This is a genomic window from Rhodovulum bhavnagarense, assembly GCF_004343505.1.
Taxonomy (GTDB): Bacteria; Pseudomonadota; Alphaproteobacteria; order Rhodobacterales; family Rhodobacteraceae; genus Rhodovulum; species Rhodovulum bhavnagarense.
Genome location: NZ_SLXU01000019.1, coordinates 1 through 40,582, shown reverse-complemented (window position 1 = coordinate 40,582; position 40,582 = coordinate 1). Strand labels below are relative to the sequence as shown.

Annotated in this window: 38 protein-coding genes and 1 pseudogene; 35 read left to right on the top strand and 4 right to left on the bottom strand. The window is 63.9% G+C overall.

Going from position 1 to position 40,582, the window contains the following annotated elements:
- Positions 1–97 precede the first annotated feature (97 nt).
- Positions 98–1,447 (bottom strand): bifunctional UDP-N-acetylglucosamine diphosphorylase/glucosamine-1-phosphate N-acetyltransferase GlmU, encoded by a 1,350-nt coding sequence (gene glmU, locus EV663_RS14055; RefSeq protein WP_132952952.1) that lies wholly within the window; start codon positions 1,445–1,447, stop codon positions 98–100.
- Positions 1,448–1,575: 128 nt separating this feature from the next.
- On the opposite strand from glmU, the gene EV663_RS14050 reads away from it, so the two are divergent.
- Entirely contained in the window at positions 1,576–2,256 is a 681-nt protein-coding gene (locus EV663_RS14050; protein WP_132952950.1) for an HAD-IA family hydrolase, read from the top strand.
- Positions 2,253–3,440 (top strand): DegT/DnrJ/EryC1/StrS family aminotransferase, encoded by a 1,188-nt coding sequence (locus EV663_RS14045; protein WP_132952948.1) that lies wholly within the window; start codon positions 2,253–2,255, stop codon positions 3,438–3,440. The genes EV663_RS14050 and EV663_RS14045 overlap by 4 nt, the downstream gene beginning before the upstream one ends.
- Positions 3,441–3,534: 94 nt before the next feature.
- On the opposite strand, the gene EV663_RS14040 is transcribed toward EV663_RS14045, so the two are convergent.
- Entirely contained in the window at positions 3,535–3,993 is a 459-nt protein-coding gene (locus EV663_RS14040; protein ID WP_132952946.1) for a CreA family protein, read from the bottom strand.
- A 129-nt stretch (positions 3,994–4,122) separates the two neighbouring features.
- Between EV663_RS14040 and EV663_RS14035 the strand changes: the two genes are divergently transcribed.
- The 33 genes and pseudogenes from EV663_RS14035 (at position 4,123) to EV663_RS13870 (ending at position 35,961) form a co-directional block, all read left to right on the top strand.
- Positions 4,123–5,286, top strand: coding sequence for an isovaleryl-CoA dehydrogenase (locus EV663_RS14035; RefSeq protein WP_132952944.1), 1,164 nt, complete (start codon positions 4,123–4,125; stop codon positions 5,284–5,286).
- A 36-nt stretch (positions 5,287–5,322) separates the two neighbouring features.
- Positions 5,323–5,838 carry a lysozyme inhibitor LprI family protein gene (locus EV663_RS14030; RefSeq protein WP_132952942.1) on the top strand — a complete coding sequence of 172 codons (516 nt, stop codon included), beginning with the start codon at positions 5,323–5,325 and terminating at the stop codon, positions 5,836–5,838.
- A gap of 113 nt (positions 5,839–5,951) precedes the next feature.
- Entirely contained in the window at positions 5,952–7,556 is a 1,605-nt protein-coding gene (locus EV663_RS14025) for a carboxyl transferase domain-containing protein (protein ID WP_132952940.1), read from the top strand.
- 81 nt (positions 7,557–7,637) lie between these two features.
- Positions 7,638–9,593, top strand: coding sequence for an acetyl/propionyl/methylcrotonyl-CoA carboxylase subunit alpha (locus tag EV663_RS14020; RefSeq protein ID WP_132952938.1), 1,956 nt, complete (start codon positions 7,638–7,640; stop codon positions 9,591–9,593).
- Entirely contained in the window at positions 9,590–10,249 is a 660-nt protein-coding gene (locus tag EV663_RS14015; RefSeq protein ID WP_132952936.1) for a glutathione S-transferase family protein, read from the top strand. Before EV663_RS14020 ends, EV663_RS14015 begins: the two co-directional genes overlap by 4 nt.
- Positions 10,242–11,093, top strand: a complete 852-nt coding sequence (locus EV663_RS14010; protein WP_132952934.1) for a hydroxymethylglutaryl-CoA lyase — start codon at positions 10,242–10,244, stop codon at positions 11,091–11,093. Before EV663_RS14015 ends, EV663_RS14010 begins: the two co-directional genes overlap by 8 nt.
- 40 nt (positions 11,094–11,133) lie before the next feature.
- Entirely contained in the window at positions 11,134–11,928 is a 795-nt protein-coding gene (locus tag EV663_RS14005) for a crotonase/enoyl-CoA hydratase family protein (RefSeq protein ID WP_132952932.1), read from the top strand.
- Between the two features lie 266 nt (positions 11,929–12,194).
- Positions 12,195–12,560 carry an NADH-quinone oxidoreductase subunit A gene (locus EV663_RS14000; RefSeq protein WP_132952930.1) on the top strand — a complete coding sequence of 122 codons (366 nt, stop codon included), beginning with the start codon at positions 12,195–12,197 and terminating at the stop codon, positions 12,558–12,560.
- Entirely contained in the window at positions 12,551–13,084 is a 534-nt protein-coding gene (locus EV663_RS13995; protein ID WP_207904438.1) for a NuoB/complex I 20 kDa subunit family protein, read from the top strand. Before EV663_RS14000 ends, EV663_RS13995 begins: the two co-directional genes overlap by 10 nt.
- A gap of 3 nt (positions 13,085–13,087) precedes the next feature.
- Positions 13,088–13,699: an NADH-quinone oxidoreductase subunit C gene (locus tag EV663_RS13990; RefSeq protein ID WP_132952927.1), complete on the top strand. Its 612-nt coding sequence runs from the start codon at positions 13,088–13,090 to the stop codon at positions 13,697–13,699.
- Positions 13,700–13,704: 5 nt separating this feature from the next.
- Complete coding sequence (locus EV663_RS13985; protein ID WP_132952925.1) at positions 13,705–14,577, top strand: sulfotransferase family protein; 873 nt, start codon at positions 13,705–13,707, stop codon at positions 14,575–14,577.
- A gap of 4 nt (positions 14,578–14,581) precedes the next feature.
- Positions 14,582–15,793, top strand: coding sequence for an NADH-quinone oxidoreductase subunit D (locus tag EV663_RS13980; protein WP_132952956.1), 1,212 nt, complete (start codon positions 14,582–14,584; stop codon positions 15,791–15,793).
- 232 nt (positions 15,794–16,025) lie between these two features.
- Complete coding sequence (locus EV663_RS13975) at positions 16,026–16,322, top strand: hypothetical protein (RefSeq protein WP_132952923.1); 297 nt, start codon at positions 16,026–16,028, stop codon at positions 16,320–16,322.
- A pseudogene (gene nuoE, locus EV663_RS13970) lies at positions 16,322–17,023 on the top strand (NADH-quinone oxidoreductase subunit NuoE); the annotation flags it as partial. The gene EV663_RS13975 and the pseudogene nuoE, both read left to right, overlap by 1 nt.
- Positions 17,024–17,117: 94 nt before the next feature.
- Positions 17,118–17,825 carry a hypothetical protein gene (locus EV663_RS16015; RefSeq protein ID WP_341799041.1) on the top strand — a complete coding sequence of 236 codons (708 nt, stop codon included), beginning with the start codon at positions 17,118–17,120 and terminating at the stop codon, positions 17,823–17,825.
- A 181-nt stretch (positions 17,826–18,006) separates the two neighbouring features.
- Complete coding sequence (nuoF, locus tag EV663_RS13955; RefSeq protein WP_132952917.1) at positions 18,007–19,302, top strand: NADH-quinone oxidoreductase subunit NuoF; 1,296 nt, start codon at positions 18,007–18,009, stop codon at positions 19,300–19,302.
- Positions 19,303–19,305: 3 nt separating this feature from the next.
- On the top strand, positions 19,306–19,737 hold the full coding sequence (locus tag EV663_RS13950) for a DUF5333 domain-containing protein (RefSeq protein WP_132952915.1): 432 nt from the start codon (positions 19,306–19,308) through the stop codon (positions 19,735–19,737).
- A 39-nt stretch (positions 19,738–19,776) separates the two neighbouring features.
- Positions 19,777–21,786 (top strand): NADH-quinone oxidoreductase subunit NuoG, encoded by a 2,010-nt coding sequence (gene nuoG, locus EV663_RS13945; protein WP_132952913.1) that lies wholly within the window; start codon positions 19,777–19,779, stop codon positions 21,784–21,786.
- A gap of 57 nt (positions 21,787–21,843) precedes the next feature.
- A complete protein-coding gene (locus tag EV663_RS13940; RefSeq protein ID WP_425057146.1) occupies positions 21,844–22,233 on the top strand; it encodes a hypothetical protein in 390 nt (129 codons plus the stop codon).
- A 15-nt stretch (positions 22,234–22,248) separates the two neighbouring features.
- A complete protein-coding gene (gene nuoH / locus EV663_RS13935; protein WP_132952909.1) occupies positions 22,249–23,286 on the top strand; it encodes an NADH-quinone oxidoreductase subunit NuoH in 1,038 nt (345 codons plus the stop codon).
- Between the two features lies 1 nt (position 23,287).
- Complete coding sequence (locus EV663_RS13930) at positions 23,288–23,476, top strand: hypothetical protein (protein ID WP_132952907.1); 189 nt, start codon at positions 23,288–23,290, stop codon at positions 23,474–23,476.
- Entirely contained in the window at positions 23,473–23,967 is a 495-nt protein-coding gene (nuoI, locus tag EV663_RS13925; RefSeq protein ID WP_132952905.1) for an NADH-quinone oxidoreductase subunit NuoI, read from the top strand. The genes EV663_RS13930 and nuoI overlap by 4 nt, the downstream gene beginning before the upstream one ends.
- Positions 23,964–24,377 (top strand): carboxymuconolactone decarboxylase family protein, encoded by a 414-nt coding sequence (locus tag EV663_RS13920; protein WP_132952903.1) that lies wholly within the window; start codon positions 23,964–23,966, stop codon positions 24,375–24,377. The genes nuoI and EV663_RS13920 overlap by 4 nt, the downstream gene beginning before the upstream one ends.
- The gene (locus tag EV663_RS13915) at positions 24,374–24,982 is read left to right on the top strand and encodes an NADH-quinone oxidoreductase subunit J (RefSeq protein WP_132952901.1); all 609 of its coding nucleotides are present in this window, start codon (positions 24,374–24,376) and stop codon (positions 24,980–24,982) included. Before EV663_RS13920 ends, EV663_RS13915 begins: the two co-directional genes overlap by 4 nt.
- A gap of 46 nt (positions 24,983–25,028) precedes the next feature.
- Positions 25,029–25,334: an NADH-quinone oxidoreductase subunit NuoK gene (gene nuoK, locus EV663_RS13910; RefSeq protein WP_132952899.1), complete on the top strand. Its 306-nt coding sequence runs from the start codon at positions 25,029–25,031 to the stop codon at positions 25,332–25,334.
- A 6-nt stretch (positions 25,335–25,340) separates the two neighbouring features.
- Positions 25,341–27,395: an NADH-quinone oxidoreductase subunit L gene (nuoL, locus tag EV663_RS13905; protein WP_132952897.1), complete on the top strand. Its 2,055-nt coding sequence runs from the start codon at positions 25,341–25,343 to the stop codon at positions 27,393–27,395.
- A complete protein-coding gene (locus tag EV663_RS13900; protein ID WP_132952895.1) occupies positions 27,396–28,937 on the top strand; it encodes an NADH-quinone oxidoreductase subunit M in 1,542 nt (513 codons plus the stop codon). It begins immediately after the preceding gene.
- 10 nt (positions 28,938–28,947) lie between these two features.
- Positions 28,948–30,390 (top strand): NADH-quinone oxidoreductase subunit NuoN, encoded by a 1,443-nt coding sequence (nuoN, locus tag EV663_RS13895; RefSeq protein WP_132952893.1) that lies wholly within the window; start codon positions 28,948–28,950, stop codon positions 30,388–30,390.
- Positions 30,380–31,156: a biotin--[acetyl-CoA-carboxylase] ligase gene (locus EV663_RS13890; RefSeq protein ID WP_243697971.1), complete on the top strand. Its 777-nt coding sequence runs from the start codon at positions 30,380–30,382 to the stop codon at positions 31,154–31,156. The genes nuoN and EV663_RS13890 overlap by 11 nt, the downstream gene beginning before the upstream one ends.
- A 9-nt stretch (positions 31,157–31,165) precedes the next feature.
- Positions 31,166–31,945: a type III pantothenate kinase gene (locus EV663_RS13885; RefSeq protein WP_132952891.1), complete on the top strand. Its 780-nt coding sequence runs from the start codon at positions 31,166–31,168 to the stop codon at positions 31,943–31,945.
- Entirely contained in the window at positions 31,942–33,615 is a 1,674-nt protein-coding gene (locus EV663_RS13880) for a ribonuclease J (protein WP_132952889.1), read from the top strand. Before EV663_RS13885 ends, EV663_RS13880 begins: the two co-directional genes overlap by 4 nt.
- Before the next feature lie 183 nt (positions 33,616–33,798).
- A complete protein-coding gene (locus EV663_RS13875; protein WP_132952887.1) occupies positions 33,799–34,392 on the top strand; it encodes an exopolysaccharide biosynthesis protein in 594 nt (197 codons plus the stop codon).
- A 165-nt stretch (positions 34,393–34,557) separates the two neighbouring features.
- A complete protein-coding gene (locus tag EV663_RS13870) occupies positions 34,558–35,961 on the top strand; it encodes a DEAD/DEAH box helicase (RefSeq protein ID WP_132952885.1) in 1,404 nt (467 codons plus the stop codon).
- A 164-nt stretch (positions 35,962–36,125) separates the two neighbouring features.
- On the opposite strand, the gene EV663_RS13865 is transcribed toward EV663_RS13870, so the two are convergent.
- A complete protein-coding gene (locus tag EV663_RS13865; protein ID WP_132952883.1) occupies positions 36,126–39,443 on the bottom strand; it encodes a hybrid sensor histidine kinase/response regulator in 3,318 nt (1,105 codons plus the stop codon).
- A gap of 302 nt (positions 39,444–39,745) precedes the next feature.
- The coding region (locus EV663_RS13860) for a calcium-binding protein (protein ID WP_132952881.1) at positions 39,746–40,582 on the bottom strand (837 nt) is incomplete at its 5' end.

Here is a 40,582-nt window from a genome sequence, read left to right as displayed (position 1 = left end):
CGCTGTCATAGCCGCGGTATTCCAGTCGCGCCAACGCCTGAACCAGAAGGGGCGAGGCCTCGTGATCCCCAAGAACGCCAACGATCCCGCACATGGGCTATCCCTCCTCCCGGCCGGATTTCAGCGCCCGCAGACGGTCCATCATCCTCGTCGCCAGGCCGGGCTTGTTCTGCTGGCGCGCGCGGCCCACGGCCAGCGCGCCCTCGGGCACGTCGCCGGTGATGACCGAGCCGCTGGCCGTCATCGCGCCCGCGCCCACCCGGACGGGTGCGACCAGCATCGTGTCCGATCCGATAAAGGCGTCGTCTCCGATCTCGGTGCGGTGCTTGAACACCCCGTCGTAATTGCAGGTCACCGTCCCCGCGCCGATATTGGCCCGTGCCCCGATGTTGGCATCGCCGATATATGTCAGGTGGTTGATCTTGGCGCCCTCGGCCACCTGCGCATTCTTGATCTCGACGAAATTGCCCACGCGCACATCCTCGGCCAGTTCCGCGCCGTGGCGCAGGCGGGCATAGGGACCGACCACGGCGCCGCGGCTGACGTGACATCCCTCCAGGTGCGAAAAGGCACGGATCAAAGCTCCTGATTCCACCGTCACGCCGGGTCCGAAAACCACGTTGGGCTCTATCACCGCGTCGCGGCCGATCACCGTGTCATGGGCAAAGAACACGGTCTGGGGCGCTACCAGCGTCACGCCGCCGGCCAGCGCCTCGGCGCGCGCGCGCGCTTGGAATGCCGCCTCGGCCCGCGCCAGGTCCTCGCGCGCGTTCACGCCCAGGGTTTCGGCCTCTTCACAGGTGACCACGCCCGCCGACAACCCCCGCGCGCGGGCCAGTGCCACGATGTCGGTGAGGTAATATTCCCGCGCGGCATTGTCGTTGCCAACCTCGGCGACCAGCTCGAACAACTGCTCGGCCCCGGCCGCGATCACGCCGGAATTGCATAGCCCGATGGCGCGCTCTGCCTCGCTGGCGTCCTTGTATTCCACGATCCGCTCCAGCGTGCCGCCCTGCATCACCAGGCGGCCATAACGCCCCGGATCGGCCGGCTCGAACCCCAGCACGACCACCGCGTGATCCTTGCGCGCCGCCGCCATGGCATCCAGTGTCTCGGGACGAATGAATGGCGTGTCGCCATACAGCACGATCGCATCCCCCCCGAACCCGGCCAGCGCCGGCGCGGCCTGCGCCACGGCATGTGCGGTACCCAGCTGCTCGGTCTGCTCGACCACGTCGACATCGGGATCGATCTCCAGCGCCGCGGCGCGCACCACCCCGGCCTGGTGCCCGGCCACCACGACCATGCGCACCGCCCCCGTCGCCCGACCCAGCCCCATCGCGTGGGCCAAAAGCGGGGCATGGCCCACCTCGTGCAACACTTTCGCGCGGTCCGATTGCATCCGCGTGCCCTGGCCCGCGGCCAGGATGATCAGGGCTGTCGACATGGGCTCTGCTCTTTCCTTTTTGTCCCGTCCCTTTTATCGCGGGTTTGCCAGTTCGCAACCGGGGTCCTTGTCACTTGGCGTTTCGTCCTGTTTCAGGTTCGGCGGACCCACGCATCGGAAAGGACAGCATGCGCACGGTCATCTTCGATCTCGACGGCACGCTCGCCGATACCAGCCACGACCTGATCGGCGCGGCCAATGCCTGTTTCCAGGCGTTGGGCCAAGGGGCGCCGCTTGACCCCGCGATCGATGCCGGCACCGCCTTTCAGGGCGGTCGCGCCATGCTCCGCCTCGGCTTCGAGAGGCTGGCCCACCCGGCGGTCGAGGACGCGGTGACTGCGCAGTTCCCCCTGTTTCTCGATCATTATGCGGCCGGTATCGATCGCCATACCCGGCTATATCCCGGCGCGATCGATGCGGTGGAGCGTTTGCGCGGGGCAGGCTATGCGGTGGGTATCTGCACCAACAAGCCAGAGGGCCTGGCCGAAACGCTGATGCGGCGGCTGGGGGTGCGCGATCTGTTCGGCTCGCTGATCGGGGCCGACACCCTGCCCGTGCGCAAGCCCGATCCCGCACCCTATCGCGCGGCGGTTGAACGGGCGGGGGGCGCGGTGGGAATGTCGATGCTGATCGGCGATACCGTAACCGATCGCGAAACCGCGCGTGCGGCGGGGGTGCCTTGCGTTCTTGTCGGTTTCGGTCCGGCGGCCGCGAGTGTGGCGGGGCTGGCGCCCGAGGCAGTACTGGGGCGCTACGATGACCTTTTCGAGCTTGCCGAACGGCTCATCCCGCGCGGGGCCTCGGCATGACAGACCGCTTTACAGGCAGCTTCACCCAGCAGGAACCGATCCCCGAGGACGCGATCGCCGCGGCGGTCGAAGTGATGCGGCATGGGCGGCTGCATCGCTACAACACCGCGCCGGGCGAGATTTCCGAAACCGCGCGGCTCGAAGCGGAGTTCGCGGCCTTTACCGGCGCGCGCTATTGCCTCGCGGTGGCCTCGGGCGGCTATGCGCTGGCCTGCGCGCTGCGCTGCCTGGGCGTGGCACCGGGCGACCCTGTTCTGACAAATGCCTTTACCCTGGCCCCTGTGCCCGGCGCGATTGCGAGCCTGGGGGCGCATCCGGTTTTCGTCGAGGTGACCGAGACGCTGGTGATCGATCTCGACCACCTTGCCACGCAGATCGCCGCGAGCGGTGCGCGCGTGCTGCTCTTGTCGCATATGCGCGGGCATATCTGCGACATGGACCGGCTGATGATGCTTTGCGATGCGGCCGGCGTGCGGGTGATCGAGGATTGCGCGCATACGATGGGGGCATCCTGGGGGGGCGTGCCCTCGGGGCGGCACGGGGTGTTGGGCTGCTACTCGACCCAGACCTACAAGCATCTCAACTCCGGCGAGGGCGGGCTGATCGTGGGCGATGATGCCGACCTGATGGCCCGCGCGGTGCTGCTGTCGGGCTCATACATGCTGTATGATCGTCACGATGCCGCGCCACCGGCCACGGCATTCGAGGGGCTGCGGCTGGACGTCCCCAACGTATCTGGGCGCATGGACAATCTGCGCGCCGCGATCCTGCGGGTGCAATTGCGCGCGTTGCCGGACCGGGTTGCCCGCTGGACCCGCCTCTATGCCGCCATGGAACGGGGCCTGCACGGCACGCCTGGCCTGCGCCTGATCGGTAGCCCCCCGCAAGCGACCCATGTCGGCTCTTCCTTCCAGTTCCTGCTGCCCGGCTGGGAGGGCGCGCGGATCCAGACCCTGCTGGGCGCATGCGCCGCGCGGGGGGTAGAGTTGAAATGGTTCGGCGCCGCGCGGCCTTCGGGATTCACCTCGCGCTACGACCATTGGCACTACGCCGATCCCGCGCCCCTGCCGCGCACCGACAGGGTGCTGGCGGAACTTCTGGACATGCGTCTTCCGCTGACATTCACCCCTCAAGATTGCGCGCAGATCGCCCGCATAATCCGTGACGAGGTCCAGCGCGCCTGAGCGTTGTTTCTTCTTGGCGGAAATACCCTGGGGGTCCGGGGGTGAAACCCCCGGCGGCGCGATCTGCGTCGCCGGCACCGGGCCGGTTGCATGCCTACTGCGCGCCCGCCTGGTAAAGCGGAACAGTGGAAATCGCCATCTTGGCCGATCCCTCCGTCAATTCGCGTGCATGGGCGATGTAGATCAATGTCCGGTTCGGCGCGTCATAGATCCGCTTCACCCTCAGGCTCTTGAACACGATTGAACGGCGCTCGCGAAAGACCTCTTCCCCGTCCGGGCTGCGGTCGATATCGCCGATCTCGATCGGTCCCGTCTGACGGCAGGCGATCGAGGCGTTCGAGGGGTCCTCGAACCAGTTGCCCTGGCTCATCCGATCGAGGAAAGAGCGTTCGAAATAGGCCAGATGGCAGGTTACGCCCGCAACCTCGGGGTCGGAGACCGACTCGATGATGATGTCGTTTCCTGTCCAGTCCACGCCGATGCGTCCGACCTCTTCGGCCGGGCTGGCAAGGGGCAGGGTGATCAGGCTGACGGCCAGGATCAGGCGTTTCATCGAACCTCCTTTTGCTATGCCGCCCAAGCCTATCCACCTCGCAGCCCGGATGCGAGCATGATTGACGTGGGAAAGCGTCGCTGATAAAAAATGAACAAGCGTTCAATAAGCGCAGGGGAGGAGCCCGACATGTTCACCGCTACCATGGAATTCGACCTCGACGAGGATACCGCAGCGCTGCGCGAGATGGTGCATCGCTGGGCGCAGGAACGGGTGCGCCCGATGGCCGCCCAGATCGACAAGACCAACGATTTTCCCGCCGAGCTGTGGCGCGAGATGGGCGAGCTGGGCCTTCTGGGCATCACCGTGCCCGAGGAATACGGCGGCGCGGGCATGTCCTACCTCGCCCACACCATCGCCATCGAGGAAATCGCCCGCGCCTCGGCCAGCGTTTCGCTGTCCTACGGCGCGCATTCCAATCTGTGCGTCAACCAGATCAAGCTGAACGGCACCGACGCCCAGAAACGCAAGTATCTTCCCGGCCTGATCTCCGGCGACCATGTCGGCGCCTTGGCCATGTCCGAGGCGGGCGCCGGGTCCGACGTCGTGTCGATGAAGCTGCGCGCCGAGAAGAAGAACGGCTATTACACGCTGAACGGCACGAAATACTGGATCACCAACGGCCCCGACGCCGACACGCTGGTGGTCTATGCCAAGACCGACCCGGAGGCGGGGCCCAAGGGCATCACCGCCTTCATCATCGAGAAATCCATGAAGGGGTTTTCCACCTCTCCGCATTTCGACAAGCTCGGGATGCGTGGCTCCAACACCGGAGAGCTGATCTTCGACGACGTGGAAGTCCCCTTCGAGAACGTCCTTGGCGAGGAGGGCAAGGGCGTTCGGGTGCTGATGTCCGGCCTCGACTACGAACGCGTGGTCCTGGCCGGCATCGGCACCGGAATCATGGCCGCCTGCCTGGACGAGATCATGCCCTACATGCGCGACCGCAAGCAGTTCGGCGAAAGCATCGGGAATTTCCAGCTGATGCAGGGCAAGATCGCGGACATGTACACCGCGATGAACAGCGCGCGGGCCTATGTCTATGCGGTTGCACGCTCTTGTGATCGCGGCGCGGTGACGCGGCAGGACGCCGCCGCCTGCGTGCTTTACGCCTCCGAAGAGGCGATGAAACAGGCCCACCAGGCCGTGCAAGCCATGGGCGGGGCTGGATTTTTGGCCGATTCAGCGGTCAGCCGCCTGTTCCGCGACGCCAAGCTGATGGAGATCGGCGCCGGCACATCCGAGATCCGGCGCATGCTGGTGGGGCGTGAACTCATGAAGGCGATGGGGTAAAGGTGACTTATACAGTCAACTTTTTGAGGTGATCCCATGCGACTCCCCCTGATCCTTGCCGCCTGCCTGGCCGCAGCCCCCGCCGCCGCCCAGGAGGTCAAGTTCTCGCCCGACGCGACGCTCGACTGCATGGAAAAACAGCGCCTGCCCGGGGCCGATGACACCTGCATCGGCGAATCCGCGCGGGTCTGTTTCCAGCGCATGAAGAACCCCAGCAATTCCGATATCGCCGCCTGCATGGGCAAGGAATCCGAATACTGGAAGGGCCGTCTGGACACCGCCTATGGCCGCATGGTCGAACTGGCCAAGGTGGCCGATGCCGAGTTCGAAAAGACCGCCAAATCGAAGGACATCCCCTTCAGCCTGGTGGAGGATCTGGCGATCCAGCAGGAGAAATGGGGCGACTGGCGCGAAATCCGGTGTGCGGTCGAAGCGATGATGCGCCGCGGCACGCCCTACACGATGACGGCCGCCGCCAGTTGCACGATGAAACGGATGGGCGAACAGGCGCTCTTCATGGAAAGCGCCGTGACCTACATGGAAACCAAGTAAGCCTGCCCGCGCGCGGCCCCGGGGGAGGGGGCTGCGCCGCGCGGGCGCACAGGGAGGAGCAGGAAGATGGGAATGGCACGCGCAACGGCCCTCGGCCAGAGGAGGGGCGGGCAATGAAGTTACAGTCGAACGCGGTTACGGGCTCCGAGACGTTCCAGGCCAACCGCGCTGCCCATCTCGACGCGCTGCGCGTGGTCCAAGACGCTGCCGCGCTGGCCGCCGCGGGCGGCGGGGCCAAGGCGCGCGATCGCCACCTTTCGCGCGGAAAGATGCTGCCGCGTGACCGGGTGGCCAACCTGCTCGATCCCGGCGCACCCTTCCTCGAAATCGGCGCTACGGCGGCCCATGGTCTTTATGACGGTGCTGCCCCCTGCGCGGGCGTGATCGCCGGGATCGGGCGCGTCCACGGGCAAGAGGTCATGGTGGTCTGCAACGACGCCACCGTGAAGGGCGGCACCTACTACCCGATGACGGTCAGGAAACACCTCCGCGCGCAGGAGATCGCGGAAGAGTGCCATCTGCCCTGCGTCTACCTGGTCGATTCCGGTGGCGCCAACCTGCCCAACCAGGACGAGGTGTTCCCCGATCGCGACCATTTCGGCCGCATCTTCTACAACCAGGCGCGGATGTCGGCTGCGGGCATCCCCCAGATCGCCGTGGTGATGGGCTCCTGCACCGCGGGCGGCGCCTATGTGCCCGCGATGTCGGATGTCACCATCATCGTGCGCGAGCAGGGCACGATCTTCCTCGCCGGCCCGCCGCTGGTTAAGGCTGCCACCGGCGAGGTCGTCACCGCCGAGGACCTGGGCGGTGGCGATGTCCACACACGCCTGTCGGGCGTGGCCGACTACCTGGCCGAGGACGACGCCCATGCGCTGGCACTCGCCCGCCGCGCGGTCAGCCATCTGAACCGCGACAGGCCCGCGACGGTCCGCTGGGAAAGCCCCGAGGACCCGGCCTACGACCCCGAGGAATTGCTGGGCGTGGTGCCCGCCGACCTGCGCACCCCCTACGACATCCGCGAGGTGATCGCGCGGCTCGTCGACGGCTCGCGCTTCGACGAGTTCAAGCCGCGCTTCGGCGAGACTCTGGTCACGGGTTTCGCCTATGTCGAGGGCTGCCCGGTGGGCATCGTCGCCAACAATGGCGTGCTGTTCTCCGAAGCCGCCCAGAAGGGCGCCCATTTCATCGAGCTTTGCAGCCAGCGCGGCACGCCGCTGGTCTTCCTGCAGAACATCACCGGCTTCATGGTCGGGCGGAAATACGAAAACGAGGGCATCGCGCGCCACGGCGCCAAGATGGTCACCGCCGTGGCCACCACGTCGGTGCCCAAGATCACGATGATCGTTGGCGGCAGTTTCGGGGCGGGCAATTACGGCATGGCCGGCCGCGCCTACCAGCCGCGCTTCCTCTGGACCTGGCCGAACAGCCGGATCTCGGTGATGGGCGGCGAACAGGCCGCGGGCGTACTGGCCACCGTGAAACGCGATGCCATCGAACGCGCCGGCGAAAGCTGGAGCGCCGAGGACGAGGCCGCCTTCAAGCGCCCCACCGTCGAGATGTTCGAAACCCAAAGCCACCCGCTCTACGCCTCGGCCCGGCTGTGGGACGACGGCATCATCGACCCGCGCAAATCGCGCCAGGTCCTTGCCCTGTCGCTGTCCGCCGCGCTCAACGCCCCGATCCCCGAAACCCGTTTCGGGGTCTTCCGTATGTAAGGGCCGCCCCTTCTTCTGGCCCGAAATATCCCGGGGGGTGCGGGGGGCTGGCCCCCCGCGTCCTCCGCCAAGAGGTTGCCGATGTTTCAAAAGATCCTGATCGCCAACCGCGGGGAAATCGCGGTCCGCATCATCGACACCGCCCGCGCCATGGGCGTGTCCACCGTCGCCGTCTATTCCGAGGCCGATGCGGACGCCGCCCATGTGGCCGCCGCCGACGAGGCCGTCCCGATCGGGGCCGCCCCGCCGCGCGAAAGCTATCTCTGCGGCGACCGGATCATCGCGGCGGCCCGCGCCACGGGGGCGCAGGCGATCCACCCGGGCTACGGCTTCCTGTCGGAAAACCCCGATTTCGTCGCCGCGGTCGAGGCGGCCGGCCTGATCTTCATCGGCCCCTCGGCCGAGGCGATCCGCGCGATGGGGCTGAAGGACGCCGCCAAGGCGCTGATGGAACAGGCGGGCGTGCCCGTCGTGCCGGGCTATCACGGCGACAACCAGGATGACGACCATCTCGCCGGCGCGGCCGAGGCCATCGGCTATCCGGTGCTGATCAAGGCCGTGGCGGGCGGCGGCGGCAAGGGGATGCGCAAGGTGGCCGGGGCCGCGGACTTTCCCGCGGCACTCCAGGCCGCGCGGTCCGAGGCGCGCAACGCCTTCGGCAACGACGCCGTCCTGATCGAGAAATACGTCGAACAGCCACGCCATATCGAGGTGCAGGTCTTCGGCGACGGGCAGGACGCCGTGCATCTCTACGAACGGGACTGTTCGCTGCAGCGCCGCCACCAGAAGGTGATCGAAGAGGCCCCCGCGCCGGGCATGACGCCCGAGATGCGCGCCGCCATGGGCGAGGCCGCGGTGCGCGCGGCCCGTGCCATCGGCTATCGCGGCGCCGGCACGGTGGAATTCATCGTGGACGGCTCGGACGGGCTGCGCCCCGACCGCTTCTGGTTCATGGAGATGAACACGCGGCTGCAGGTGGAGCATCCCGTGACCGAGGCCGTGACCGGGCTCGACCTGGTCGAATGGCAGCTTCGCATCGCCGCCGGCGAGGGGCTGCCGCTGGCGCAGGAGGCGATCCCGCTGACCGGCCATGCCTTCGAGGCGCGGCTCTACGCCGAGGACGTGGCCGCCGGGTTCCTGCCCGCCACCGGCACGCTTGCGCATCTGGCCTTTCCGCCCGGTATCCGCGCCGATACCGGCGTGCGCACGGGCGACACGATCAGCCCGTTCTACGACCCGATGATCGCCAAGATCGTCGTCGCCGGCGCCACCCGCGGTGTGGCGCTGAACCGGCTGGCCCGGGCGCTGGAGGAAACGCGCGTGGCGGGTACGGTGACCAACCTGGGCTTTCTGGGGCGGCTCGCCCGGCATCCTGGTTTTGCGATCGGGGATGTCGATACCGGGTTGATCGCACGCGACCTGGCGGAACTGGCCGATGGCGTGCCCGAACCTGCCCTCTTGCGGGCCGTCGTGGCCAGCGCGGCGCTGGTTGCGGCGGGGCTGTCAGGTGCGGCACTTGAGGGTTTTGCACTTTGGCAACCGCTAAGCCGCGACCTGGTGCTGGCATGTGAAGGAGAACAGTTCTGCGTGCAGTTGCGATTGCACGGGCCAGATCGTGCGACTCTGGTTCTGGAGGGGGGCGAGGTCCATGCCATCCGTCATCCCGAGGGCTGGATCGTCGATGGGCACCGGCCCTTGCCGGTGGTCAAGGCAGGCGGCGCGATCTACGTATTTGCCGGCGCGGGCGGCACCTTCGGGTTGGTGCCGGTTGACCCGCTGGCGCGCGCCACGGCCGAGGGCTTGGGCGGTGACGGGATCGAGGCGCCGATGCCCGGGCTGGTCAAGGTCGTGTACGTGGCTGCCGGTGTGGGGGTGACAGCGGGCCAACCGCTTGTCATCCTCGAAGCGATGAAGATGGAACACACGCTGACCGCGCCGCGCGACGGCATCGTGGCAGAACTGTTCGTGGCCGAGGGTGACCAGGTCGAGGCAGGGGCGCCGCTGATTCGTCTCGAAACGGAGGAAGACATCGCATGATCCGGCTGCATCATTGCCCACAGGCGCGGTCGTTTCGAACGCTTTGGCTGCTGCATGAAATGGGGCTGGAGTTCGAACTCGTCCACCGCTCCTTTTTCGACAAGTCCTTGCGAAGCCCCGAATACCTGGCGTTGTCGCCCGCGGGCCGCGTGCCTGCGCTGGAAATCGACGGGCGGGTTCTGTTCGAGTCGGGCGCAATCACGGAATACCTGGTCGAGACCCGGCCCGATTGCGGGCTGGGCCGGTTTCCCGGCGATGCCGAGCGCGCCGACTGGCTGGAATGGCTGCATTTCGCGGAAACCATCGGCCAGCATATCGCGGTGCTGACCCAGCAGCATATCGTGCTGCGCGAGGACTGGATGCGCAGCCCGACCGTGATGCGGCTAGAGGCCAAGCGGCTGGAAAAGGCACTGGAAGTTGTCGACCGCGCACTCGAGGGGCGCGACTGGCTGCTGCCCTCGGGTTTCTCTGCGGTCGATACCAACCTGGGCTATGGCGTGATGATCGCGCGCCGCTTCGTGCCGGCCGACCTGCTGCCCGGCGTGGACGCCTATTACCGGCGTCTGGCCGAGCGGCCCGCTTTCCAGCGGGCGCTGGCCGAGGATGGCAGGGCCGAGATCTACACGCGCGACTTCTACGAGGCGCCGGATGAGTGAGCGTGTCGAGATCTTCGAGGTCGGTCCCCGCGACGGGCTGCAAAACGAGAAGCGGCCGATCCCCACGGCGGAAAAGATCGCGCTGGTCGACACGCTGTCGCGGGCGGGGTTTGCCCGGATCGAGGTGGCGAGCTTTGTCAGCCCCAAATGGGTGCCGCAGATGGCCGACGGGGCCGAGGTGCTGGCGGGGATCGCCCGCGCGCCGGGCGTGCGTTATGCCGCGCTGACGCCGAACCTCAGGGGCTATGAGCGCGCCAGGGCCGCGGGGGCCGACGAGGTCGCGATTTTCGGCGCGGCGTCGGAAGGATTCAGCCGGGCCAATATAAATGCCACCATCGCCGAGAGCCTTGCCCGGTTCGAAGATGTGGCTGCGGCCGCACGCGCCGACGGCATACCGATGCGCGGCTATGTCTCTTGCGTGACCGATTGTCCTTATGAAGGCAAGATTGCACCCGGTCAGGTGGCCGAGGTGGCAGAGAAACTCTGGGGGCTGGGCTGCTACGAGATCAGCCTTGGTGATACGATCGGACAAGGCACCCCTGAAACCGTCAGCGCGATGCTCGCGGCGGTGTCCCAGGTCGTGCCGGTGGACAAGCTTGCCGGGCATTTCCATGACACGGCGGGCCGGGCGCTGGATAATATCGAGGCCGCGCTGGCCGTTGGCCTGCGGGTGTTCGACGCGGCGGTCGGAGGGCTTGGCGGGTGCCCTTATGCAAAGGGGGCCACGGGCAACGTGGCGACGGAAGCAGTGGTCGAACGGCTGACGAAGCTGGGCCATGACACTGGCCTGAACAGCGCGGTCCTGAATGAAGCGGCGGCCTTGGCCCGTGCGATGCGGGGCTGAGAACGTCTCTGGTCTGCCACGACAAATATGGAGAGGCGAAATGCGGGAAGAACTTGGGGTCGAGATCGACGCGCGCGGCGTGGCGCGGGTTACGTTGAACCGGGTGGACAAGCATAACGCGCTGTCCGAAAGCCTGATCGGCGCGCTGCATCTCGTGGCTGACAGGCTGGGTGCGGACCCGCAGGTGCGTGTCATCGTGCTGACTGGCAACGGGGCCAGTTTCTGCGCGGGGGGCGATCTGGGCTGGATGCGTGCCCAGATGGAGGCCGATGGCGCCACCCGTGCCGCTGCCGCGCGTCGGCTGGCCGGTATGCTGGGCGCACTGAATACCATTGCAAAACCGTTGATCGCGCGGGTCCAGGGGCAAGCATTCGGGGGCGGTGTCGGGCTGATTTCGGTTTGTGACGTGGCCATCGGAGTGAATACCGCCCGCTTTGGTCTTACCGAAACGCGGCTTGGGTTGATTCCGGCCACCATCGGGCCCTATGTCGTCGCCCGCATCGGCGAAGCGGCCGCGCGGCGCGTGTTCCTCTCGGGGCGGCGCTTTGATGCTGGCGAAGCAGTGAACATGGGTCTTTTGGCCCGCGCAGTTCCCGAGCCAGAGCTCGATGCCGCGATCGAGGCCGAGATCGCGCCTTTCCTGGCCAGTGCGCCCGGCGCGATCACGCGGGCCAAGGCGCAGTTGCGCCGCCTGGGCCCCGTCATCGATGAGGCTGTCATCGAGGACAGCATCGACCGTCTTGTTGCCTGTTGGGAAGATCCCGAGGCGGTGGAGGGAATCGCCGCCTTTTTCGAACGCCGCGCACCGCGCTGGCAGGGGGGCGGCGGGCTGTGATCGTGCTGCGTGGCGGTGGCGACACGGACGAATCCGTTCACGAAAACGCGATACTGTGATGTATCTTTGATAATTCGCGCCGATGCGGCAATCGGGCGCTTTTTCAATGCGCACGACTGTATACATTTCCGTAACGCCGCGATAACAGATGGGGCGGAACACGCCGGGCGGGTTTGTTGACCTGTGGAGGACAGGGAGATTAACCTCACGACGGGAAACCAACGCGCAGGATTCAACAATGCGCGGCAGAGTGGAGGACAGAGCCCGTGGAAGAGCTCTTGAAGGACTATCTGCCCATCGCCGTTTTCTTCGGCATGGTTGTCGGCCTGGGCCTGATCCTGATGCTGTCGGCAATGATCGTGGCGATCCGCAATCCCGACCCGGAAAAGCTGTCGGCCTATGAATGCGGGTTCAACGCGTTCGACGACGCGCGGATGACCTTCGACGTGCGTTTCTACTTGGTGGCGATCCTGTTCATCATCTTCGACCTCGAAATCGCCTTTCTGTTCCCCTGGGCTGTATCGTTCGGCACCGTCGGACTGGTCGGGTTCTGGTCGATGATGGTTTTCCTTGCGGTTCTGACCATCGGTTTCGCCTATGAATGGAAGAAGGGGGCGCTGGAATGGGAATGATGACGGGCGCCAACACCGCCGGGGGCGATGCCGAACATGCCACTCGGGCGCTGAATGCCGAATTGCAGGACAAGGGGTTCCTTGTCACGTCGACGGCGGACATCATCAACTGGGCGCGCACCGGGTCGCTGCACTGGATGACCTTTGGCCTTGCGTGCTGTGCGGTCGAGATGATGCATACCTCGATGCCGCGTTACGACCTCGAACGTTTTGGCACCGCGCCGCGCGCATCCCCCCGCCAGTCTGACCTGATGATCGTGGCCGGCACGCTGACCAACAAGATGGCGCCGGCGCTGCGCAAGGTTTATGACCAGATGCCCGAGCCGCGCTATGTGATCTCGATGGGGTCCTGCGCCAATGGCGGGGGCTATTACCACTATTCTTATTCCGTGGTGCGCGGATGCGACCGGATCGTGCCGGTCGATGTCTATGTGCCCGGCTGTCCGCCGACCGCAGAGGCGCTTCTTTACGGCATTTTGCAACTGCAACGCCGGATTCGCCGCACCGGGACCATCGTGAGGTAAGCCATGAACGCGGCCCTGAAAGAACTCGGCACCCACATAGAGCTAAAGCGCCCCGATAGCGTCTTGGCCTGGGATGTCGTCCATGACGAGTTGAACGTGGACGTGGCCCCGGCCGCTATCGCGGGTTTCGCCGAGTTCCTGCGCGCGGACCCGACATGCCGGTTTTCCAGCCTCGTGGATATCACAGCGGTCGACTACCCCCAGCGCGAGGCGCGCTTTGACGTGGTTTATCACTTTCTGTCGATGTACCAGAATCAGCGTATCCGCCTCCGCTGTGCGGTGCGCGAGGGCGACATGATCCCGTCTATCGTCACCGTTCACCCCTCGGCCAACTGGTTCGAGCGCGAGGTGTTCGACATGTTCGGCATCATCTTTTCGGGGCACCCGGACCTGCGTCGCATCCTGACCGATTACGGGTTTCGCGGGCATCCCTTGCGCAAGGATTTTCCGACCACCGGCTATACCGAGGTGCGCTATGACGAGGCGCAGAAGCGCGTTGTTTACGAACCCGTCAAACTCGTTCAGGACTATCGCCAGTTCGATTTCATGAGCCCTTGGGAGGGCGCCGATTACATCCTGCCCGGCGATGACAAGGCCCCCGGGGCAAAGGGTTAGGAGCGATGACCGAGGCGACACTTCTCTTCGGCGTGGGGGCGACGAAGGCCGGCACAAGCTGGCTTCACACCTATCTTGACCGGCATCCGCAATGCCATCTGCGCGCGATCAAGGAAATGCACTATTTCGACATGCTTGACGCCGGAAAACTGGAAAGATCCCGCGCCGAGTTGCAGGAAACACGCAATTCCCTTGCCGCACGCCCGATGCCGGACGATCCCGCGCAGGTCGCGTTGCGGCGACGGCGGCTGGCCGACATGGATGATTGGATCGACGCACTGGGTCGCGGGAACGATGCTGCTTACCTCGCCTATCTGGATGCGGGTCGAGGGGCGGCGCGCCTTATTGCCGACATAACACCGGCCTATGGTTTGCTCTCGGTGGGGCGCCTGAAACAGATGGCCGCCATGGCGTCAGATGTCCGGTTTGTCTATCTTTTGCGTGACCCGGTCGAACGACTGTGGAGTCACGTGCGCATGATCGCCCGGCGCCGTGCCGCGCCCGGCGAGGATATCGCCCCGCGCGCGGGGCGTATTCTGAACCGTGTCCTGCGCGGTGAGGAAACCCATATCACGGAACGGGGGGATTACCGCGCGGTGCTTGGTCGGCTCTGGGCGGCGGTGGAGCCGTCACGCCTTTTGCTGGTGTTCCACGAAGAGCTGTTCTCGGATGCGGGTGTCGAGAGACTGTGCCGGTTTCTGGGGCTGGAGCCGCAGCCTGCGCCGCTGGGCGAGCGGATACATGCGGGCGTGCCAGTCCCGATGAGTGCTGCGCAGCGCGCCGCTGCGGCGGATTTCCTGGCGCCGCAATACGATTTCGTCGCCACGCGTCTGGGGCGGATTCCGCCGCAATGGGCGGCGCATCGGGTGGGGGTGTGAGATGATGGACGGATCGGGCTTTAACGACGCGCGCACGGATGAACAGCGCATCCGCAACTTCAACATCAATTTCGGCCCTCAACACCCTGCAGCGCATGGCGTTTTGCGGCTTGTGCTGGAGTTGGACGGGGAAATCGTCGAACGCGCCGACCCGCATATCGGCCTGCTGCATCGCGGGACCGAAAAGTTGATGGAAAGCCGCACCTACCTGCAGAACCTGCCCTATTTCGACCGGCTCGATTACGTGGCGCCGATGAACCAGGAACATGCCTGGTGCCTTGCCATCGAAAAGCTGACCGGGGTGGAGGTGCCGCGCCGGGCGCAGTTGATCCGGGTTTTGTATTCGGAAATCGGTCGGGTGCTGAACCACCTGTTGAACGTGACGACGCAGGCCATGGACGTCGGCGCATTGACGCCGCCGCTGTGGGGGTTCGAAGAGCGTGAAAAGCTCATGGTCTTCTATGAGCGCGCCTGCGGCGCGCGCATGCATGCGGCCTATTTCCGGCCTGGTGGCGTTCACCAGGATCTGCCGCCGGCCCTTGTCGAGGATATCGACCAATGGGCGCTGGAGTTTCCGCAGGTTCTTGACGATATCGACGGGCTGTTGACCGAGAACCGGATCTTCAAGCAGCGCAATGCCGATATCGGTATCGTGACCGAAGAGGACATCCTGCAATGGGGGTTCTCAGGGGTGATGGTGCGCGGCTCTGGTCTTGCCTGGGATTTGCGGCGCGCTCAGCCCTATGAATGCTATGATGAGTTCGACTTCCAGATCCCCGTGGGCAAGAATGGCGATTGCTATGACCGCTATCTCGTCCGCATGGAAGAGATGCGCCAGTCCACGCATATCATCCGTCAGGCCTGTGAAAAGCTGCGTCACGAAAAAGGTGACGTGCTGGCCCGCGGCAAGATCACCCCGCCCAAGCGGGGCGAAATGAAGACCTCGATGGAGGCACTCATCCATCACTTCAAACTCTACACCGAGGGTTTTCACGTGCCGGCCGGCGAGGTCTATGCCGCGGTCGAGGCGCCAAAGGGCGAATTCGGCGTCTACCTTGTCGCCGATGGCAGCAACAAGCCATACCGCGCCAAGCTGCGCGCACCCGGTTTCCTGCACTTGCAGGCGATGGATTACATGACCCGGGGCCACCAGTTGGCCGACGTTGCCGCGATCATCGGGACGATGGACGTCGTGTTCGGGGAGATCGACCGATGACCGCACATGCACGAATATCGGACAGCAACGACGCCGGGGCTGGGACCGGCGCGTCGGCGGTGTATGCGCGCCGTCGACAGGGGATCGTGCGAGGTAGGCTCGTGTTATCCCGAGGGGGCATATGTAACGCCTGTGGCTGGCATTCCGCCCGCCGCCGGCCGAGCCGCGCCAAGGGGGCAGGCGCCTGCATCAACGGGGGCCGGACGGTCCCCAACTTCAAGGAGTTGAACCCATGAAGACCCTCAAGACCCTTTCGGCCGCGATGCTTGTCGCGATTTTGGCGCCTGCCGCGGGCCTGGCGCAGGACAGCGCGGTGAGCCCCGAGCAGATGCAGCAGCTTCGCGATGCAATGGTATCGGCCGGCTGCGTGGTGGCCAGCGAAACCACCGCAGGTAGCGTCGAAAACACCACCGGCTTTGCGCCGGAACTTCTTGCCGAGATCGTCGAGGCGCTGCGCGCCACCGGCGAAATCATCGATTACGGAACCGAAGGCGGTATCCAGTTGACTTCAGGACCCTGCGCGAACTGATGCTGAGACGACTCCACCCCGAACAGCCCGAGAGCTTTGCCTTTACCCCGGCCAACCAGGCCTGGGCGGAGGGTCAGATATCCAAGTATCCCGAGGGCCGTCAGGCCAGCGCGATCATCCCGCTATTGTGGCGTGCCCAAGAGCAGGAAGGATGGTTGACCCGCCCCGCGATCGAGCATGTCGCCGACATGCTGGGGATGGCGTATATCCGGGCGCTCGAGGTGGCGACATTCTACTTCATGTTCCAGCTTGCCCCGGTCGGGGTGGTTGCCCATGTCCAGGTGTGCGGCACGACCTCTTGCCTGATTTGCGGCGCCGAAGACCTGATCGGGGTGTGCCGCGACAAGATTGCCGCCCAACCCTTCACCCTGTCGCCGGATCGCAAGTTCAGCTGGGAAGAGGTCGAATGCCTGGGCGCCTGTTCCAACGCGCCGATGGTCCAGATTGGCAAGGATTTCTATGAAGATCTGACCGCCGAGCGGTTGGGCTGGATTCTTGATGAACTGGCGGCGGGGCGTGTCCCTGCGCCCGGTCCCCAGAACGGACGCTTTTCATGCGAACCGCTGGGTGACCCGACCAGCCTGACGGGGACGCCGGGCGACAGGATGGAACATAATGCGTCTGTCGATCTAGCCTTGCGCCTGGGCGATAGCGTGAAACGGATCGATGGCACCGAAGTGCCCCTTTTGACGCCCTGGCGGCGTTAGGGGGCTGCGGCGGAGAGGGTCAAGACAGAAGCCGACGGAATCGTTACAAGTGACAGTGGACGAACAACCGTCGTAGCGGAGAGAACCAATGAACATCAAACGCAGTGAAGCACGGATCAAATGCGCCATTTTCTGGGTGCTGATGGCTGCGGTCGTCGCGGTGGTGGCCGCGATCGCCGCCAAGCTTGTCGGCCTCTGGACCTGGGGCGCGTTCATCACGGGCGCCGGCGCGTTTTTCGTCACGGCAATCGTGACGATGAACAGCTTTTGCAGGACCGACGAAGAACTGGCCGCCATCAAGGCCGAGCGCGACGCCGATGCCGCCGCTCGCAAGCCGTACAAGGATGCTAATGCCGCGATCGAGATCGTGACGGCCACCAAGCCCGGCGCCGGCCAGCCCAAGGTGGCCCCGACCGTCGGCAAAACCGCCCCCAAGGTGGCCGCAGCCCCCGCACCGAAACCCGCACCGGCCCCCGAGCCGAAACCCGCCCCGGCCCCGGCACCCGCCGTAGCCGAGATCGGCAAGCGCCCCGCGGCGCTGTCGGGTCCGCGTGCGGGCGGGGCGGATGACCTCAAACGGATCAAGGGGGTCGGCCCGAAGCTTGAAAAGCTGTGCAACGCGCTTGGCTTTTATCACTATGACCAGATCGCCAAGTGGACCGCGGACGAGGTTGCCTGGGTTGACGAGAACCTTGAGGGTTTCAAGGGCCGTGTCAGCCGTGACGACTGGGTTGCGCAGGCCCGGATTCTTGCCCAGGGCGGCGAGACGGAATTCTCGCGGAAATACGAGGAGTAATCTCGCGGGATGACGGTTGGGGGCGGTCCGGGCCAACGTGTCCGGGGCGCCTCCCCACCGCGGCAGGGCAGGGGCTTGCCCGTAAGGGGGCCGGGAAAACCGGGCCGACGAGAAAGGCGCCGCAAGCGGCGCAAAAGATGACAACCGGCGGGTCGCAGGACCGGCACAAGGGGGCGTTTGCATGCTGACCGATCAGGACCGCATCTTTACCAATCTCTACGGAATGCATGACCGCACGCTTTCCAGCGCGTGCGCCCGTGGTCATTGGGACGGCACGGCCCGGATCATCGCCAATGGCCGCGACTGGATCATCGACGAGATGAAAAAGTCGGGTCTGCGCGGCCGCGGCGGGGCGGGATTCCCCACTGGTCTTAAATGGTCCTTCATGCCGAAGGAAAGTGACGGTAGGCCGCACTACCTGGTGATAAACGCCGATGAATCGGAACCGGGCACCTGCAAGGACCGCGAGATCATGCGCCATGATCCGCATACCCTGATCGAAGGGGCGCTGATCGCGGGCTTTGCGATGGGGGCGCATGCCAGCTACATCTACATCCGGGGCGAATTCATCCGCGAGCGCGAGGCGCTGCAAGTCGCCATCGACGAGGCCTATGACGCCGGGCTTTTGGGACGAAATGCGGCCGGATCGGGCTGGGATTTCGATCTTTACCTCCATCACGGCGCGGGCGCCTATATCTGCGGCGAGGAAACCGCGCTGCTGGAAAGCCTGGAAGGCAAGAAGGGCATGCCGCGGATGAAGCCGCCCTTTCCGGCGATGGCGGGGCTTTACGGCTGTCCCACCACGGTCAACAACGTTGAATCAATTGCCGTGGTGCCTACCGTACTGCGTCGCGGTGGTGACTGGTTCGCCAGCTTTGGCCGCCCCAACAATGCCGGCACCAAGCTTTTCGCCATATCGGGCCATGTGAACACGCCTTGCGTGGTCGAGGAAAGCATGTCCATCGGCCTGCGCGAGTTGCTCGACCGCCATTGCGGGGGCGTGCGCGGCGGCTGGGACAATCTCAAGGCGGTGATTCCGGGCGGGTCGTCAGTGCCGCTGTTGCCGGCTGATGTCTGTGACGAGGCGATCATGGATTTCGACTGGCTGCGCGAACAGCAATCCGGTCTTGGCACCGCGGCGGTGATCGTGATGGACCAGTCCACCGACGTCATCAAGGCCATCTGGCGGTTGGCCAAGTTTTACAAGCACGAAAGCTGTGGCCAGTGCACGCCCTGCCGCGAGGGCACCGGCTGGATGATGCGGGTGATGGAACGGCTGGTGAAGGGCGAGGCCGAGATTGAAGAGATCGACATGTTGTTCGATGTCTCCAAACAGGTCGAGGGGCATACGATTTGTGCGCTTGGCGATGCGGCTGCCTGGCCGATCCAGGGGTTGATCCGCCATTTCCGCGACGAGATCGAGGATCGGATCAAGGCGACCAAGGCCGGCAGGGTCAGCGCAGTGGCAGCGGAATAAGGCATGGGCGGGGGCATTCGGCATATGGCGGGAATGGTGTTGGCCACCCTGATCGCGGTGGCCACGGCCACGGCCGCGACCGGCGCGCCGTTGCCGCCCCTGCGCGAAGATCCCCATGTCTGGAACTCGCTTTTCGCCGCCGCAGTGGGGGATGAGATCCGCAGGAATTGCCCCACGATATCGGCTAGGCTGTTTCGGGCGATACGGGCGATGGGCGCGCTGGAAAGCTATGCTCGCGACCAGGGCTACAGCGATGCGCAAATCGAGGCATTTCTCGATTCTGACGAGGAACGTGCGCTGATGCGGCGGGCCCGCGACGCCTATCTTGACAAGCACGGCGTGCGCAGTGGTGACGCCGAGAGTTATTGCAGGCTGGGGCGCGAGGAAATCGCGAGGAACACCCTCACCGGGTCCCTCCTGCGCGAGAGCAAGTAAACAAGGGCCGCCCGATCCGGCGGCAGGCAAGGGTAAGCGATGGCAGAGCTACGCAAGATCATCATCGACGGGCGCGAGATCGAGGTCGATCCGGCCATGACGCTGATCCAGGCCTGCGAAGAGGCGGGAATAGAGGTGCCGCGCTTTTGCTATCACGAGCGGCTGTCGATCGCGGGCAACTGCCGGATGTGCCTTGTCGAAATCGTCGGCGGCCCGCCGAAACCGGCGGCAAGCTGCGCAATGCAGGTCAAGGACCTGCGCCCCGGCCCCGAGGGCCAGCCGCCGGTGGTCAAGACCAACAGCCCGATGGTCAAGAAGGCCCGCGAGGGGGTGATGGAATTCCTGCTGATCAACCATCCGCTGGATTGCCCGATCTGCGACCAGGGCGGCGAATGCGATCTGCAGGACCAGGCGATGGCCTATGGCGTCGATTTCAGCCGCTACCGCGAGCCCAAGCGCGCCAACGAGGATCTGGATCTGGGCCCGCTGGTCGCCACCTGCATGACGCGCTGCATTTCCTGCACACGCTGCGTGCGGTTCACCACCGAGGTGGCGGGCATCACCCAGATGGGCCAGACCGGCAGGGGCGAGGATGCCGAGATCACCGCCTATCTTGGCGAAACTCTGGACAGCAACCTTCAGGGCAACATCATCGACCTCTGCCCGGTCGGCGCGCTGACCTCCAAACCCTATGCCTTCACTGCGCGGCCCTGGGAGCTGACCAAGACCGAGACCATCGACGTGATGGACGCGCTGGGCTCGAACATCCGGGTCGACACCAAGGGGCGTGAGGTGATGCGCATCCTGCCGCGCAACCATGACGGCGTGAACGAGGAGTGGATTTCCGACAAGACCCGCTTCGTGTGGGACGGTCTGCGCCGCCAACGGCTGGACCGGCCCTATATTCGTGAAAACGGCAAGCTGCGCCCAGCCAGCTGGGCCGAGGCGCTGACCGCCGCCGCCGCCGCGATGAAGGGCAAGCAGGTGGCCGGGGTGATCGGCGACCTGGTACCGGTCGAGGCGGCCTTTGCGCTTAAGGAGATGGTCGAGGGCTTGGGCGGTCAGGTGGAATGCCGTGTCGACGGCGCGCGCCTGCCCATCGGTAACCGGTCGGCCTATGTCGGCACCGCGGCGATCGAGGATATCGACGCGGCCCGCGCGATCTACCTGGTCGGAACCAACCCGCGTGCCGAGGCGCCGGTGCTGAACGCGCGCATCCGCAAGGCCTGGCTGCATGGTGCCACCGTGACCCGCATCGGCCCGGCAGCAGATCTGACCTATGAGGTAACCGAGGCCGGCACGGGGCGTGACGCGCTGGTAAGGTTGGCCGACAGCGCATCGCCCGTCGCGGACGCCCTGGTGATCGTGGGGCAAGGCGCGCTTTGCGAAGCCGATGGCGAGGCCGTTCTGGCGCAGGCGATGAAACTGGCAGACAAGCTGGGCGCCGGTTTCATGGTACTGCACACCGCTGCGGCGCGGGTTGGTGCGATGGATATCGGGGCCGTGACCGAAGGCGGGCTTGAGGCTGCGACCACGGGGGCAGAGGTGATTTTCAACCTCGGGGCCGACGAGATCGACATCGATGCGGGCCCCTTCGTGATCTACCAGGGCAGCCACGGCGACCGTGGGGCGCATCGCGCTGATATCATCCTGCCGGGCGCCGCCTATACCGAGGAGGGGGGGCTTTTCGTCAACACCGAGGGCAGGCCGCAACTGGCGTTGCGCGCGGGGTTCCCTCCGGGCGAGGCGAAAGAGAACTGGGCGATCCTGCGTGCGCTGTCGGGCCAGATGGGCGGGCCGCTGCCCTATGATGACCTCTCTGGTCTGCGCCGGCGCCTGGTCCGGCTGTTCCCGCATCTGGAAATGATCGACGAAATAGCCGAGGTCGACTGGCGGCCATTGCCCGAACGCAAACCCGCGAGCGCCGATTTCCGCCATGCAGTCAAGGATTTCTACCTGACAAACCCGATCACGCGGGCCTCAAGCCTGATGGCGGAACTGTCGGCCAATGCCCGCGCGCGGGCACAGGCTCCGGTGGCGGCGGAATAGGTGGCCGCGCAGCGGACATATCGTGCGTGGCTTGCCGGTCTGGCGCTTTTGAGCGGGATCACGGCCTGTGCGCCCGTCGAGGAGGGCGCATCGGTCAGTATCACCGCAGCGACCCGCGCCGACAATGTGCCCACGCCCGACTACCTGGGCGTGGATACGCGTCTTCTTGAGGGGGACCTGGTCCGATTTGTTGTCCAGATGCGTCGTCCCGGCCACCCCGATGCGCTGGACGATTACGCCCGTTGCGCGGCGGCGCAATATGCGCTGATCCGCGGTTACGGTTTTGCCCGCCATGTGCGTACACGACTGTCCAGGGGGCAGGGTGCGGATACCTGGCAGGCGGACGCGGTTTACACGATTTCACCGGCCCTGCCGCGCGGGGTACAGACGATAGATGCCGAGGTCGTCGTCGATAACTGCGCGGCGCAAGGGATACCGACGGTCTGAGGGACAAGGGGCGATATGGCTGACTTACTGAATTCCGGATTTGGGGTGGCGCTGGCGATCGCGGCGCAGGGGCTCATGGTCATCGCCTTCGTGATGATCTCGCTTCTGTTCCTGGTCTATGGCGACCGCAAGATCTGGGCCGCGGTGCAGATGCGCAAGGGGCCGAACGTGGTCGGCGCCTTCGGCCTGTTGCAGACCGTGGCCGATGCGCTGAAATACGTTGTGAAAGAGGTCGTGATCCCGGCCGGCGCGGACAAGCCTGTCTTTTTGCTGGCGCCGATGATCTCTTTCGTGATGGCGATGCTTGCCTGGGCGGTCATCCCGTTCTCGGACAAGCTGGTTCTGGCCGATCTGAACGTGGCGATCCTTTACGTCTTCGCGATCTCCTCGCTTGAGGTTTACGGCGTTATCATGGGCGGCTGGGCGTCAAACTCGAAATACGCGTTTCTTGGCTCGCTGCGCTCTGCCGCACAGATGATTTCCTACGAGGTGTCGATCGGGCTGATCATCATTGGCGTGATCCTGTCGACCGGCAGCCTGAATTTTGGCGATATCGTCGCCGCGCAGGATGGCCGGTTCGGGCTCTTCTCTTGGTACTGGCTGCCGCACCTGCCGATGGTGGTGCTGTTCTTCGTCTCGGCGCTGGCCGAGACCAACCGCCCGCCCTTCGACCTGCCCGAGGCTGAATCGGAACTGGTGGCGGGCTATCAGGTGGAATATTCCTCGACGCCCTTCCTGTTGTTCATGGCGGGCGAATACATCGCCATTTTCCTCATGTGCGCGCTGATGACGCTTCTGTTCTTCGGTGGCTGGCTGTCGCCCATCCCAGGCCTGCCCGATGGCGCCGTCTGGATGGTGGCCAAGATGGGCGTCTTCTTCTTCCTCTTCGCGATGGTCAAGGCCATCGTGCCGCGCTACCGCTATGACCAGTTGATGCGACTGGGCTGGAAGGTGTTTCTGCCCATGTCGCTGATCTGGGTCGTTGTGGTGGCATTCTTTGCGCAATTCGGTGCCTTTGGCGGGGCCTATGCCCGCTGGGCCGTGGGGGGCTGACATGAACGACCTGGCACGCATCCTGATCGACGTGAAATATCTCGACCTGATGGACCTTTCTGCCTCGGTGAAGGCCGATCTCGACAAGCGCCTGGCCGCAGGGGGCAGCGCGCGCGAGATGACGCAGGAGGACCTGGCCGCCTGTATCTTTGCCTGGGCCGCACGGCAGATCGACGGGGACAAGACATGACTGCAATCGACTGGAAACGTGCTGGAAAATACTTCCTTCTGATGGATTTCATCGAGGGTATGCGCCTTGGCATGAAGTATTTTCTCGCGCCCAAGGCCACGCTGAACTACCCGCATGAAAAGGGGCCGCTGTCGCCGCGTTTCCGTGGCGAACACGCGCTGAGGCGTTACCCCAACGGCGAAGAACGCTGCATCGCCTGCAAGCTGTGCGAGGCGATCTGCCCCGCCCAGGCGATCACCATCGACGCCGAGCCGCGCGAGGACGGCTCGCGCCGGACCACGCGCTATGACATCGACATGACGAAATGCATCTATTGCGGCTTCTGCCAGGAGGCCTGCCCGGTGGATGCAATCGTCGAGGGGCCGAATTTCGAATTCGCGACCGAAACGCGGGAAGAGCTGTTCTACGACAAGGCGAAACTCTTGGAGAACGGCGACCGCTGGGAGGCCGAGATCGCCCGAAACCTCGAAATGGACGCGCCCTACCGATGAGCGATTTCGCCAAACTCTTGGAGCAGATGGTCGAGCAGAGCCACAAGATGGCCCGCGCGTTCAACCCCGCGTTGGAAAGTTTCCAGGTGCATGGCTTTGACAAGCTGATGCCGACCATGCCCCGCGATTTCATGGACATGATGTGGGGCAATACCTTCAATCCCGAGGGGCTGGACGCCAAGACGCGGCTGCTGGTCGTGATTGGGGGTCTGACCGTCCTGGGGGCGCAGGCCGATGCGCAGTTCAAGATCACCGTGCGACACGCTCTTGAGGCGGGTGCCACCCAGAAGGAGATCGCCGAGGTGATCTACCAGATGGCGATGCTGGGGGGTATTCCGGCGATGAGCCGGGCGCTGGAACTGGCGCAGACGGTATTCGACGAAAGATCGAAAGAGGAGGAGGGCGCATGAGCGTGGCGGATATCGCATTCTACTGTTTTGCGACGGTGGCGGTTGCCTCGGGCCTTTTCGTTGTTCTCGCTCGCAACCCGGTTCATTCGGTTTTGTGGCTGATCCTCGCCTTCTTTTCCTCGGCGGGGCTGTTCGTCCTGCTGGGGGCCGAATTCGTCGCGATGCTGCTTGTCATCGTCTATGTGGGTGCGGTGGCGGTTCTGTTCCTCTTTGTGGTCATGATGCTGGATGTCGATTTCAGCGAGCTCAAGGCGCACATGGCCGCGTATTTCCCGCTGGGCGGGTTGATTGGCGCGGTGTTCCTGGCCCAGCTCGTGATGGTCTTTGGCGTCTGGCGCAGCGCCGATAGCGTGTTCGAAAGGCGCGCAGCCCCCATGCGCGAGGGCCAGACCAATACCGGCGCGCTGGGTGAGCTGATTTATGACGACTACATCCACCTGTTCCAGGTGGCTGGCCTGATCCTGCTGGTTGCGATGATTGGCGCTATCGTGCTGACCCTGCGTCACCGGCCTGACATCAAGCGCCAGGACGTGCTGGCGCAGATGTATCGCGATCCGGCCAAGGCGATGGAACTCAAGGACGTGAAACCGGGGCAGGGTCTCTGACCCCGGACGACAGTACAGGAACGGGCAAATCGCCCGGAGGGACGGAATGATTGGACTTGAACATTACCTGACGGTGGCCGCGGCGCTGTTCGTCATCGGGATCTTCGGGATCTTCGTGAACCGCAAGAACGTCATCGTCATCCTGATGTCGATCGAACTCATGCTCTTGGCGGTGAACATCAACCTGGTGGCCTTTTCGGCCTACCTGGGCGATCTGGTAGGGCAGGTCTTTACCATGTTCGTGCTCACCGTTGCCGCCGCCGAGGCTGCGATCGGGCTTGCGATATTGGTGTGCTTCTTCCGCAACCGCGGTTCTATCGCGGTGGACGACATCAACGTGATGAAGGGGTAAGGGCACATGGAAAAGATCATTCTCTTTGCACCCCTGATCGGGTCCATCCTGTGCGGCTTCGGCTACAAGATGATCGGGGAAAAGGCCGCGATGTGGCTGACCACGATCATGGTCTTCCTCGCGATGGTGTTCTCCTGGGTGGTCTTCGTGGGCTTCGACGGCGAAACCCGCCAGATCGAGCTGTTTCGTTTCATCGAAAGCGGCACGCTGTCGGTGGACTGGGCGATCCGGGTGGACCGGCTGACGGCGATCATGCTGATCGTGGTGACGACCGTGTCGGCCTTCGTCCATCTCTACAGCTTCGGCTACATGGCCCATGACGATAACTGGCGCGAGGGCGAAAGCTATAAACCCCGCTTCTTTGCCTATCTGTCGTTCTTCACCTTCACCATGCTGGCGCTGGTGACCGCCGACAATATCGTGCAGCTTTTCTTCGGCTGGGAGGGCGTGGGCGTCGCCTCTTACCTGCTGATCGGGTTCTATTATCGCAAGCCCTCGGCAAATGCCGCCGCGATCAAGGCCTTCGTGGTCAACCGGGTGGGCGATTTCGGCTTTCTGCTGGGGATCTTCGCGATCTACTTCCTGGCCGACAGCACCCGGTTCGAGGACATCTTTGCCGCTGCGCCGGCCATTGCCGAAACGCAGATGACATTCCTCAACGGCACGTGGAATGCAGCCGACGTGATTGGCGTGCTGTTGTTCATCGGGGCTATGGGCAAGTCGGCGCAACTGTTGCTGCACACCTGGCTGCCCGATGCGATGGAGGGTCCGACCCCGGTTTCGGCCCTGATCCACGCCGCAACCATGGTCACCGCCGGCGTGTTCCTTATATGTCGTATGTCGCCGATCATGGAATTCGCGCCGAACGCCCAGGCCATGATCGTCTTTGTCGGTGCGCTGACGGCATTTTTCGCCGCGACCGTGGGCCTGGTGCAGAACGACATCAAGCGGGTGATCGCCTATTCGACCTGCTCACAGCTTGGCTACATGTTCGTGGCGGTGGGCGTCGGCGTCTATTCGGCGGCGATGTTTCACCTGCTGACGCATGCCTTCTTCAAGGCACTGCTGTTTCTTGGCGCGGGCTCGGTCATCCATGCGATGCACCACGAACAGGATCTGCGCAACTATGGCGGCTTGCGCAAAAAGATCCCCTATACATTCTGGGCCATGATGATCGGAACGCTGGCGATTACCGGCGTCGGTATTCCGCTGACCCATATCGGCTTTGCCGGGTTCCTGTCCAAGGATGCCATCATCGAAAGCGCCTGGGGCGGGCATGCCTACCTGGCCTTCTGGGCACTGGTGATCGCCGCGGCCATGACGAGTTTCTATTCCTGGCGGCTGATGTTCATGACCTTCTGGGGCGAGGCCCGCGGCGACAGGCACACGCATGAACACGCCCATGAAAGCCCGCTGAACATGCTGGTGCCGCTGGGCGTGCTCAGCGTGGGCGCGGTCTTTGCCGGGATGATGTGGTATTCGGACTTCTTCGGCGACCATGACCAGGTAAACCGTTTCTACGGCATTCCCAGTCACGAGGCCGTGGCCGAGGCCGGACATGGTGACGACATCCATGGCGCCGATGTCGCGCATGCGTTCGCGATGCCTGGCGAGGGCGCGCTTTACATGGCGCCGGACAACCACGCGATGGACAACGCCCACCATGCCCCGCAATGGGTCAAGGCCGCGCCCTTCATGGCGATGCTGGCGGGGTTCTTCGTGGCCTTTACCTTTTATATCCAGTCACCCGATCTGCCTGGCAGAACAGCGCGCATGTTCCGCCCGCTCTACCTGTTCCTGCTGAACAAGTGGTATTTCGACGAGCTGTTCGACGCGATTCTCGTCACGCCTGCGCGCAATATCGGCCGGGCGCTGTGGAAAGGGGGCGACGGCAGTATCATCGACGGGGGGATCAACGGGCTGGCGATGGGCATCGTGCCCTTCTTCACCCGTGTCGCGGGCCGGATTCAGTCGGGTTACCTGTTCCACTACGCCTTTGCGATGGTGATCGGGATCGCCGTGTTCATCACCTGGATGATGCTTGCCGGGGGGGCGCAGTAAATGGACAACCTGCTTTCCATCATTACCTTTACCCCCCTGATCGCGGCAGTGATCCTGGGTTTGTTCCTGCGTGGCGACGATGCCGCGGCCCAGAAGAATGCCAAGTGGCTTGCGCTTATCGCAACCGGCGCGACCTTCCTGGTGTCGCTTTTCGTGCTGGTGGGATTTGACCCCTCAGATACCGGTTTTCAGTTCGTCGAAGAACGGCAATGGCTGATGGGCCTGACCTACAAGATGGGGGTTGACGGCATCTCGGTGCTGTTCGTGATGCTGACCACCTTCCTGATGCCCATCACCATCGGGGCGTGCTGGAACGTGACCCATCGGGTCAAGGAATACATGATAATGTTCCTTGTGCTGGAAACGCTGATGCTGGGCGTTTTCTGTGCGCTGGACATGATCCTGTTCTACCTGTTCTTCGAGGGCGGCCTGATCCCGATGTTCCTGATCATTGGTATCTGGGGTGGCAAGGAACGGATCTATGCCACCTTCAAGTTCTTCCTCTACACCTTTCTCGGTTCGGTGCTGATGCTGGTGGCGATGGTGGCGATGTATATCGATGCGGGCACCACCGACATTCCCACGCTGTTGACACACCAGTTCAGCGCCGGCGATATCGTGATCGGCGGCAAGACCATCGTGGGCGGCATGCAGACGCTGATGTGGCTGGCCTTCTTTGCCAGCTTTGCGGTCAAGATGCCGATGTGGCCGGTCCATACCTGGCTGCCCGATGCCCACGTGCAGGCGCCGACCGCCGGGTCGGTCGTTCTGGCTGCGATCCTGCTGAAGATGGGCGGCTACGGCTTCCTGCGCTTTTCCCTGCCGATGTTCCCCGTGGCATCGGACATATGGGCGCCGCTGGTGTTCTGGCTGTCGGCCATCGCGATCGTTTATACCTCGCTGGTGGCGCTGGCCCAGGAGGACATGAAAAAGCTGATCGCCTATTCCTCGGTCGCGCATATGGGATACGTCACCATGGGCGTGTTCGCCGCAAACCAGCAGGGCGTGGACGGGGCGATCTTCCAGATGATCAGCCACGGATTCATCTCGGGGGCGCTGTTCCTGTGCGTGGGCGTGATCTACGACCGGATGCACACCCGCGAGATCGACGCCTATGGCGGGCTGGTCAACCGTATGCCGGCCTATGCGCTGATCTTCATGCTGTTCACCATGGCCAATGTCGGCCTGCCGGGAACCAGCGGGTTCATCGGGGAATTCCTGACGCTGGCGGGGATCTTCCAGGTCAATACATGGGTGGCGGCGGTTGCCGCGCTGGGGGTGATCCTGTCGGCGGGCTATGCGCTGTGGCTGTATCGCCGCGTTGTCTTTGGCGATCTGATCAAGGAATCGCTGCGCACCATTTCCGATATGGGCCTGCGTGAGCGGGCGATGTTCGCCCCCCTGGTGGCGATGACGCTGCTGTTGGGGGTCTATCCGGCGCTTGTGACCGATATCATCGGGCCTTCGGTCGAGGCCCTGATCGCCAATTATGAAACGGCCCTGATCGAGGCCGAGGCCGCGGTGCGGCTGGCCCAGAATTGAGGGGAACGCGATGATCCTTGACGACCTTTCCGTCCTGCTGCCGGAAATCGCCCTGGCTGTTTATGCCATGCTCGCGCTGGTAGGTGCCGTATATACGGGCAAGGACCGCGTGGCGCCGCTTTTGACACTGGTGACCGGTGCGCTGTTTCTGGCCCTCGGGGCCTGGATCGGCCTGACCGCGGGGCCCGTGCAAACCGCCTTTGGCGGCGCGGTCGTGGATGATGCCTTTGCGCGGTTTGCCAAGGTGGTGATCCTTGTATCTGCCGGCGCGGTCCTGTTGATGAGCCAGAATTACATGCGCCGCTCGAACCTCTTGAGGTTCGAGTTCCCGGTTCTGGTAACGCTGGCCGTGGTCGGCATGATGCTGATGGTATCAGCGGCTGACCTGATGCTTCTCTACATGGGGCTGGAACTGCAATCGCTGGCCCTTTACGTCGTCGCCGCGCTGCGTCGGGACAGCGTTAAATCGACCGAGGCGGGGCTCAAGTACTTTGTTCTGGGTGCGCTCAGCTCTGGCTTGCTGCTCTACGGGGCGTCTCTGACCTATGGCTATTCGGGCACGACGCTGTTTTCGGGTATCCTGGCCACGCTGCACCAGGGCGACATGCCGATCGGCCTGTTGATCGGCCTTGTCTTCCTTATCACCGGAATGGCCTTCAAGGTTTCGGCAGTGCCGTTCCACATGTGGACGCCCGATGTTTACGAGGGCTCGCCGACACCGGTCACGGCGTTTTTCGCCTCTGCGCCAAAGATGGCGGCGATGGGACTGTTCGCGCGGGTGCTTCATGACGCTTTCGGGACGGTTCCGGGCGATTGGGGACAGGTGATTGCGGTGCTGTCACTGCTGTCGATGGTGCTGGGCGCGGTAGCCGCCATCGGTCAGCGCAACATCAAGAGGCTGATGGCCTATTCCTCGATCGCGCATATGGGATACGCGCTGATGGGGCTTGCCGCGGGCACTGCGCTGGGGGTGCAGTCGATGCTGGTCTACATGGCCATCTATGTCACGATGAGCGTGGGTACCTTCGCCTTCATCCTCGGGATGGAAAAGGACGGCCAGCCGGTGACAGATATCCGCAGCCTGCACATGTATTCAGCCACCGCCCCCCTGAAGGCGCTGGCCATGGGGGTGCTGTTGTTCAGCCTGGCGGGCGTCCCGCCGCTGGTGGGCTTTTTCGGAAAGTTCTACGTGGTCAAGGCTGCGGTCGATGCCGGGCTTGTCTGGCTGGCGGTTGTCGGCGTGTTGGCCTCGGTGGTCGGCGCGTTCTATTACCTGCGCATCGTCTTTTACATGTATTTCGGAGAAGCTGGCGAGCCGAGGCTGAACGGGACGATGCCGATCGCGCTTTGGGGTGTCCTGATGGTCTCGTCCGTTGCGATGGTGGTCGGTGTCGTCAACCTGTTCGGGATCGAGGGGCTGGCGCTGGCCGCCGCTGAAACCCTTGTCAACTGAGGTCGACAGAGGGCAGGGCGGCTGGCACTGGCCGGCCGGCCATGACCTGATCTTGCTGGATGAGGTCGACTCCACGATGGCAGAGGCCCGCCGCCGGGCACCGCTTGATCGGCCGACCTGGATCGTTGCACGCCGCCAGAGCTCAGCGGTGGGCCGTCGAGGTCGGTCCTGGATCGCGCCGGAGGGCAACCTGTCGGCAACGTTTGTCATGGCGCCGGGCTGTGAGCCGTCGCGCGCAGCGCTTTACTCCTTCGTGGCGTCCTATGCCCTTTATGCCACGCTGACCGCCTATGTGGAGGATCGCGCCGAGTTGTCGCTGAAATGGCCCAATGACGTCTTGTTGCGCGGGGGCAAGCTGGCGGGCATCCTTCTGGCGGCCGAGGGGAATGCCGAACAGGTGGCATCCCTTTCGATCGGCATCGGTGTGAACCTGAATGCCGCGCCTGCGCCGCCTTTGCTGGGCGAGGGGGCACTTGCCCCAGTCAGCCTGGCGGAGGTCGCCGGCGAGTCGATCGATCCGCTGGAATTCCTTGCCTTCCTTGCCGAACATATGGACCATCAACACCGCTTTTTGGTCGAACACGGGTTTTCCCCGTTGCGCGCGGCCTGGCTGGCACAGGCCGCGAGGCTTGGCCAGGAAATAACCGCGCGCACCGGCCGCGAGGAGATTGTCGGGCTGTTCGAAACGGTGGACGAGGATGGCCAGCTTGTCCTAGACACCCTCGACGGTCGGCGCATCATCGCGGCGGCCGATGTGTTCTTCTGAGGGCGGGCCATGCTTTTGTGCATCGACTGCGGTAATACCAATACCGTCTTCTCGATCTGGGATGGCGAACGGTTCCTGTGCACGCTCAGGACCGCGACCGAACACACCCGCACCGCCGACCAGTATTTCACCTGGTTCTCGACGCTCATAGCCCATCACCGGATCGAGGCACGGATCACCGATGTCATCATCTCGTCCACGGTGCCGCGCGTCGTGTTCAACCTGCGCGTCTTCGCCGACCGCTATTTCAACACGCGGCCGCTGGTGGTGGGGAAACCCGAATGCCTGCTGCCGCACCCCGCGCGCGTGGATGCGGGCACGAATGTCGGCCCCGATCGGCTGGTGAATTCCGCGGGCGCCTATGACCGGCACGGCGGCGACCTGATCGTGGTCGATTTCGGCACGGCGACCACCTTTGACGTGGTGGCCCATGACGGCGCGTATGTCGGCGGTGTGATCGCGCCCGGCGTGAACCTGTCGCTTGAGGCCCTGCACATGGCCGCCGCGGCGCTGCCCCATGTCGACGTGACCAAACCGCAGGCGGTGATCGGCATGAACACGGTTGCCTGCATGCAATCGGGCGTGTTCTGGGGCTATGTCGGCCTGGTGCGCGAGATCTGCGCGCGGATCAGGGGCGAATATGAAAGGCCCATGCGGATCATCGGCACCGGCGGGCTTGCCCCGTTGTTCGCGCAGGGCGATGTGCTATTTGACACCGTCGAAGACGACCTGACCATGCACGGCCTGACCGTGATCCACGCCCATAACAAGGAACAAGAGGCGAGATGAGCAGAGCCCCCAGACTGATCTACCTTCCTCTCGGCGGTGCCGGCGAGATTGGCATGAACGCCTATGTCTATGGCTACGGGCAGGAAGATGCCGAACGGCTGATCCTTGTCGATATCGGCGTGACCTTCCCCAACATGGACACCACGCCCGGCGTGGACCTTATCTTTGCCGATATTTCCTGGTTGGAGGAACGGCGCGACCGGCTGGAGGCGATCTTCATCACCCATGCGCATGAGGATCATGTCGGCGCCCTGGGGCATCTGTGGTCGCGACTCAAGGCGCCGGTTTATGCCCGCCCCTTCACCGCCAACCACGCCGCGCGCAAGATGGAAGAGCAGGGCCAGGACCCTGCCCATGTGAACGTCGTCCAGCCCTGGCCCGAACGCATCAAGGCCGGGCCGTTCGAGGTGGCCTTCCTGCCGGTGTCGCATTCGATCCCCGAAAGCTCTGGCCTCGTAATCGATACGCCCGCCGGCCGCATCGTGCATACCGGCGATTTCAAGCTGGACGTGACGCCGGTACTGGGCGACCCTTTCGATCGCGTTCTCTGGGCCGAGGTGGCAGCGGCTGGTGTCAAGGTTCTTACCTGCGATTCCACCAATATCTTCTCGCCCAATCCGGGCCGGTCCGAGGCCAGCGTCGGCCCTGCGATCCGGCAACTGGTGGAACGCGCGGGCGGCATGGTGGTCGCGACGACCTTTGCCTCGAATATCGCTCGTCTCAAAACACTGGCAGAGGCCGGGCGCGATGCGGGCCGTTCGGTCTGCCTGCTGGGGCGGGCGATGCGACGTATGGTCGAGGCGGGCGTGCAAAGCGGTATCCTGACCGATTTTCCGAAAACCATCAGCCCCGAAGAGGCCGGCGACATTCCGCGCGATCACCTCATGCTGATCGTCACCGGCAGCCAGGGCGAACGCCGGGCCGCCTCGGCGCAACTGTCGCGGGGCAAGTACATGGGGTTGAGCCTTGCCGAGGGCGACCTGTTCCTGTTCTCGTCCAAGACCATTCCGGGAAATGAACGTGACGTCTTGAACATCGTCAACGCGCTATCGGAAATGGGGGTGGATGTCGTCGATGACGATGCCGATCTCTACCATGTGTCGGGCCACGCCAACCGCCCGGACCTGGCCCAGATCCACCAGTTGATGAAACCGGGCGTGGTGGTGCCCATGCATGGCGAACATCGCCACCTGCGCGAGCATGTCAAGCTGGCCGCCGAGAACGGGCTGAACGGCATACTTGCGCCCAATGGCACCTTGCTGGATCTGACCGGCGCGGTGCCGCGGGTTGCAGGCTATGTCGATACCGGGCGCACCTACCTTGATGGCACGGTTCAGATCGGTGCGCTGGACGGTGTGGTTCGCGATCGGATTCGCATGGCGCTGAACGGGCAGGTGGTTGTGTCGGTCCTGATCGACGAAGCTGACGAACCGATGGGCGAGCCTTGGGTCGAGGTGAACGGGCTACCGGAGAAGGGCGCGTCCCGCGCGCCCCTGTCCGAGGTACTTGAGGCCGATCTCGACCAATTCCTGCGCCGCGCCGATGACAGGACCCTGGCCGATGACGACAAGCTGGAAGAGGCGATGCGCCGTATCACCCGCCAGATTGCACAGGCCGAGATCGGCAAGCGTCCCGAGGTCAAGGTCATTATCAGCAGGCTGAGCGAGTAGCCGCGAAGCATGGCGCACCGGGCCGATCTTGCCGGACCCGGACTTGCCGGCCTCGGGCCGCGACACCATCTCGCGCGGCGCCCGGCGTCTGCCCCTTGAATTGTCGCGCCCATGCAGCGACATGGAAGGCATGCCACGCAAAAAACGCCGGGTTGACCGGTATCAGCGGGACGACCGCGCGCCATGAGCCGGGACCATGACGACTGGGTGCTGTCCAGCCTGCTGGATGACCTCGCACGGCTTGCGCTTTCGCGCGACCAGATCACGGTGTCGGAGTTGATCGACACGCTAGGTGCCCGCGGTTTTGGGCCGCTTCTGGTCATGCTGTCGGCATTCCTGATTCTGCCGGTCGGGATGGTGCCCGGAATTCCGGCCGTTTCAGCCGTTTTCATGATCCTTATCGGCGGGCGGATGTTGACCGGCGAGGCGCGACTTTGGGTTCCTGCCAGGCTGGGGCGGGTGAAACTGACCGGTCACCTGCTGGCGGTATCGGTTGCCCGGGCCCAGCCCGCGATATTGTGGCTGCGACCGTTGCTGGCCCCGCGCCTGGCCTTCCTGATCGACAGCATGGTGATGCGCAGCGTGCTGGCCGTGATCCTTATGGTCACGGGGGCCGTGATCTTTGTGGCGGGTTTCATTCCGGGCTTGCCATTTGTGCTGTCGCTGCACGTCCTGGTGCTGGGCATGGCGCTTGCAACCCGTGACGGACTGGTGGCATTGATTGGCTATTGCATGCTTTTGCCCGAAATTCTGCTGATCTGGAGGGTGTTTCTGTGACGATGCCGCGCCGATCGGTCGCCCGGCTTTTGCTTGGCTTTGCTTGACGAAAACCGCTCTATCGCCTATGGCCGAGACCATGAGAGACGGGACCGGCAATTCGGCCGGTCGGGCCGCGCGGATGCCAGCGGCCAAAACAATGCCGCAACCACGCGAAGGATCCTGATGACTACGTTTGCCGATCTGGGGCTCGCCCCCAAGGTTCTGTCTGCCATAGCCGCTGCAGGCTATACCCAGCCCACCCCGATCCAGGCAGGCGCGATCCCGCCCGCCCTTCAGGGGCGTGACGTTCTGGGTATCGCCCAGACGGGCACCGGCAAGACCGCCAGTTTCGTCCTGCCCATGATCACGTTGTTGTCGCGCGGTCGGGCGCGGGCGCGGATGCCGCGCAGCCTGGTCCTGGCGCCGACGCGTGAACTGGCGGCCCAGGTGGCCGAGAATTTCGATACCTACGCCAAGGATACCAAGCTGACCAAGGCGCTGTTGATCGGTGGCGTCAGCTTCAAGGAACAGGATGCGCTGATCGACAAGGGCGTGGATGTCCTGATCGCCACGCCGGGCCGGCTGCTCGACCATTTCGAGCGTGGCAAGCTGCTTTTGACCGGCGTGCAGATCATGGTAGTGGACGAGGCTGACAGGATGCTCGACATGGGGTTCATCCCCGATATCGAGCGGATATTCCAGCTGACTCCCTTTACCCGCCAGACCCTGTTTTTCAGTGCCACCATGGCCCCCGAGATCGAGCGGGTGACGAATACCTTCCTGTCCAATCCCGAAAAGATCGAGGTCGCCCGCGCCGCCACGACCGCCGAAAGCATCGAACAGGGTGTTGTCTGCTATACCGCGACGCGCAAGGATCGGCAGGCCAAGGAAAAACGCGCCCTGTTGCGTGCGCTGATCGAGGGCGAGGGCGCGCGTTGCACCAACGCCATCATCTTTTGCAACCGCAAGACCGAGGTCGATATCGTCGCCAAGTCCCTGAAAAGTCATGGATATGATGCGGCCCCGATCCATGGCGACCTGGATCAAGGCACCCGCACCAAGACGCTGGACCTGTTCCGCGAGGGAAAATTGCGTCTTCTGGTGGCCTCTGATGTCGCGGCGCGCGGGCTGGATGTGCCCGCGGTCAGTCATGTTTTCAACTATGACGTGCCCTCTCATGCCGAGGATTACGTACACCGGATCGGACGCACTGGCCGCGCCGGGCGCGAGGGCAAGGCCCTGACAATCTGTGTGCCCCATGACGAGAAGTGGCTGGCCGCCATCGAGGACCTGGTCAAGAGAGAGATACCGCGTGTTCCGAGCCCGCTGAAAGGGCCGGACCCCGAGGCCAAGCCGCGGCGTGATCGCGATCAAGCCCACCCCCGCGCCGAGCCAGTGCAGGATCAAGCGCGCACACCCCTCGCCGAGGGGAGCGATAAGTCGCGCACGACGCGCAACGCCCGCTCTGGCCGCAGCCGACGCAGTGGCGGGCGCGACAGGGACGAGCCGGTGGTGGGCATGGGTGATCACATGCCTGCATTCCTGACCCGTTCTTTCCGTCCGCAACACGAACCGGCAGAGGACTGACTACCGGACGGGATCACGTCATGCGCGTCCGCGATGGGGCAGGGGGCTGTCCGGTCGACGAGGCGCATGTGACGGGGTGCGCCCTCTCCGGGCCGAACATGCCGCATCCAAAGGCTCAGAGCTGGTAAACCCCTGACCGCGCGCGCGTCGTCATCGATGCCATCTCAGGAAGGTTTGCCCATTGCCTGTTTGCAGGCTGCGATCAGGTCAGCCTGCATGATCGGTTTGCCCAGCACGATGGTGAAAAGGGTTTCGGTACTCTTCTCCGAGTTTTCGTTCCAGTCGGGCACGGCCGTCAACAAGATCACGGGCACGTCTGGCGCAAGGCGATGAGCGGCCTGTGCCAGTTCCGCACCGTTCATTCCCGGCATGTCGAAATCGGTCACGACGAGATCCCAGGCGTCCGGGTCGTCTTGTAGCGCCTCGATCGCGTCCTGCGGATCGCTGCAACAGGCGACGCTGGCCCCCGACCGTTCAAGATACTCACCCACGACCATCAGCACGTCCTCGTTGTCGTCTACGGCGAGGATGGTGCGGCCTTCGAGTGAGGCGCTGGTGCCTTCTCCCGTTTTGGCGGATCTTGGCCGACTCGTTTCGGTTGACCCGACCGGCCAGAAAAAGGTGAAAGCGGTCCCCTTGCCAACGGTGCTGTCCAAGCTGATGGCGCCACCGTAACTGCGTGCGGCGCTTGTCACGATTGTCAGGCCCAGGCCCGATCCGTCTTGTGCCTTCGTGGTGTAGGAGGGGGTAAAGATCCGGTCCTGCGACTCGGCCGGAATCCCGATACCGGTATCGCGGACCCTGATCATGCAATAGCTCCGAGCCTCTTGCAGATAGCCGATGCGGGGTTGCAAGCCGAGATCTTGCGGCCCCGCCATGGCCAACTCGACGGTAATGCGCCGGTCGTTTTTCCGGGGTGAGGCGAGGATCGCATCACGCGCGTTGACCCCGAGATTCAATACCACCTGAAGCACATCCGTAGGATCGGCCTGGGTGATCACAGGGTTTTGGGGCAGGTCGAGATGCAGGTCGATATCGGGGCCAAGACTGACCTGCAACAGATCGCAAGCCTCGCGCACCGACTTGCGCAGGTCAAGGGTGATCCGCTTGGCCGTGTTTCGATCCTGGTTGAAAAAGCGCGCGATCAGGTCTTTTCCGCTCTGGCTGGCGGCAAGGATGCGTTCGGCGTTTTTCTCGATGGCGATGCCCTCGTTCAGCATATCGGCCGCGCCTGCGATCACCGCCAGCAGGTTGTTGAAATCATGGGCGATACCGCGCGAAAATTGGGAAATGATCTCGCGCCTCTGCGCGATCTGCAATTGTTCGCGCAGTCGCGCCTGTTCCATCGACGCGCGTTTGCGTTGTGTTACGTCGCGTGCGATGCACAAGATCCCGCCATCGTCGCGCAAGGTCAGCGAAAGCTCGACGGGAAAGACGCCCTCGTCCCTGCGCTGTGCCATGACCTCGCCTTGCCAGCTTCCTTGACGACGCGTTTCGGGAATGGCGGTAGTGGCGAGAAACTCGGCCACTTCCGGCGGGTAGAGAACGCTCCAGTCCTGGCCGATGCAGTCGTTATCACTGGCCAGGCCCAGCATGCCGGCAAAGGCGCGGTTCAGATACAGCACCTTGCCCCCCGCATCGGTAATGCCCATGCCATCGCGCGAGGCATCCATCGCGGCAAGCCGTTCCTTTTCGGCCCGCTGCACCGATCGTTTCAGATCGGTGATGTCGATACGAAGCCCTACCTGGCCGCCGTCGGGCGTGCGCCGTTCGATCACTTGGATCCATCGACCATCCGCCAGCAATTGTTCGGAGGTGTGATCGTCCATGCGATGCCGGCGCAACCGCTCTGCGGCCCATTCTTCTTCGCGGCCTTCGACATTTGCATATTCGCCGCGTTCGAGGCCATATCGCATGATTTCTTCGAAACGGCGGCCCGGTTCGATCATCGGGGCCGATTTGGGATAGCAGGCGCGATAGCGTTCGTTGCACAAAACAAGCCTGTCATCTGCATCGTAATAGGCAAAGGCCTGCGGCAGCACCTCGACGGCGCCTTGCAGCCGTTCCTGGGCCAGGGCAAGTTCATGGCTGCGCTGCGCAAGTTTTTCGGCGTATTCCTTGCGCTCGCTGATATCGGTCTGAACGGACAGGAACCCCGTAAACGTGCCCGATGCATCGTGTACCGGCTGAAGCCGCATCTCTGTCCAGTAGGGCGTGCCATCCTTGCGAAAGTTGCGCGTTTCGATCGTTAGGCTTTGATGTGTGCGGATCGCGTAGTCTATCGCCTCCGCGGCTTGCGGTTCGGTTTGCTCGCCACGCAGGAAACTGCCGGGCGCCTTGCCCCGCACATCATCCAGCCGATAGCCGGTCTGTTTCTCGAAGGCCGGGTTGACATAGGTGACCAGCCCGTCGGTATCGGCCAGGATGACGGTTTCTTCCATCTCTTCGACGATCCGCGCCAGTTGCTCGCTCCGCCGTTCGCGCGCGCGCTCTTCGGTGGTGTCGCGGACAGAGGCGACTATATGGTGTCGGGCGGTATCCGGCTCTGCCGGGCTGGCGGCCGCAGCGACAGAGAAAAAGCGGGTTCCCAAGGGCGTTTCCAGCGGAATATCCGCCTGCCGGACGATATTGCCTTGCACTGTCCTGTCAAAGATGTCCCGCACGATCGTCGCGGTTTCGTTCGGCAGGGCCTCTTCGATGGTGTGCCCGATCACCTGATCGGGGGGCAATATGCGCAAATCATCGTCGCCGGTATGGAACGAGGTGAACCTGCCGGTGTCATCCAGTTCCAGCACCAGGTCGGGGATGGCATCCAGGGTTGCTCGCAGACGGTTGCGTTCCGAGCGGACGGAATGCTGCGCCTCCTGCACCCGCCATGCCGCGGCCCTGCGTTGCAAAAGCGCCTGCATGGCATGGGCGGTCGATTGCAAAAGCGCGATTTCGCCGGGCAGGAACTCGCGATAGTCCTGCACCATGTCCAGTCCGACAAAGCCGGTGAAAACTCCTTCGCTGCCGGTCGGCAGGACAAGCAGGGATTTGATCCCCTGCATCATCAGGGTCTCTTTCTCGGGCGAGTCGTCCGGCATGCCGGGTACATCGGGTATGTGAACGGCGTGGCCCGCGTTGAACCGGTCGAACCAATGCGCCGCGATGTCTATGGGTACCCCCTGAAGCATCCCGATCATCGGTTCGATGCCGTCGGCACACCATTCGTGGGTATTGTCCAGCAGATTGCCGTTACGCAACTGGAATAGATAGCTTCGGTCAGAGACGAAAAAGCTTCCTATATCGGCAAGGGCCTGGTCGATGGCGCGGTCGGCATGATCATTATCGGCCCTGAGCAGGGTGTCAAAGACGCGCGTGATCCTGATCTGGGCATCGGTGACGCGCTTGTAGGCCGAGCCTTCCGACAGGCCGGGTAATACGTGATCGGACGCGCCGACATGGCCGATGCAACCCTCGGTCTCTCGTTCGTTGCTCATCACAGCCTCCGTGCGCCTGCCGCGTTGCGATCAATCGACCGTTTTTTCAACATGTCAGGCCAATGCCTCGGCGCGATGGCGACCGCCGGATATCACCATCTTGCATGTAACCGCGCTTGCGTGGCGGGCAACGCGCGCCCCGGCCAGACGCCACCTGCCCTGCGGCCGGGGGCGCGCTGCGGTTTTCCGGTTTCCAACTCCGGATGCACCGGAATCGGCCGAGCGGCACCAAATCCGATCCTCGTTGACGGGCGGACGGCGTCCGCCATGACGACGCGCCTGCGGAGGGTCAACCGGGAAAGTCATTCGTCATCATCGTCGTCGTCATCCTCGCCGATCTCGACATTCAACTCGTCCAGATCGATGTCATGGATCACAAGCTGCTGATCGTCGCCAAAGTTCAGCACCACGTTCTTGTCATCCTGGAACGCAACACGGTCTAGCAGCTCTTCCAAGGTCTCGCCCTCGTTCAAGAGCGCAGAGTCAAGCAGGATGCGGTCCTGTTCCGCGTTGAAATCGCGGATCACATCCTCACCGCCCTTGATGCCGTAGACGAAAATATCCTGCCCGGTCCCCCCCGTCAGGAAGTCATCGCCCTCGCCGCCGTCCAGGATGTCGTCATCGGCATTGCCGTAAAGGATGTCGTTGCCTTCCCCGCCGATCAAATGGTCTGCGCCGCCCCAGCCGGTCAGCGTGTCGTCATCCAGCCCGCCGATCAGCTTGTCTGCGCCCTCCTCGCCGATCAGTTCGTCTCGGCCCTCACCCCCGATCAGCGTGTCGTCGCCCTGGCCGCCCCGCAGGTAGTCGTCGCCCTCGAGGCCCGATATCAGGTCGTCCCCGGCCCATCCCGACAAGTCATCCGCGGCTGCGGTGCCGGTGATCACGTCCGCCCCGCTCGTCGGTCCATCCTCGATGTCGTCATCTTCGTCATCGTCGTCATCCATATCCGCGATGATCGATCCTTCGGCATCCTTGTCGTCGAGATCGCCGGGCAAGCCGCCAATCACCTCAAGCGAGGGCACGCCATAGGGGAAATAGATATGTACCTCTGCGACCTCGAAGGGCTTGTCGAAGCTCAGGTCGAGCGTTTTGTCTTCTCCGAGCACTGGGACGTCACGGATGACGGCCTGTTCGTAGAG

Excerpts from the sequence above, each read along its gene's own strand:
- glmU (WP_132952952.1), bottom strand. The coding sequence starts at position 1,447 with ATGTCGACAGCCCTGATCATCCTGGCCGCGGGCCAGGGCACGCGGATG.
- EV663_RS14050 (WP_132952950.1), top strand. The coding sequence starts at position 1,576 with ATGCGCACGGTCATCTTCGATCTCGACGGCACGCTCGCCGATACCAGC.
- EV663_RS14045 (WP_132952948.1), top strand. The coding sequence starts at position 2,253 with ATGACAGACCGCTTTACAGGCAGCTTCACCCAGCAGGAACCGATCCCC.
- EV663_RS14040 (WP_132952946.1), bottom strand. The coding sequence starts at position 3,993 with ATGAAACGCCTGATCCTGGCCGTCAGCCTGATCACCCTGCCCCTTGCC.
- EV663_RS14035 (WP_132952944.1), top strand. The coding sequence starts at position 4,123 with ATGTTCACCGCTACCATGGAATTCGACCTCGACGAGGATACCGCAGCG.
- EV663_RS14030 (WP_132952942.1), top strand. The coding sequence starts at position 5,323 with ATGCGACTCCCCCTGATCCTTGCCGCCTGCCTGGCCGCAGCCCCCGCC.
- EV663_RS14025 (WP_132952940.1), top strand. The coding sequence starts at position 5,952 with ATGAAGTTACAGTCGAACGCGGTTACGGGCTCCGAGACGTTCCAGGCC.
- EV663_RS14020 (WP_132952938.1), top strand. The coding sequence starts at position 7,638 with ATGTTTCAAAAGATCCTGATCGCCAACCGCGGGGAAATCGCGGTCCGC.
- EV663_RS14015 (WP_132952936.1), top strand. The coding sequence starts at position 9,590 with ATGATCCGGCTGCATCATTGCCCACAGGCGCGGTCGTTTCGAACGCTT.
- EV663_RS14010 (WP_132952934.1), top strand. The coding sequence starts at position 10,242 with ATGAGTGAGCGTGTCGAGATCTTCGAGGTCGGTCCCCGCGACGGGCTG.
- EV663_RS14005 (WP_132952932.1), top strand. The coding sequence starts at position 11,134 with ATGCGGGAAGAACTTGGGGTCGAGATCGACGCGCGCGGCGTGGCGCGG.
- EV663_RS13995 (WP_207904438.1), top strand. The coding sequence starts at position 12,551 with ATGGGAATGATGACGGGCGCCAACACCGCCGGGGGCGATGCCGAACAT.
- EV663_RS13990 (WP_132952927.1), top strand. The coding sequence starts at position 13,088 with ATGAACGCGGCCCTGAAAGAACTCGGCACCCACATAGAGCTAAAGCGC.
- EV663_RS13985 (WP_132952925.1), top strand. The coding sequence starts at position 13,705 with ATGACCGAGGCGACACTTCTCTTCGGCGTGGGGGCGACGAAGGCCGGC.
- EV663_RS13980 (WP_132952956.1), top strand. The coding sequence starts at position 14,582 with ATGGACGGATCGGGCTTTAACGACGCGCGCACGGATGAACAGCGCATC.
- EV663_RS13975 (WP_132952923.1), top strand. The coding sequence starts at position 16,026 with ATGAAGACCCTCAAGACCCTTTCGGCCGCGATGCTTGTCGCGATTTTG.
- EV663_RS16015 (WP_341799041.1), top strand. The coding sequence starts at position 17,118 with ATGAACATCAAACGCAGTGAAGCACGGATCAAATGCGCCATTTTCTGG.
- nuoF (WP_132952917.1), top strand. The coding sequence starts at position 18,007 with ATGCTGACCGATCAGGACCGCATCTTTACCAATCTCTACGGAATGCAT.
- EV663_RS13950 (WP_132952915.1), top strand. The coding sequence starts at position 19,306 with ATGGGCGGGGGCATTCGGCATATGGCGGGAATGGTGTTGGCCACCCTG.
- nuoG (WP_132952913.1), top strand. The coding sequence starts at position 19,777 with ATGGCAGAGCTACGCAAGATCATCATCGACGGGCGCGAGATCGAGGTC.
- nuoH (WP_132952909.1), top strand. The coding sequence starts at position 22,249 with ATGGCTGACTTACTGAATTCCGGATTTGGGGTGGCGCTGGCGATCGCG.
- EV663_RS13930 (WP_132952907.1), top strand. The coding sequence starts at position 23,288 with ATGAACGACCTGGCACGCATCCTGATCGACGTGAAATATCTCGACCTG.
- nuoI (WP_132952905.1), top strand. The coding sequence starts at position 23,473 with ATGACTGCAATCGACTGGAAACGTGCTGGAAAATACTTCCTTCTGATG.
- EV663_RS13920 (WP_132952903.1), top strand. The coding sequence starts at position 23,964 with ATGAGCGATTTCGCCAAACTCTTGGAGCAGATGGTCGAGCAGAGCCAC.
- EV663_RS13915 (WP_132952901.1), top strand. The coding sequence starts at position 24,374 with ATGAGCGTGGCGGATATCGCATTCTACTGTTTTGCGACGGTGGCGGTT.
- nuoK (WP_132952899.1), top strand. The coding sequence starts at position 25,029 with ATGATTGGACTTGAACATTACCTGACGGTGGCCGCGGCGCTGTTCGTC.
- nuoL (WP_132952897.1), top strand. The coding sequence starts at position 25,341 with ATGGAAAAGATCATTCTCTTTGCACCCCTGATCGGGTCCATCCTGTGC.
- EV663_RS13900 (WP_132952895.1), top strand. The coding sequence starts at position 27,396 with ATGGACAACCTGCTTTCCATCATTACCTTTACCCCCCTGATCGCGGCA.
- nuoN (WP_132952893.1), top strand. The coding sequence starts at position 28,948 with ATGATCCTTGACGACCTTTCCGTCCTGCTGCCGGAAATCGCCCTGGCT.
- EV663_RS13885 (WP_132952891.1), top strand. The coding sequence starts at position 31,166 with ATGCTTTTGTGCATCGACTGCGGTAATACCAATACCGTCTTCTCGATC.
- EV663_RS13880 (WP_132952889.1), top strand. The coding sequence starts at position 31,942 with ATGAGCAGAGCCCCCAGACTGATCTACCTTCCTCTCGGCGGTGCCGGC.
- EV663_RS13875 (WP_132952887.1), top strand. The coding sequence starts at position 33,799 with ATGAGCCGGGACCATGACGACTGGGTGCTGTCCAGCCTGCTGGATGAC.
- EV663_RS13870 (WP_132952885.1), top strand. The coding sequence starts at position 34,558 with ATGACTACGTTTGCCGATCTGGGGCTCGCCCCCAAGGTTCTGTCTGCC.
- EV663_RS13865 (WP_132952883.1), bottom strand. The coding sequence starts at position 39,443 with ATGAGCAACGAACGAGAGACCGAGGGTTGCATCGGCCATGTCGGCGCG.